The sequence below is a fragment of the Microbacterium aurantiacum genome (assembly GCF_031625015.1).
Lineage (GTDB): Bacteria > Actinomycetota > Actinomycetes > Actinomycetales > Microbacteriaceae > Microbacterium > Microbacterium aurantiacum.
Genome location: NZ_JAHWXH010000003.1, coordinates 1 through 54,628, shown reverse-complemented (window position 1 = coordinate 54,628; position 54,628 = coordinate 1). Strand labels below are relative to the sequence as shown.

The window sequence follows — 54,628 nt, the reverse complement described above, 5'->3', positions numbered from 1 at the left end:
GTCGACCGCGCCGACAGCGGGGTCGACGTTCCGGGGAAGACCCAGGTCGATCACGATCACGCGGTGGCCGGGGGTGAAGGCGTCCTCGTGCACGACGGCATCCGCGGTGCAGGTGATCACCACGTCCGCGCGTGCCGCGGCGGCGGCGAACGACGGCTCGGCCACCAGGCCGTGGCGCGCGGCGAAGGCGGCGGCACGGCCGGAAGGCGAGAAGACGCGGAGGTCGACGGCACCGCGGGCACGGAGCGCCGTCACAGTGGTGGCGGCGTAGCGACCGGTCCCCACGACGAGGACCTCGACATCCGACCAGTCCGGAATGCGGCTGGAGGCGAGCTCGAGGGCGAAGCGGACGAGCGAGCGGTGGCTGCCGCCGAGGGAGGTGCGACTGCGGATGCCGCGGCTGGTGTGCGCGGCCTTCTGGAAGAGGCGCTCGAGCTCGCGGCTCGTCGTCCCCTCCACGCGGGCGGTGTCGAGGGCGCGGCGGACCTGGCCCGAGATCTCGTCCTCACCCACGACGATCGATTCCAAGCCACTCGTGACGGCGAACAGGTGCGCCGCCGCATCCTCTCCGCGGTGGACCGCGACGCTCTCGCGGAGGCGCTCGACGGGGATGCCGCTGGCGTCGGCCATGGTCTCGACGACGGATTCGACGGCGACGGCCTCGCCGCCGGTGAGCGGCTCGTCGATGTCGAGGTAGGCCTCGAACCGGTTGCAGGTGGCGAGGACGACGGCTCCGGCGACGAACAGCTCGTCGTCCACGAGGGTGCGGGTGGCCGCGGGTGCGCCGACGGAGAGCTTCTCGAGGAGGTCGAGGTCGGCGTTTCGATGATTCGCGGTGAGGCACAGGAGCACGTATCTAATGTTAACCGTGTGAGCACCTCTGCAGCCCATCCGCCGTTCATCGACCGGAACGCGTCGTCAGCGCTCGTCCGCGCCTACCGCGGCGAGCGCGGCGAGACCACCCCCGTCTGGTTCATGCGGCAGGCGGGCCGATCGCTCCCGGAGTACCGCGAGCTGCGCATGGGCACCGACATGCTCGACGCGTGCCTGAACCCGGAAATGGCGAGCGAGATCACGCTGCAGCCGGTGCGCCGGCACGGGGTGGACGCGGCGATCTTCTTCAGCGACATCGTGATCCCGGTGCGGCTGGCGGGCGTCGACGTGCGCATCGTCCCGGGTCGCGGTCCGGTGCTGGAGAACCCGGTGCGCTCGGCGGCGGATGTCGCAGCCCTCCCCCCGCTCGACCCCGACGCCCTCGCCCCGATCCGCGAGGCGGTGGGACTCACCGTCGACGCGCTGGGCGCGACCCCCCTGATCGGCTTCGCGGGTGCGCCGTACACCCTCGCGTCCTACCTCGTGGAGGGCGGTCCCTCGAAGGAGCAGATGCTCACCCGCGCGATGATGCACTCCGACCCCGATGCGTGGGCGGCGCTGCTGTCGTGGTGCGCCGAGATCACCGGCGCCTTCCTCGCCGCCCAGATCGAGGCGGGCGCCTCGGCCGGGCAGCTGTTCGACTCGTGGGCGGGTTCGCTGAGCCTCGCCGACTACACCGCGCACGTCGCGCCGTTCTCGCAGCGCGCGATCGCCCCCGCCCGCGCGCTCGGGGTGCCGCTGGTGCACTTCGGCGTCGGCACGGGAGAACTCCTCGCCGCGATGCACGGCATCGGCGTCGACGTCATGGGCGTGGACTGGCGTCTGCCGCTGGATGAGGCCTCCCGGCGCCTCGGCGACACCGTGCCCCTCCAGGGCAACGTCGACCCGGCGCTCCTCGCCGCTCCGTGGCCGGTGCTGGAAGCGCACGTGCGCGACGTCCTCGCCCGGGGGAAGGCCGCGCCCGCGCACGTGCTGAACCTCGGACACGGCGTACCCCCGACGACCGACCCCGACGTCCTGACGCGCCTGGTGGAGTTCGTCCACACCCATGCCTGACGTCCACGTCGTCGGAGGCGGGGTCGCCGGCCTCGTCCTCGCGCGGCGCCTGGCGCGCGGCGGGGCCGACGTGGTCGTGCACGAGGCATCCGATCGCCTCGGCGGAACGGTCGCGGCGCACGAAATCGCCGGCATCGTGATGGATGCCGGGGCGGAGAGCTTCGCCACGCGCGGCGGGACCGTCTCCGCCCTGATCGACGAACTCGGGCTGGCCGGCGACCTCGTGCGGCCGGAGCCGGTGTCGGCGTGGCTGCAGCCGGCGCGCGGGGACGCCGCGCCCCTCCCGACCACCGCGCTCCTCGGTATCCCCGGCGACCCGCGCGCCGAGGACGTCGTGGCGATCGTCGGCCGTGCGGGCGCCGAGGCGGCGGTCGCGCGGGATGCGTCGCGGATGACCGCCGACGATCCGCTCCTCGCGCCCGGTGCGCGACTCGGCCCCCTCGTCCGCGCCCGGCACGGCGACGCCGTCCTCGACCTCCTCGTCGCGCCCGTCGTGCACGGCGTCCATTCGCTCCATCCCGACGACGTGCCGCTCGAGCGCGTGCACCCGCGGCTGCGCGCCGCCCTCGCCGAGACGGGGTCGCTGTCCGGGGCGATGAGCGCCCTCCGCGCCGCCGCTCCCCCGGGGTCGGTCGTGGCGGGCCTCCGCGGCGGCGTCCACCGCCTCGTGTCCGCCCTCGCCGACGATCTCGCCGCGCACGGGGGCGACATCCGTCTGCGCTCCTCGGTCGACGTCGCGGCGCTCGAGCGGCTCGCCGGCGCCGGCGGCGGCACCGTCGTGGTCGCCGCTCCGGACGTGCTCCCGGCCTCCGCCCCGCCGCGCCGGATCGACCTCGTGACGCTCGTCGTGGACCAGCCGGAGCTGGATGCCGCGCCGCGCGGCAGCGGCCTGCTCGTCGCCGCGGGAGCTCCGGTCGGCGCGCGAGCGCTCACCCACGCCACGGCGAAGTGGGCGTGGCTCGCCGACGCCGCCGGCGGGAGCCACGTCCTCCGTCTGTCCTACGACGACCTGCCGGAGGACCCGGTCGCGTCCGCCCGCGCGGACGCCGCGGCCCTCCTCGGGGTCGCGCTCCCCGTCCCCGAGGGCACCGCGCACGTCACGTGGTTCCGGCCCGCCGCCGCGATCGCCCCGGCGGGGATCACCGTCGTCGGCGAGACCGCGGCGGGATCGGGCCTCGCCGGCATCATCGCGCACGCGGAGGCGGCGGCATCCGCTCTCGCCGCGAAGTGAACCCCACCCCCGCCCGGAGTGAAAGGATGGAATCCATGAGCGATTCCTCGGTCCCCACCCCCGACCAGGTCCCGACCCCCGACGAGGACGAGATTCTCGGCTACACCCTGTGGGCGGTGCTGCGCCGTGACCCGGCCCGTCCCGCCCCCGCCGGAACCGACGCCCTCGCCGCCGCCGTGGCGGAGATCGAGGATGCCGGGGTGACCCTCCGCGGCATCTACGACGTCTCGGGCCTCCGCGCCGACGCCGACCTGATGCTGTGGCTGCACGGCGAAGACCCCGAGGCGCTTCAGGCGGCCCTGCGCACCCTCCGCCGCGCCGAGCCGCTGCGCTCGCTCCTGCCGGAGTGGAACGCGATGGGCGTGCACCGCGACGCGGAGTTCACCCGCAGCCACATGCCCGCCTTCATGCGCGGCAAGGCACCCGAGACCTGGCTGACGGTCTACCCGTTCGTCCGCTCGTACGAGTGGTACATCCTCCCCGACGAGGAGCGCCGCCAGATGCTCGCCGAGCACGGCCGGAAGGGCTCGGAGTACCGCCAGGTGCTGAGCAACACCGTCGCGTCCTTCGCGCTCGGCGACTACGAGTGGATCCTCGCCCTCGAAGCCCCCGAGCTCGTCGACCTCGTCGACCTCATGCGGTACCTGCGTCAGACCGAGGCCCGTCGCCACGTGCGCGAAGAGGTCCCGTTCTACACCGGGCGCCGCATCGGTCTCGACGAGATCGACGAGGTGCTGGCGTGACCGCCCACGTCCGCATCGGCACGCGCGGAAGCGCTCTCGCCCTCACCCAGACCGGGACGGTGGAGTCCGACCTCGTCGACGCGACCGGCGTCACGACCGAGATCGTGACGATCACGACCGACGGCGACCGTTCACGCGAGCCGCTCTCGCGCGCGGGCGGCACGGGGCTGTTCACCGGCGCCCTCCGCGACGCGCTGCAGGAGGACCGCTGCGACGTCGTCGTGCACTCGCTGAAGGACCTCCCCACCGCGCCGCACGACGACCTCGTCGTCGCCGCCATCCCCGTCCGCGAAGACCCCCGCGACGCGCTGTGCGCGCGCGACGGCCTCACCCTCGCCGAGCTCCCGCAGGGGGCGCGCGTGGGCACCGGCTCGCCCCGCCGCATGGCGCAGTTGCGTCGGAAGCGTCCCGACCTCGACGTCGTCGACATCCGCGGCAACGTCGACACCCGCCTCGGGCGCGTCCGCGAGGGCGACCTGGATGCCGTCGTCCTCGCCGCTGCGGGCCTGAACCGCCTCGGGCGTGCGAACGTTATCACCGAGCACCTCGAGCTCGGCCCGTGGCCCACCGCCCCCGGGCAGGGGGCGCTCGCGATCGAGGTGCGCCGCGGCGACGAAGACCTCGTCGCGCGCCTGGACCACCCCGAGACCCGCGCCGCCGTCGAGGCCGAGCGCTACGTCCTGGCGCTCCTCGAAGCCGGCTGCTCCGCTCCCGTGGGCGCCCACGCCGTCGTCGACGCGGGGCTCCTCCTCCTCTCGGCCCGTGTCTACAGCCTCGACGGACAGACCGTCCTCTCCTCCGCCCACGCCATCGACTGGCCGGACGAGGATGCCGTGCTCCGCGTCGCCGAGGGCGTCGCCCGCGAGCTCCTCGATGCCGGGGCCGCCGACCTGACGGGAGCGCGCCCGTGAGCGGCTTCCCGACCGTCCGGCCGCGGCGTCTGCGTTCGACGCCGGCGCTCCGCCGCCTCGTCGCGGAGACCCGCCTGCATCCCGCCGAGCTCGTCCTCCCCGTCTTCGTCCGCGAGGGAGCGGGCGCCCCGGTGCCGATCTCCTCGATGCCCGGGGTCGTGCAGCACACCACCGAGACGGTGAAGGGCGCCGTCGCCGACGCGGCGGCGGCCGGCATCGGCGGGATCATGCTCTTCGGCGTGCCCGAGCACAAGGACGCCGAAGGATCCGGCGCGACCGATCCCGACGGCATCCTGAACCTCGCCACGCGGGTCGCCGTCGCCGAGGCGGGCGATGCCCTCGTGGTGCAGACGGATCTGTGCCTGGATGAATTCACCGACCACGGCCACTGCGGCGTGCTCGATGCCGCCGGTGGCGTCGACAACGATGCGACCCTCGTTCGATACCGCGAGATGGCCCTCGCCCAGGCCGAGGCGGGCTCGCACCTGCTGGGCCTGTCCGGGATGATGGACGGCCAGGTCGCGGCGATCCGCGACGCGCTCGACACCGCCGGGCGATCGGATGTCGCTCTGCTGGCCTACTCGGGCAAGTACGCCTCGGCGTTCTACGGCCCGTTCCGCGAGGCCGTGCAGTCCTCGCTCCGGGGCGACCGCCGCACCTACCAGCTCGATGCCGCGAACCGGCGCGAGGGCGTCCGCGAGGCGATGCTGGATGTCGCCGAGGGCGCCGACGTCGTCATGGTCAAGCCCGCGATGAGCTACCTCGACGTCCTCGCCGACACCGCCGCGGCCAGCCCCGTGCCGGTGTGGGCGTACCAGGTGTCGGGCGAGTACGCGATGATCGAGGCCGCCGCCGCCCACGGCTGGATCGATCGACGCCGCGCGATCGAGGAGTCGGTGCTCGGCATCCGTCGCGCCGGCGCCGACGCGGTACTGACGTATTGGGCGACCGAGCTCGCAGGATGGATCCGATGACGATGACCCCCACGACCAACGCGCGCGAGTTCGAGCGCGCCCGCCACGCGATGCCCGGCGGCGTGAACTCCCCCGTCCGCGCCTTCGGGTCGGTGGGCACCACCCCCCGGTTCTATGTCTCGGCGAAGGGCCCGCGCGTCACCGACGTCGAGGGGCGCGAGTACGTCGACCTCGTCGGATCCTGGGGTCCGGCGATCCTCGGCCACGCCCACCCGGCCGTCGTCGAGGCGGTCCGGGAAGCCGCGACCCACGGGCTCGGGTTCGGTGCGTCCACGCCCGGCGAGACGGCGCTGGCCGAGCACGTCGAGGCACGCATCGAGCGCGACGGGGTGCGGCCGGTCGAGAAGCTCCGCCTCGTGTCCACCGGCACCGAAGCGACGATGACGGCCATCCGTCTCGCGCGCGGCGCGACCGGACGCGACCTGATCGTGAAGTTCGCCGGGCACTACCACGGACACTCCGACGGGCTGCTCGCCGAGGCGGGATCCGGCGTCGCGACGCTCGCGATGCCCGGATCGGCCGGCGTCCCCGCGCCGATCGCCGCGCAGACGCTCGTCATCGCCTACAACGACCTCGACGCCGTCCGCGAGGTCTTCGCGGTGCACGGCGCCGACATCGCCGCGGTGATCGTCGAGGCCGCACCCGCCAACATGGGGATCGTCCCGCCGCGGCACGGCTTCAACGCCGCCCTGGCCGAGATCGCCCACGCGCACGGCGCGCTCCTCATCGTCGACGAGGTGCTCACCGGGTTCCGGGTGGGTCCCGCCGGCTGGTACGGCGAGGATCCGGTGCCGTTCGCGGCCGACATCCTCACCTTCGGAAAGGTGATCGGCGGCGGGCTGCCACTGGCGGCCCTCGGCGGATCCACCGACATCATGAACCTCCTCGCCCCGCTCGGGCCGGTCTACCAGGCCGGCACGCTGAGCGGGAACCCCGTCGCGGTCGCCGCCGGGCGCGCGACGCTGGAGAACCTCGACGCCGCCGCGTACGCGCGCATCGAGCGGGCCTCGACGGCCATCGCGGATGCCGCGTCCGCCGCGCTGAGCGCCGAAGGCGTCACGCACGTCCTGCAGCGCGCGGGGTCGCTGTTCTCGTTCCAGTTCGCCGCCGAAGCGCCGCATGACTACGACACCGTGAAGGCGCAGGAGGCGTTCCGGTACCCGCCGTTCTTCCGCGCGATGCTCGAGCACGGGGTGTCGCTGCCGCCGTCGGTGTTCGAGGCGTGGTTCGTCTCGGCCTCGCACGACGACGGCGCGGTGTCGCAGATCCTGGAGGCTCTTCCGCACGCCGCGCGCGCGGCCGCCGCGGCGGTCGATCCCGCCGCCTGAGGTCTCGACACACGACACACGTTCGCCATGTGTGCGTGGTATACCTGGGGCATCGTCCATCCCAGTCATACCCGGAGTCTGCATGGCCGCTTCACGCCACCCGTCCCGCGCCGCCCACCACAAGCGCGTCCTCGCGCTGTACACAGGAGAGGGCGGGTGGGTGCCCGCCGCGCGCGGGGTGAAGCTGACTCCCGCCAGTGCCAGCGACCTCATGGAGCGCGGCTTCAGCATGGCGCGGGTGCGCGACGGGTGGCGCGGCTCGCGTCAGGTGTCGCTCTGCCAGTACCTCCAGGTCTTCGTGCCGACGGCATCCGACGATCCACCGCTCCGGCGCCGCTCGAATCCCTGACGGATCAGGTCTGAGGCGGCACGAGGGCGCACACGTCGACCTCCAGCGCGTGCGCGAGGGCGACGATCGTCTGCAGGCGCGGGTTGGCGGGCGTGCCCGGGTTGGATTCGCCCTTCTCGAGCTTCTGGTACGTGAAGGTCGCGATGCCGGCGCGGCGGGCCACGGCATCCTGCGTCAGGCCGGCGCGTTCGCGCGCCTCGACGAGCCGCTGCGCGAGATCCCGCGCGTAGGCGTCCCAGTCGACCCCTGACGTCGTCGTCATGACCCGATGGTACGCCCGCCACGCCCCTCCCGGGCCTCCCCCGTTCACTTGTCTCCTGATGCGGGTGTCGCGGCGCCGTACCCGCATGTGGCGACAAGCGAACCGAGTTGGGTGGCGCCTTCGTGCGGGTGCGGCATCTCGGGATTCGCGCGACGGCGCCACCCAGCAGCGCCCGCGGCAGCAGCAGGCCGCGGCAGCAGCAGGGTACGGTCGGGCCATGGTGTTCGTGAATGCAGGGACCCTCGGGGTCGAACCGGGCCGCCGCGACGAGCTGGTCGAGATCCTCGTCGCACGCAATGATGCGCTGACGGAGATCGGATGCCGGATCTACGAGGTCGGCGTCACAGATGACGAGCCGGGCACGGTGTACGTGGTCGAGGTGTGGGATGACGCCGCCGCGCACCGCGCCTCCCTGGAGCTCCCCGAGGTGCAGGCGGCGATCGCGGCGGCGCGCCCGATGCTTTCCGGCGAGTTCGGCGGGTTCCGGTTCACCTCCGCCGGCTCCCCTCTCCGCCCCTGAGTCCCTCCCCACCCGCGCCGCACCCGCGGCACCCGCGGCAACCGTTCAGTGGCGCCTTCCCGCGGGTGTCGCGCCTTGCAACCCGCGCGACGGCGCCACCGAGCGACCCCACCGACGGCGCCACCGAGCGACCCCACCCCTGTTCACTCGTCGCGTCTTGCGGGTCGGAGCGGCCCGCACCCGCAAGAGGCGACAAGTGAACCGAGGGAAACACACCCCGGGAACGGGAAAAGCCCGGCGCGAGCCGGGCTTTTCTGGTGGACCTGAGGGGATTCGAACCCCTGACCTCTTCATTGCGAACGAAGCGCGCTACCAACTGCGCCACAGGCCCAAGAACCTCCGAAAGACTATCACGCCCGCCGGAACCGACCGAACCGCGCGGGCCTCACTGACCCGACGCGCGCCGCTCGAGCAGACGCCGCACGTGCGCCTCGATCTCGGCGTCGTCGACGTGCCCCATGCGTGCGAACTCGCTCTCGCGGGCCGCGCGGGCGGCACCGATCGACGGCGGTGCGTCGGCCTCCACGCGCTCGCGCAGCGCCTCCTCCCGCGCGGCCCGGCGGAGCGCTTCGCGGGCGGCTTCGGCGTCCAGCATCGCCGCGGCGCGCGAACCGGCGGATGCCGTCAGCGGACGCGGCAGATCGCGCGGCTGCCAGCGCCGCTCTGCGGTGACGAGCTCGACGTCCTGCAGCTCGGCGGCACCCGCCTCGCGGACGACGGCGGCGCCCTCCGCCGCGATGAGCCGCTGCGCGCGGGCGGCGGCACGGGCACCGACCCGCGACATCCGCTGCAGCACGAGGAGTCCCACGAGGGCCACGCCGACGCCGGTCCACAGCAGCAGCTGCGCGCCGGTGAGCACGACGGTCACCCCGCCCCACACAGCGGCGCCGACGCCGGCGAGGGCGACGACGGTGGCGACGAGACGGGTGCGACGGCGAGCGCGGGCCTGCCGGGCCTCCGGTGAGCGGCGCGCGGCGGCGCGGGCGTCACGGGCCCTCTCGAGGTCGATGCGTGCCTGCTCCAGAGCGGCGGACTCGCGCTCGGCGAGCGCTCGGCGGGCAAGCTTCTGCTGCGCGAGGGCGGTGCGGGTGTTCAGTTCGACCCGCACCTCGTCGGGCGTCTCGCTCGTCTCGGCGAGCACCCGGAGGGCCTGGTTCAGGCGAACGGCGTTGCGCTCGGCGGCGTCGAACTGCCTGCGACTGTGCCACGACGGCAACAGGTACACCAGCCACAGAAGCACCGACACGAGGACGATCACCCCGCCGCCCCACACCTGTCCGCCCATGGTCACCAACTTTAGGGACCGGATGCCGCGAACCTCGGCATCCGGTGGCGTGTCGTGGCCGGATCGGGCGAACACTCAGCCCCGCCGAACCCTCAGCCCCGGCGACGCCTCACGCGTGCAGACGGTCGGCCGGCGGAATCGCCGCGGCGTCCCGCGGCGCGCGCCCCGAGACCCAGCGCGCGAGGACGCCCTCGGGAACCTCTTCCCGCACGAGCGCGAACGCGTAGTGGTCGCGCCAGTCGCCGTCGATGTGGATGTACCGGCGGCGCAGGCCCTCGTAGCGGAATCCGAGCTTCTGGACGACCCGCAGGCTCGCGTCGTTCTCCGGACGGATGCAGATCTCCATACGGTGCAGGCGCATCTCGGTGAAGCACGCATCGGTCGCCAGCGCCACCGCGGTGGGCGTGATCCCCCGTCCCGCGAACCGCCGGCTGACCCAGTAGCCGATGGTCGCCGAGGCGAGCGAGCCGCGCGCGATCCCCCACACGTTCAGCTGACCGGCGACCTCACCGGCGTACTCCATGACGTAGGGGACGCCGGCGCCGTCGCGATACTGCTGGAGGAGCCGACGGACGCCGAGGCGCATGTCGAACGACACCGGACCGTCGGGACTCGTGGCCTCCCACGGCTGGAGCCAGGCGCGGTTCTCGAGGAGCTCGTGCTGCAGGATGCGCGCGTCGCGCTGCTTGACCAGCCGGATAGACACCGGACCGTGACCGCGGGGAGCTCCCAGATCCACTCGGACCCCCTCCGTCGAGCGGCGTCAGAGTTTCGCCGCGAAGTCCTTGAACCAGGGACGCAGTTCGGGTCCGAGATCTTCACGATCCGCGGCGAGCTGCACGATGGCCTTGATGTAGTCCACCCTATCCCCGGTGTCGTAGCGCCGGCCTCCGAAGACGACACCCAACACGCCGGGGCCCTCGGTGTCGGCGGCCATCTCCTGCAGCGCGTCGGTGAGCTGGATCTCGCCGCCCTTGCCGGGCTCGGTGCGCTCGAGGATCTCGAACACGTCGGGGCTGAGGACGTAGCGGCCGATGATGGCGAGGTTGGAGGGGGCGTCCTCCTTCTTCGGCTTCTCGACGAGGCCGGTGACCTTCACCACGCCGTCGGTGTCGGTGGCTTCCACGGCCGCCGCGCCGTACATGTGGATGCTGTCGGGGTCGACCTCCATGAGCGCCACGATCGCGGCACCGGTGCGGCGGTGCTCCTCGAGCATCGTCGTCAGCAGCGGGTCGCGCTCGTCGATGAGGTCGTCGCCGAGGAGGACGGCGAAGGGGTGGTCGCCCACGTGCGCGCGGGCGCGCAGCACCGCGTGCCCGAGACCGCGGGGCTCACCCTGACGGACGAAATGGATGTCGGCGAGGTCGCTGGAGCGCTGCACCTTGGCGAGCTTGTCCTGGTCGCCCTTCTTCAGCAGGTTGCTCTCGAGCTCGGGGACGGAGTCGAAGTGGTTGGAGAGGTTGTTCTTGTTGCGCCCGATGATGATGAGCACGTCTTCGATGCCGGCCGCAGTGGCCTCTTCGACGACGTACTGGATCGCCGGCTTGTCGACGACGGGGAGCATCTCTTTGGGCATGGCCTTGGTCGCGGGGAGGAATCGCGTGCCGAGTCCGGCCGCGGGGATCACGGCCTTGAAGGGCTTCTGGGTCATGCGGCTACTCTACCCAGCCATATGAACGGCGTATGTCACGCCCGTCACCGTCGAGCGCGTCGAATCTCAAGGCGCCGCCTACAATCGGGAGCATGTCCGACGCCATCGCCGATGCGAAGCGCGCGCTGCGCGCGGAGCTGCGCGAGCGCCGCCACGCGATGTCCCCCGCCGCCCGCGCCGCGGCGGCCGAGGGTCTGCACGCGCAGCTGAACGGCCTCGTCGCCGCGCGGAGCGTCACGACCATGGCGTGCTTCCTCTCCACCACGACCGAGCCCGACACGCACGCCTTCGTGACGGATGCCGCGGCCCGAGGCATCCGGGTCCTCCTTCCCGTCACGCGTGCCGACGGTCTACTCGACTGGGCGGTGGCCACCCCCGACGGCGAGATCGCGGAGGGCCTGTTCGGCCTGCCGGAGCCGGTCGGCGAGCTCCTCGGCCCGATCGCGGTGAACGACGTCGACGTCCTGGTGATCCCCGCCGCGGCCGTGAGCCCCGACGGCACGCGCCTCGGCTGGGGCCGCGGCTACTACGACAAGACGATCGGCTCGATGGAAGGATGCCCGCCGGTGTACGCGGTGGTCTTCGATTCCGAGATCATCGACGACATCCCCCGCGACGTCCACGACCAGCCCGTGACGGGCATCGTCACCCCCACGCAGACCCTCACCCTCGCGCCCACCGGGCGCTGACCCGCCGGAGACACCATGCCCACCTACGCCTATGCCTGCAAGCAGTGCGCGCACCGCTTCGAACAGGTGCAGTCCTTCGCCGATCCCGCGCTGACCGAGTGCCCCGAGTGCGGCGGCACCCTCCGCAAGGAGTACGGATCGATCGGCGTCACCTTCAACGGCTCCGGCTTCTACCGCACCGACTCCCGCGCCGGTGCGAACAAGGGCTCCGGTTCCGGCTCGTCGGGCTCCGGTTCGTCGGGTTCGGGCGCGTCCGGTGGCGACAAGGGCGGAATTTCGGCATCATCGTCCTCCGAGACCAAGAGCTCTCCCGCACCCGCGGGATCCTGATCGGCGCGAGCCGACGAGACCAGAGGAAGTGACGCCGTGATCCAGGGCTTCAAAGAATTCATCATGCGCGGCAACGTCATCGACCTCGCCGTCGCGGTGGTCATCGGCGCCGCGTTCACCGCGGTGGTCAACGCCATCGTCGCCTCGATCATCACCCCGCTGATCGCGATCTTCTGGAAGCCCGACGCCGAGGGCGTCCCCGGTATCCAGGTTCCCGACCTCTACGGTGGCACCGTCACCTTCCCGATCGGCGAGCTCATCACGGCGATCGTCAGCTTCCTGGCCGTCGCGATCGTCGTGTACTTCATCTTCGTGATGCCGATGAACCGCTGGAAGGAGCGCCAGGCCGCCAAGCTCGGCGTCGTCGAGGACACCGCGGCCAAGCTCCCCACCGAGCAAGAGCTGCTGGTGCAGATCCGCGACCTGCTCGAGCAGCAGAAGCAGACGCCGAAGCTCTGAGCCCGGCCCCGCTCGTCGCGAACGGAGATCCCGCGCGTCAGTAGTGCGGGGGGACGTCGCGCCGCAGGCGCTCGTCGTTCGGACCGGATTCACCCACGGATGCCGCTTCCCCGAGGGAGGTGGCATCCGTCGTTTCGTCGCCCGGCACGGGCTCGGCCGTCGTGTCCGGCGCGGGGGTCAGACGCGCGCGGCGGGACCCGGGCCGGGAACCCGGGAGCCGCTCGACGCGCTGACGCTCAGCGTCCGCCATGGAACGGGTCGCGATCGAACGGCTCCGGCTCGAACGGCTCGGTGTCGTTGTCGACACGCGGGGTCTCCGGCGGCACCCCGAGGAGGGCGGCGATGCGCTGGGCGACCGCGGGGGCGTCGCTGTAGACGTCGAAGGAGTGCACGCGCACATAGTGCCAGCCGAGGCGCCGGAGGATCTGGGGCCGGAGGCGCAGCGACTCGCGCAGGGACTCCCCGATCGTCTCGGGGTCGCTCTCGACGACGACGGCCTTGCCGCCGTACTGGGCGACGAGCGGCAGGAGTCCGCGGTAGTGCACGTCGACCGAGAGGCCCAGGCGCCGCAGCTCCCGCGCGAGGCGGAGGGTCAGGGGGTCGGCGAGGTCTTCGAGCCGTGCCTGGCGGGCCCGGTCGGCGACGCTCCCGAGGATCGACATGATCGTCGCGGCACCGTGCTCGAGGCGTCCCTCGTCGAACGCCGACGGGCGGATCGACGACACGATGACCATGGAGCGGCGCGCGCGGGTCATCCCGACCGTGAGCAGCCGCTCGCCGTCCGGCGTCGACAGGTCGCCGAAGTCGCTGAGGACCCGCCCGTGGCGGGTGAGGCCGAACCCCAGCGAGAAGACGACGCGGTCGCGGCTCTCGGCGACGGATTCCTCGAGGGTGAGCACCGCGAAGGGCTCGGAGGTGTCGCGCGAGAGGAAGTCGGCGACGTCGGCGCGGCCCGCGAAGGCCGCCTCGACCGCGGCGCGCACGCGCTCGGCGTGCTTCGCGCTGGCCGTGACGACCATGAGCGACTCCGAGCCGCGGTTCACGGCGTGCTCGACGACGAGGGTCACGACGCGGCGCACCTCGGCATCCGGACTCTCCACCGCCCCCGAGATCGGGTCGGGCGCACCGGTGCCGCCCTCGACGTAGTCGACGCTGAGGCTGCCGCGACCGAGGTAGGACCCCGCCCACGGGAGGGACACGATCTCGCCGCCGTAGAAGGCGTCGTTGACGAGCTCGGCGAGGTCTTCGCCGCCCGCGCGGTAGCTGCGGGTGAGGGTCTCGATGGGGAGGAGTTCGGCGAGCCGCTCGAAGATGCTGACCCCGTCGAAGGGGACCGCGTCGATCTCGTCGTCGTCCTCGCGCTCCGGCGAGATGCGCGAGACGACCTCGAACGGCGTGGGCTTCTGCGTCACGGGGTCGCCGAACACGACCACCTGACGGCCGCGGCGAAGCGCCGGCGTCGCCTCGGCGAGGCACAGCGCACCCGCGTCGGCGATGATCACGACGTCGAACGCGGTGGACTCGGGGATCTCGGGGACGTCGTACGGGGTCGCCAGCCACACCGGCGCGAGCTGCGCCATGAGGTGCGGGGCGACGGCGTCGAGCTGCGCGGCGGTGGCGCCGCCGTCTTTGAGCGCACGGCGCAGCTGCTGCGCCTCTCCCGCGCGGTCGACGATGCCGATGCGCCACTGGGTGGCCAGGTGCGCGGCGAGCAGGGGTCCGGATGCCGCGGCGTGGGCTTCGTCGACGAGACGGAAGTCGCGCTCGAGGCGGTCGACGACGGCGGTGTTGGCGCCGAGCAGCCCGCGGTCGACCCGCAGGAGGTGCTCGAGCGCCGACTGCCACCACGCGTATTCGAGTTCGGCGGCGACCTCGCCCTCGGGCACGTGCCGCACCGACAGGTCGGCGAGGAGGGGCTCGAGACCGAACGAGGCGAGCTTCCCGCGGAGCTCCGCGCGTTCGCGCAGGTTGTCGAACACATCCGACTCCGCCGCGAGCTGCGCGAGGGTGCGCACGAGCGTCTTCACCGGGAGCGCCGCGAGGCGGTCGGCGCCGGAGCGCCCGAGCACGGCATCCAGCTCGGACAGCTCCGCGTCGACCCGCTGCCACGCGACGTGCACGTCGCCGAGTCCGAGCGGCACCTGCGGGGCGACGCCGCTGTCGACGTGGCGCTGCCATTCGGTGCGCTGCTGCTGCACCCGGACGAGGGCCTCGTGCATGTCGGGGACGTGCACGCCCGGGCGGACGTACTCCTTCGACAGGCGCTTGAGGCGACGCCGGTTGGCGGAGCTCATGGTGGAGTCGCGGCGACCGCTGTGGGCCTCGATGAGCTCACCGAGGGGGCGCTCGAAGACGGTGAGGCTGAAGCGGTCGAGCGAATCGCGGATGCCGCGCATGAGCGTCAGGTACTCGCCGAGGTCGGCGATCGTCTGGAACGGCCGCATGCCGGTCTGTGAGATGAGGGAGTAGCCGCGCTCGAGGAGTGCGGGGACGTCCTGGCGGTGCAGCTTCCCCGCGAGGGCGTGGGCGGAGGCCGCCGCCTCGGGCGAGGCGAAGCTCACGCCGTACCACGGCGAGTCGGAGGGACCGAAGCGGAACTCGCCGAGGCGCGCCGCCGCCGCGAGGTCGCGCGCGGCTTCGTCGCGGCCGACGGCGAGGCGCTGGAGCGCGGCGACGCCGAGACGCGCGGTCGTCGAAGGGGCCGGGTCGAGCGATGCCAGGCGCGCGAGTTCGCGCAGCACCTCGAGCACCGAGACGCGGAGGTCGACGTGCGTGGTCGTGACGGCGCCGCGGTAGTCGCGGAGCACGCGGCGCAGCCGCACCAGAGCTTCGTCGACCTCGGCGACCTTGGGCTGCTCGGCCTTCTCGTTCCGCCCGATCGCGCGGATGAGGTCGCGCTGCAGGTGGCGGGGCGAGATCGCCAGGCCCGGGAGCGCGATGCCGGCGAGGCGGTGACGGATGCCGTCGAGCGTGGAGCGGCGGGCGCTGACGACGAGGACGCGCTTGCCGTCGCGGACGAGTCCGCCGAGGGCGTTGATGATCGTCTGGGTGCCGCCGGTGCCGGGGAGCGTGTGCACCACCATCGACTGGCCCGCCTGGATGCGGGCGAGGACCCGCTCCTGCTCGGAGTCGGCGTCGAGGAGGAGGGTGTCGGCCGCGGGTGAGCGCTCGTCGGGGTTCGTGGCCACGACCCCCTCACGGCGCGCGACGAGGCGGGCACGGTCGTCGGGGTGGCCGGCGAGGGCGTTGAGCACGGGGTGGTCGAGGTCGCCACCGTCGCGCGACATGGCGCTGCCGACGTCGGCGAAGGTCGACACGATCAGGCGCGGCGTCACCGCGAACGAGTCGAACCGGTGGGCGAGGGCACGCAGGTGGTCGATGACCGGCTGCGGCTTGAAGATGCCCTGGTCGTAGGCGAGCGCCGACAGGGCGCGGCCGTCGACTTCGATGCCGAAGTGGGTGCGCAGGGCCCGGAGGAGCTCGGGGTTCACCTGGAAGGCGCCGTGGAGCTTCAGCTCGAAGTCGCCGTGGTGGCGGCGGATCGCGAGGGGCCGGAGGAGCACCGGGGCCGTGCAGGCGAGGCCGCCGAGGCGCCAGGAGGCCAGGCCCACGGCGAGGTGCACGGCGTCGATGCCGCGCGCGGTCCGCAGTTCGACGTTCTTGGTGGTGATGCGCTGGGCGGCGAGACGGGCGTTCCGCACCGCGACCTCGTCGCGGAAGAGGTTCGACAGCAGGGTGGAGCGGCCGGTGATGAACTGCGGCAGGCTCCCGGGGTGGGCCTTGGTGATCTCGATCGCGGCATCCGTCGCATCGGAGTAGTGCAGCAGCGTCGAGCGACCGCCGAGTCGCGCGGACTGGCGGCGGATGCGCTCGCGTTCGGGCTCCGCCACGTGCACCACCGTCACACCGGGTTCGGCGAGCCCGAGATCACCGGGGGTCACCGAGGGTCCGGAAATGCTCTCCCTGTCGCCGACCACGGCGTTGCCTTCTGCTCGCCACACGTGTGACACCCTAAGCGGCGACGCGCCGGAGAGGTTGCATCCACGCCCGGTTTCGCGGTATTGACCGGCGCGCCCCTCCTCCCCAGACGGATGCCGCGCCCCGCCGCCGGGGGTTGTCCCCCGTTTCCGCCCGGGACCGCACCGTGGGCGTCGGACGCGGCAGGATCAGGCCATGACCTTGCACGAGCCTCCTCGCTTCCTCCTTCAGCCCTCCCCCGTCGGCGATGTGCTGATCGTCGCCGCGGCGACCGGGATCGTGGAGCTGCATCCGATCGAGGTCCCCCTCTCGATCGCCCTCGAGCGGGTGGCTCTGCGGACCGGGATGATCCCGACGCCGGTGAACGGATCCGCCCCGCACCCCGAGGGGTCGCCGTCGGCGATCGCCGAGCGGGCGGCGGACGCGGTGGAGGAGTACTTCGACGGCGCCGAGCACGACGGCGGCGCCGGCGCGCGGCATCCGCTCGACCTGCCGTGGGACTGGACGGGCGTGCACGGCTTCACCCGCGCCGCGCTCGAGGCGGTCTGCACGATCCCCTACGGCGAGACGGCGAGCTACGGCGAGGTGGCCGTGCTCGCCGGGAGCCCCGGGGCTGCGCGGGCGGTGGGAACGGCCTGCGCCCGCACGCCGTTCTCGATCCTCGTTCCGGTGCACCGGGTGGTGCGCGCCGACGGTTCCATCGGCGAGTACGGAGGAAGACCCGAGGTCAAGCGGGCGCTGCTCGACCTCGAGGTGTCGCGGACCCGACCGTGACACCGCGGCGGGCGCGGGGTGTGTAGGCCACCCCGCGCCCGCCTGGGCGTTCCGGCAACGCGATCCGTCACCGGAACTGCCGTCAGTGGTCGACGGCCTTCTCGGCACCGAAGCCGGTGAGCGAGCGCACCTCCATCTCGGCGGCCTTCTCGGGGTCCTCGCTCCGGCGGGACACGACCGACCCGAGCCAGCCGAGGAAGAACCCGACGGGGATCGACACGATGCCCGGGTTGTTCAGCGGCCACAGAGCCACCCCGACGTTGCGGAAGACGCTCGTCTCGGTCCCCCAGAACACCGGGGAGATGAGGATGAGCCCCACCGCGGCGATGAGTCCGCCGTACATGCTCCACACCGCGCCGCGGGTGGTGAAGCGCCGCCAGAACAGCGAATAGATGATCGTCGGAAGGTTCGCCGAGGCCGCCACAGCGAAGGCGAGGGCGACGAGGAACGCGATGTTCTGCCCCTGGACGCCGATGCCTCCGACGATGGCGAGGATGCCGATCACCACGACGGTGCGGCGGGCGACCTTGACCTCGCCGTCCGGCGGGACCTCGCCCTTCTTCACGACGTTGGCGTAGATGTCGTGGGCGAACGAGGCCGCCGCGGTGATCGTGAGTCCCGCCACGACCGCGAGGATCGTCGCGAACGCCACCGCCGAGATGAAGCCGAGGAGGAGCGGTCCGCCGAGCTCGAGGGCGAGGAGGGGGGCAGCGGAGTTCACACCGCCCGGGGCGTTGCGGATCGTCTCCGGTCCGACGAGGGCGCCGGCGCCGTAGCCGAGGACGAGGGTAAGGAGGTAGAAGAGGCCGATGAGCCAGATCGCCCACACCACCGAGCGACGCGCCTCCTTCGCCGTGGGCACGGTGTAGAAGCGCATCAGCACGTGCGGGAGTCCCGCGGTGCCGAGCACGAGCGCGACGGCGAGGGAGATGAAGTCCCACGGGTTCGCGCCGTACTGCAGACCTGGTCCGAGGATCGCATCGGCGGGGGTCGTGGTGGAGGCGGCGACGGCGGACTCCAGCAGCCGGTCGAGGCTGAACCCGTTGATCGCGAGCACCCAGATCGTCATGAGCACCGCACCGCCGATGAGGAGGAACGCCTTGACGATCTGCACCCACGTGGTGCCCTTCATCCCGCCGATGAGGACGTAGACGATCATCAGGACGCCGACCACGGCGACGACGATCGACTGGCCGATGCGCTCGTTGATGCCGAGGAGGAGCGAGACGAGGCCTCCCGCGCCCGCCATCTGCGCGAGCAGGTAGAACAGGCACACCGCGAGGGTCGAGATCGCCGCGGCCATCCGCACGGGCCGCTGACGCAGGCGGAAGGACAGCACGTCGGCCATCGTGAACTTGCCGGTGTTGCGCATGAGCTCGGCGACGAGCAGCAGCGCCACCAGCCACGCGACGAGGAAGCCGATGGAGTAGAGGAATCCGTCGTAGCCGTTGATCGCGATGGCCCCGACGATGCCGAGGAAGGATGCCGCCGAGAGGTAGTCGCCGGCGATCGCGAAACCGTTCTGCGGTCCGGTGAACGACCGGCCCGCGGCGTAGTAGTCCGCCGCGGTGCGGTTGTTGCGGCTCGCGCGGATGACGATGAACAGGGTCACGGCGACGAACGCGCCGAAGATCGAGATGTTCAGGACCGGGTTGTTCTCCACGGTCTGGGCCGAAGCCAGCAGCGAGATGGTCACGCGTCACCCCGCTCGATCTTCTCGAGGTCCTCGCGGATCTCGGCCGAGATGGGGTCGAGGCGACGGTTCGCGAACGCGACGTAGCCCATCGTGATCGCGAACGTGGTGACGAACTGCCCGAGTCCGAGGAGGAGCCCGACGGTGATCGCACCCCACACGCGCTGGGCCATGAATTCCGGTGCGAACGAGCTCAGCAGCACGTAGGCGAAGTACCAGGCGAGGAACGCCAGCGACAGCGGGAAGACGAAGCTCCGCTGCGTCTTCTTCAGTTCACGGAACCGCGGAGAATCCTCCACGGCGATGTAGTCGATGACGCGCGCCGATGCGGCATCCGGTCGTGGTTCGGTCATGAGGCCTCCTTGCCTGATCCGAGTACGGATGACGGTACGAAAACGGATCCGGCCTTCGTCACCCCCGAAAGTGGGGAGCCTGGCAGGGTGGGAGGATGCCGCCCTCCCCCGACCGCTCGTCCGATCCCCGCGCGTACGACCTCGACGCGCTGCGGGACCGTGTGCTCCCGCACGCCGAGGGCGAGGTCGACGACAGCATCCCGGAGCTCGCCGACGCCGACCCCGATCTGTGCGGCATCGCTCTCGCACTGCCGGACGGGGAGGTGCGCGGAAGCGCCGGGAGCGACGTTCCCTTCAGCATCCAGTCGGCGGTGAAGCCGTTCCTCTTCGCCCTCGCGCTCGTCGACACCGACGGCGAGGCCCTCGACCGGATCGGGATCGAGCCGACCGGCGAAGCGTTCGACGCGATCAAGCTCGAGTCCGGAACGGGACGACCGCCGAACCCGATGGTGAACGCCGGGGCGATCCTGACCGCCTCGCTCGTCGACGGCGAGGACGTCGCGGCGCGTGTCGCGCGCGCCCACCGCGGACTCTCCGCGTTCGCGGGGCGGGCCCTGGAGGTCGACGAGTCGGTCGCCCGCAACGAGCATCTGCTCGGTGACCGGAATCACGCGCTCGCCCACCTCATGCGCGCCGAGGGCACCCTCTCCGTCGGCGCGGATGACGCCGTCGAGGCGTACGTGCGCGCCTGTGCGGTCCTCGTCGATGCCCGGACGCTCGCGGTCATGGGCGCGACGCTCGCCCTCGGAGGCGTGAACCCCGTGACCGGCGAGCGCGTGGTGCCGGCATCCGTCGCCTGCGACGTCGTGTCGGTGATGGCGACGTGCGGCGTGTACGACGGGTCGGGGCGCTGGATGCGGGCGGTCGGCGTCCCGGCGAAGTCGAGCGTGTCGGGGGCGATCGTCCTCTCGGCGCCGGGGCAGCTCGGGGCGGCCGTCGTCAGCCCGCCCCTCGACGAGCAGGGCACGAGCGTGCGCGGCCATCTCGCGAGCGAGATTCTCAGCCGTGATCTGGGGCTCCACGTCTTCGCGGCGTAGTGTTACCGTCGTCGATACGATTCGACGGCGAGAGCGAGTGACTCGTGACCACGGTGAAGTGGACATCCCCTGACGGGCAGATGCCGCGGAGCACCCCGGGCGAACAGATGCCGAGGAGCGCTCCGGACGGGCAGCTGATGACACGCGCCCTGAAGGACCTCGCCGCACACACGCGCTTCCCCGTCGTCTTCGGCGGCTACGTGCACGACGGAAGCGTCCGGGTGAGCACCGTGCTCGGCAACCGCACGCGCAGTCTCGAGGGCCTCGTGGTCAAGCCCGAGCGCGGCCTCGGCGGGCGGGCGATCACCGAGCTGCGTCCGCGCATGACCCCGGACTACCGTTCGTCGCGCCAGATCACGCATGACTACGACGGGCATGTCCTCGGCGAGGGTCTCTCCACGCTGCTGGCCGTGCCGATCGTCGTCGGCGGTGCGGTGCGCGGAGTGCTGTACGGCGGCGCGTGGGCGGAGTCGAGCGTCGGCGATGTGGTGGCCGCACCGGCGTTCCGGGTGGCGCAGGAGGTCGCGACGGAACTCCGGATCCGCGACGAGGTCGAGCGCCGTGTCGCGGCCCTCCGACCCGTGACGGGACCGGTCGCCGTCACCGCGCCCTCCGAATCGACGCCGGATGCCGCGCAGCGGGAGGAACTCCGCGCCAGCTACGCGGAGCTGCGGAGCATCGTGGCGAGCGTCGATGATGCGGGCCTCCGCGCGCGCCTGTCGGCGATCGAGGAGCGGCTCGCGGGTCTCACCGGCGGCGGATCCGAACCGGCCGAGCCGCTGGACATCCACCTGTCGCCGCGCGAACTCGACGTGCTCGCGTGCGCCGCGCTCGGATCCACGAATGCCGAAATCGCGGCGACGCTCGGTGTGCGCGAAGGGACGGTGAAATCCTATTTGCAGACGGCTATGGGAAAACTCGACGCCTCGACGCGTCACGCCGCCGTCACAAAAGCGCGTCGCGCGGGAATTCTCCCCTGAAAGTCCTGCGCGAATGAAAAAGCGCGTATTGTCTCCTGCATGACCCGCAGAATTGTGCATCAGCTCGTCGATGACCTCGACGGTACCGTCCTCGAAGTCGGCTCCGGAGAGACCGTTCTCTTCTCCCTCGACGGCATCGCCTACGAAATCGATCTGACCGATGAGAATGCCGCGGCATTCCGCGCGGCGCTCGACCCGTATGTCTCCGTGGCACGGTCGATCTCCGCATCGCGTTCCTCCGCGACGGGGGCTTCCGCCTCGCGCAAGCGCCGCCGCGGCGGACAGCAGGATTACAGCGCCGTCCGGGAATGGGCCAAGCAGAACGGCCACCAGGTTTCCGAGCGCGGCCGGGTTCCGGCATCCGTTCTGGAGGCGTACGAAGCCGCCCACTGACCCTCGCCGAAAAGCGGATTCCCTCGTCCTCCTCGAGGGAATCCGCTTTTCTTTTGCGTCGGGATATTGGACGACCCGTCTATAACGACCCGCGAAGGCGCGTACGCACCGACAGGGCGGCGAAGACGATGACCGCGACGGCGCCGAGAATCGTCGCCCATCCGAGCGATTCACCGAGCAGCAGCGTCGCCCATACAAGGGTGAGAACGGGCTGGACGAGTTGGATCTGGCTGACCTGCGCCATGGGTCCGATCGCGAGCCCTCGGTACCAGGCGAAGAAGCCGAGGTACATGCTGACGACGGCGAGATAGGCGAAGGCGAGCCAGTGGACGGCGGATGCCGCGGGCGGCGCCATCGCGACCGAGACCGCGCTGACGGTCACCGTCACCGGCGCCGCGACCACGAGCGCCCACGAGACGGTCTGCCACGCACCGAGTTCACGGGAGAGGAGCCCGCCCTCCGCGTATCCGACGGCGGCGGCGACGACCGCGCCGAACAGGAGGAGGTCGGCCCAGGTCAGGTGCCCGAACCCTCCCGAGGAGAGCGCGGCGAAGACGACCGCCGCGACCGCACCGAGGGCGGCGAAGATCCAGAACGACACCGGCGGGCGCTCGCGCGTGCGGAGGACGACCGCGACCGCGGTCGCCGCGGGGAGGATGCCGATGACGACCGCGCCGTGGCTCGCGGGCACCGAGGTCATCGCGAACGAGGTGAGGAGCGGGAACCCGAGGACGACGCCGCCCGCGACGACGACGAGTCGCCCCCACTGGGCACCCTGTGGCAGACGCGCGCGGGTCGCGGCAAGGGCGATGACCGCGAGGATCGCGGCGACGACGGCGCGGCCGGCGCCGATGAAGACGGGATGCAGCGCCTCGACGGCGACGCGGGTGAACGGGACTGTGAACGAGAAGGCGACGACCCCGAGGAGGCCCCACCACACACCCGCGAGGGGCGATAACACTGTCGCCGCGGGGAGAGTAGCGCTATTGTTCCCTGACATGGCACACGATAGCACTGACCGGATCGTCGCCGCACTGCGCACCTGGATCGCGTCGGCGCCGGCGGGAACGCAGCTGCCGTCGAGCCGTCGGATCAGCGCCGAGCACGGAGCGAGTCCGGTGACGGTACAGAAAGCGCTGCACCGCCTCACCGCGCAGGGTCTCATCGATGCACGGCCCGGGGTCGGGACGTTCGTGCGGGGATCCCGGGTGCGCCCGCCCGCGGACTTCGGCTGGCAGACGGCGGCGCTCGGCGCACCGCAGGGGCGGCATCCGGATCTGTCCGTGACGCAGCGTCCCGGCGCGCCCGATGCGATCGCGCTGCACTCGGGTTATCCCGCGTCGGAGCTGCTGCCGGGCGCCCTGGTGCGGGCGGCGCTCGCGCGCGCGGCGCGGTCGGATGCCGCGGTCCGGCGTGCTCCTGCGGACGGCCTCGCGGAGCTGCGGGAGTGGTTCGCCGCGGAGCTCGCCGCCGTCACTGCGCCCGAGGTGTCGCCGGTGTCGGCGCGGGACGTGGTGATCGTGCCCGGGAGCCAGAGCGGGCTCGCCTCGGTCTTCCGCGCCGCGGTGGGCGAGGGACGGCCGGTCGTCGTGGAGTCGCCCACATATTGGGGGGCGATGGTCGCCGCGGCCCAGGCCGGCGTCACGCTCGTGCCGGTGGCGTCGGGGCCGGAGGGTCCGGATCCAGACGATGTGGAGCGGGCGCTGGCCTCCTCCGGGGCGCGGGCGTTCTACGCGCAGCCGACGTTCGCCAATCCGCACGGCGCGCAGTGGACCGACGAGCGGGCCCGGGCGGTACGGGAGGTCGTCCGCCGGCGCGGGGCGTTTCTCATCGAAGACGACTGGGCGCGCGATCTCGCGATCGACTCCGATCCCTTCCCGCTCGCCCGTCTCGATCAGGACGGGCACGTCATCTACATCCGGTCGCTGACCAAGAGCGTCTCCCCCGCCCTGCGGGTCGCCGCCGTGATAGCCCGCGGTCCGGCGCGCGAGCGGATCGCCGCCGATCGCACGGCCGATGCGATGTACGTGAGCGGCGTATTGCAGGCGGCGGCGCTGGACGTCGTGACGCAGCCGGCGTGGCGCCGTCACCTGCGCGCGCAGCGGTCGGCGCTCCGGGTGCGGCGCGATGCGCTGCTCGGCGGCATCCGTCAGCACCTGCCGCAGTGCACCGTCGCGCTCGTGCCCGCCGGGGGCCTCAACCTGTGGGTGCGCCTGCCGGACGGAACGGATGTCGCGACCCTCGTCCGCGCGGCCGCGGCGCGCGATGTGCTGATCGCCGATGGGCGGGAGTGGTTTCCGGCGGAGACGCCCGGCCCCTACGTGCGCCTGAACTACGCCGGCCCCTCGCCCGAACGTTACGACGAGGCGATGCGCCTGGTCGCCGAGGCTCTGGCGGAGCAGGGCTGATCCCGGAACACGGCGGCCCCCGCGGCGGTTGACGCCCCCATGACACTCGCGACACCGCCGACGCAGCTCCGCCTCATCATCGAGACCGACGACTTCGATCGGACGGTGGCGTTCTACCGCGACGTCCTCGGCCTGACCGAGCGGCCCGCGTTCGCGACCGAGGGCGACGATCGGGTCGCGATCCTCGAGGTCGGCGACGCGACGATCGAGATCGCCACGCCCACCCATGCCCGGAACATCGACGTCATCGAGAACGTCCCGGCATCCGAGGGTCCGAGTCTGCGGCTGGCGCTCGAGGTGGCCGACACTCCGGCTGCGGTGCGCGCGAGCCGAGAGGCGGGTATCGAGGTCATCGCCGATGCCACGGACACGCCGTTCCGTTCGGTGAATGCGCGCGTGCAGGGGCCGGCCGGGTGGCAGGTGACGTTCTTCCAGGAGAAGGAGTCGCTCGACGAGCGCCGCGCCCGCCCCGGTTTCGAGACGGACGACCGGCGCGCGCGATAGGGGCCACCCGACGACGAGAGAAGGCGGGCTCCAGGAGGACCAATTCCGGGGAGCCCGCCTTCCGGCTTGAGGGGGTGCGGGAGCGATCAGCCCGTCACGGTGACGAGGGTGCGCTGCCAGCCCGACGAGCCGTTCGGGGCGATCGGGGCGCGCTCCTGCTCCTGCACCTCGCCGTCGCGGTTGACGGCACGGACCGTGACGTAGTGGGTGCCGGGCTCGGCCTCCCACTCGAGGAACCACTGCACCCACGTGTCGACGTTCACGGCGGTCGACAGGGTCGCCTCTTGCCAGTCGCCGTCGTCGATCTGCACCTCGACGCGGTCGATGCCGACCGTCTGCGCCCACGCGACGCCGCCGATGGCGACCGTCCCCGCGGGAACGGGAGCCCCGGCCTTCGGGGTGTCCACGCGGGAGGAGAACTTGATCGGAGCCTCGGCGTCGTACCCGCGCGGGGTCCAGTAGGCCTCGTCCTGCGCGAAGGTGGTGACCTTCAGCTCGGTGAGCCACTTCGTCGCCGACACGTAGCCGTAGAGGCCCGGGACGACCATGCGGACGGGGAAGCCGTGCTCGAGGGGCAGGGGCTCGCCGTTCATGGCGACGGCGAGGATCGCGTCGGTGCCCTCGTCGGTCAGCGAGGCCAGCGGCGTGCTGGCGGTGTACCCGTCGACGCTGCGGGAGAGCACCATGTCGGCACCGGACTGGACGCCGGCGAGCGCGAGGATGTCGCGGACCGGCACGCCGAGCCAGCGAGCGCTGCCGACGAGGTTGCCGCCGACCTCGTTCGACACGCAGGTGAGGGTGATGGAGTACTCGTCGAGGCCGCGGCCGATGAGGTCGTCGAAGCTCAGCTCGATGCGCTGGTCGACCATGCCGTCGACGACGAGACGCCATGTCGCGGGGTCGATCGTCGGGACGGTGAGCGCGGTGTCGACGCGGTAGAACTGGTCGTTCGGCGTGTACAGCGATGAGATGCCGTCGACGTCGAGCTCGGCGCCTTCGGGGATCGTCACGCGCGACCGCGGTTCGGGAATGCGCAGGGCCCCGCGGATCGCGTCGACGGAGGAGGTCGCGGCGCTCACCGCGCGGGCGGCGACACCGGCGATGACGGCCGAGGCGCCGGCGATCGCGCTGGTGAGGAGGAAGCCACGACGGTTCACGCCTTTCGCTGCGCCCTCCCCGCTCGTCACGTCCTCGCGCCATCCCTGCAGACGGCGGATGAGCACGATCAGGATGACCGAGCCGGCGATCGTACCGGCGAGCGGGGGAACGAACGACAGCGCCTCCGCCGACGCGCGCGTGACGATCGCGGCACCGGAGAGGACCCCGGCGAGCACGAGGGCCGCGACGCCGAGGTGCGGACGCAGGTACTGCAGGATGCCGGCGATGGCCGACGCGATCGCCACGGCGAGGCCGAGGCTGCCGAGGAGCACGATCTTGTCGGCCGCCCCGAAGGCCGCGATCGCGAACTCCTTGACCGGCTGCGGAACGATGTCGATGACGTACGATCCGACCGCGAGGATCGGGCTCGCCGAGCGCGCGGCGATGAGCGCGACCAGCTCGGCGGCGGCGAGGAACACCGCGCCGGAGATGAGCCCGGCCAGCGCTGCCCAGAGCAGGAAGCGGGGTCGGGTTCTGCGTGCGCCCATGCGGGTCTCCTTCGGCTTGTGGCTTCGGGAGTTCTTCGGAGCGCGAGGGGCGCCGGATGGGTTTCGCTTCGTGTGCGGGCGCTACGCCGCCGGAGCGGCGATCGGGTCGTCTCCGACAGGAAGGACGATGCGCGCCGCGGCGGCGAAGTCGGCGAGCAGCAGTCGCAGCTGTGCGGGGTCGCTTCCGGCGTCCTCGGGGTGCCACTGCACGCCGACGACCCAGCCGGCATCCCTTCCGGTGTCCCGGCCCTCGATCGCCTCGATGACACCGTCGGGCGCGGTCGCGCTCACGACGAGGCCTTCGCCGAGCGCGTCGACGGCCTGATGGTGGCCGGAGCGCACGTCGCGCGTGCCGGTGCCGAGCACCGCGGCGAGGCGCGTGCCGGGGTGGACCGCGACCGGGTGGGTCACCATGTCCTGGTTCGGTTCGCGGTGGATGCCCGCCCCGAGGTCCTGCACGAGAGTGCCGCCGCGCACCACGTTCAACAGCTGAGTGCCGCGGCAGATCGTGAACACCGGCACGCCCCGCTCGAGCGCTTCGCGCAGGAGGGCCGCCTCGAACGCGTCGGCTGCGGCGTCGGCGGAGTCCATCCACGCGCCGTCGGGGGTCGCGCCGTAGAGGGAGGGGTCGACGTCGGCGCCGCCGAGCACGATCACGCCGTGCGCCGTCGCGAGGAGGTCGTGCGCGTCACTGTGAGGTGCGGCGGCGTTCACCCACCGCGCCTCGAGACCCGCCTCGGCGATCGCGGTCGCGGCCCCCGCGGCGAGGGCGCGGAGCTCGTCGGCGAAGGCGGCATCGTGCCGCGGGGTCTCGCTGGAGTACGAGACGATGACAGGGATCGGGCCGTTCACGAGCACAGCCTACGGCCGGCGGGAACGCTGCTCAGGCGACCCCGGACTCGAGCATCTCCTTCTGCGCGGCGAGGTAGCCGGCGTACCCGCCAGGGGTGCGTCCGACGAAGCGGCCGGAGGTCATGACCTCCGCGACGTCGGAGGCGGTCAGGACGAACCCCGCGGCACGCGCGGCGGCGACGAACGTGACGTCCTCGTGCTCGGGCACCTCGGCGAAGCCGCCGACGTGGCGGTAGACGCCGGCGCGGAAGCCGAGGTTCGCGCCGTGCACGTGTCCGTTGGGACGTCCGGGCGTGTGCGTGGCACGCCAGTGTTCGACGTGACGGAGGGTCAGATCGGCGAAGTCGGGCCGGACGGTGCCGATCATGACGTCGGATCCGCCGGCCGAGAGGGCCACCTGGTGGGTGATCCAGTTGCCGGGGACGATTGAGTCGGCGTCAGTGTGGGCGACCCACGCACGGGTCTCTTCGTCGGCGCGGTGGAGAGCGGCATCCGTTCCGATGCGACGCGCGCGCCCCACGCGGCCGGCGTCGATCTCGATGATCTCGACCGGGTACCTGCGGGCGATGAGGGCTGAGCGGTCGGTGCACGCGTCGAGGACGACGACGGTGTGGACGTCGATGCCGAGCGCGCACGCGCGGGCGCTCGCTCCCCGCACCGCGTCAAGGCACGACTGCAGGAGGTCTTCCTCGTTGTGGACGGGGATGACGACGTGGACGGAGGTCGCGATCACGGCAGCATTCCCATCTCTTGCGCGACCGACCGGGCGGGGTACGGACTGAAGACCTCGAGCACGAAGTCCCTCTCGATGTGCACCGCGACGCTCTGCCATCGGCTGTTCGCGCGCAGTCGGTCGTGGACCTCATCGCCCCCGGTGGGGTTCTCGGGCATCGGATGCCGCCAATGGCATGCGATCAGGTGACCAGTGGGCGCGAGGCTCTGCGTGATGCGGTCGATCGCGGTGTCGAGGTCGGCGACGTTCCAGAAGTAGCCGATTTCGGAGAGCAGGACGAGGTCGTACTCTCCGTCGGGCCATTCGTGCGGGAGCGCCGCGGTCTGCAGCGTGACGTTGTCGCGACCCACGAGTTCTCGCGCGGCGGCCGTGAGAGCCTCCTCGGCGAAGTCGACGGCGACGAGGTGCGCGCAGCGGTCGGCAAGGCGCGAGGTGAGGATGCCGGTTGCGCAGCCGAGCTCGAGCCCTGCGTCGTACGTCGCGCGCGGGAGGGTGGCGAGGAGGAGTTCGCGCTTGCGCTGCTCGTACCAGCTCGAGCGGAAGCCCCAGGGGTCGTCGTGGGTGGCGAAGAACCGCTCGAAGTGGGAGCGCGGCGTCGACGCGGCGGCTTCGCGTGAGACGGATTCGGGGCGAATGAGGATCTCCTGGTAGCGGGCGAAGTGCTCCTGCATCCCGTCGTGGACGATCGCTTCATCGCCGGAAGCGTCCGAAAGGGGCCGGAGCTGGCTGTCGTGCACGGCGAGGGCGCGGCGCTTGGCGTCGTGGACGGCGTCGTCGAGAGTGACGACTTCCGCGCGGTCCCACGGCACGTCGGCGGGGGTGCCCCAGTGCCAGAGCCAGATCGGGTACCCGCGGACGGTCGCGCCGGCCTCGGTCGCGACGCGTTCGGCGAGGGCACCGACGATGCGGTGGTCGCGGTGGCCGTCGCCGGTCCACGGGGATGCCACGAGGATGCGGTGAGGTGCGGCATCCGTCATCCCGGTGAGTGCGGCGATCTCGTCCTGTAGTGCGGCGGCGAGGACGTCTTCGTGGTCACCGAGGGTGCCGTCGGGGAGATGGAGCAGGCGGAGGGGGGCGGTGGGCGCGACGACGCCCAGGGCGTCGCGCACTTCGGTCTGCCGCCGCGCGGCGAGGTCGGCCGGGGTGTGGGTGGGCGAGTCGGGGTGGGAGTTCTCACCGTCGGTGGCGACGACGACGCGGATCGGGATGCCGCGCTGCGCGACGGTGTGCACGAGCCCGGCGACACCGAGGGTCTCGTCGTCGGGGTGGGCGGCGATGACGAGGAGCGCGTCGATGTCGAGGGACACCTCGGGCAGGGTGCGCGCGGCAAGCGCCGTGCGCCATTCGGATTCGGGGGTTCCGGGGTCGCGATGGTCGAAGGTCACCACCCGGACTCCCCCGCGGTGGTCTCGTCGCGCTCGGCTCGCCGCCGAACGAGGTCGCGCCCGAGGCGGGCGAGGTCGCGTTCAGCATGGTGCTGGCGGAGGTAGAGGTGCAGGTCGGCGACCCGGCGGGCGTGCGCGTCGTCGGCGACGAGCGGGGCCGGCCCGAGCGCGTGGTCGGCGATGTGCAAGACGGTTTCGGCGGCGTCGGCGACGATGGTGCGGACGCGCGCGGCAAGGATCGCGCGGTCGATCGCGTCGCCTTCCGATGACCGGGCGGTCGCGTCGGCGAGGGTGGTGCGGGCGGACCATTGGGCGGCATCCGCTCGTCCGAGGTGGACGCGGGCGAGCTGGTCGGCGCGGTCGGTGGAGGCGGCGTCGGCGAGAGCGTCGAGGATGCCGGCAGCGCCACCCCACCAGGTGGCGGCGACGCCCATGCCGCCGGTGGCGAATCCGGGGCGGGCGAGGTACCAGCCGGCGTCGCCGACGGGGACGGCCGGGGCGGCGGCGAGGTCGATGGGTGCGCTGACGATGTGCGGGAGACCGCGGGCGTGCCAGGGTCCGTCGTGCACGTGCACCTCGGGGCGGCGGAGCGCGATCGCGAAGAGGCCGCGGTTGTCGTCGTCGATCCAGGCGGTGACGAGGGCGTGGGTGAGGTGGGCGGCGAGGGAACACCAGGGTTTGGTGCCGGTGAGGGTCCACCCGGTCGTGCGGCTGGCGGTGAGGCGGACACCCGGCCCTTCGGCGGCGAATACGCCCCACGTCGAGGTGGTGTCGACGTCGAGGGGGCGGAGGTCGGGGGCGATGCCGTCGTCCCATGCCTCGGCGAGAATGCGCTGCGCGTCGACGTGCGGTTCGAGGACGCGGCCGGCCGCGACGTCGAGCGCGGCGGTGGAGGCGAGGAGTTGCCAGACGGTGTCGACGGATGCGGTGGCCGCACCGGTGTCGCGCGTCGCATCGCGCGCCCAGGCGAGGGTCGCCTCGACGTCGGTGCCGAATCCGGGGATCCGGCGGGCGGCGTCGATGGCGTCGACGACCGCCGGTTCGGTGTCTTCGCCCGGGAAGAGCGGGGCCGGGACGCGAGGGAGGGCCCGTGTGCGGGCGGCGGAGAGGGGCACGGTCGCATCATCACCCCGTTCGGACGAAACGCGCGCGGGGGTTGCTTTCGTCCGCTGAGGCCTGCTAGGTCGCCGGCGGAACGGATGGCGGCGGGTTGCGTCGCTCGCGGATCTCCTTGGCGAACTGGATACCGCCGGCCGCGATGACGAGGAGCCCGGTGACGAAGAGGAGGATGCGGACCCAGGGCGGGGCGTCCGGGAACATCAGGCCGGGCAGCGTGAAGATGAAGGTGGCGGCGATGAAGTACCAGACCGCGACTTGCTGTGGGGGTTCGGCGGGCGGCTGCGGCTGCGGCGGTCCCGGCTGGTGTGGTGGCGGCGGGGGTGCGGGGGTGTTGTCCATGTCGTTGCCTCCTTCGCCGGCCACGTTACGGATGCTGTGGTGCGCCGCACCTCCCCCGTGCGACGGAGATCGTCAGGTGAGGCGTTCGAACACCATGGTGGCTTGGATGCGGTCACCACCGCCGAAGCCGGTGCTGCCGGAGGCGGACGTGGAGATCGTGTGGAGGCGGTAGCCGAGGGCGGCTTGCCGGTTGATGACGCCTTCGAGTTCGGTGAGGTTGCCGGATCCGGAGCCGAAGAACTTCTCCTTGAGGACGACCTGCAGCACGACGTAGCTGGCTCCGGTGGCGGCGGGGCGGGGTTGTGCGCCGGAGACGGCGTCGGCTTGGGCGCGGGCGATCATGCCGCCGATTCCCGGTTCGGGCGGGGGCGGCGGCTGGATCTGGTCGGTCCATGCCTGACCGTCCCACCACCGCATCGTTCCGGTGCCGTCGTCGTACCAGCCTGCTTGCGCGTCGGTCATCGTCGCCCCCTGTTCGTGTGCTCATCGTGGCCAGCGGTTTCGTGAGAATGTAGCGCGCCGTGTTCCTGGACGCGTCGCTCCGCGCGGTGCGATCGTCGGACACGGGAGGATGAGGACATGAGCGCGTTCGGGACTCTCCATCATGTCGAGGTGCAGGTGACGGACCTCGAGCGCACGATCCCCGGGTGGGAGTGGCTGCTCGGCGAGCTCGGGTATGAGCCGTTTCAGCGCTCAGCCATCTGGCTTTCCACGCGGGGTCGGCGGCATCCTGGAGCAGCTCTGGCGGCTGGCTCCCTCGCACGGATGGGCGCATCTCCACACGGATCGGCACCCTTTCGCCGGCGGCGAGCGACACTATGCCGCGTTCCTCGAGGATGCGGAACGTTTCAAGGTCGAGCTCGTCGCGAGCGATCTCTCGTCCGTGCCGTGATGGCGGAGCACGTGGTGAAGCCCCCACTGCGGTTTGGCCGCACGCTCGAGCGCAACCTACAGACGCCTACCGTGCGAAGAAGGAGAGATTCGGAGCCGATTCCGGTTTAGAACGGTGCGGGGTCGGGCGGCGATGCGCCGCCACCCCCATCCGGGGGCGGTGCCCCACCTCCGGACGGCATGAACCTCACCAGTGGCGCCGGCGGATGGTCGATGTACACCCGTCCCGTCGGTGAGGTCCATTCCAGGACTCCGCCGCCGAGTTGCCGGACACCCCATGAGGTGAATTGCTTCATCGAATGGTGCCGTTGGCACAGGTGGCAGAGGTTCCGGACGTCGGTCGGCCCACCGAGCGCGTAGTCGAAGGTGTGATCCAGCTCGCAGCGTATGGCGGGGCGTCGGCATCCGGGGAACCGGCAATGCCGATCCCTAGCCCGCAACAGCCGCGCCATCGACGCCGTCCGCCGGTAAGAATCCGTGAACAGCACCTGCCCGGACACCGGATGCACCACGAGACGTTCCCACGAGCTGATCGCGCCGGCCAAGGCCCGGGCGGTTGCGGGGTCGATGGGGGCGGAGCCGACGAGGTCGGCGGTGGTGGTGTCGTTTGCCGGGTCGTCATCGCGACCGAGCAGCGTGAGAGCGGGGACGACGACCTGAACTTTCGCGCGGATCGTCCCGAGGGTGCCGTTTCCGTCCCCGTCGATGGTGGGGTCTACGAGGGGGGAGGCGGTGAGGAGCATGTCGCAGAACACGTCCGCGCGCACCTGGTCCCGCGTCCGGCAATCCGGCTCCCCGGCATCTTCCTCGGAGCCGGCATCCGTGCCAGCACCGCCCACTGGCGGTGCGTTGCGGGCGTCGATGATCGACGAGGCCTGCTCGGTCAACCGGTCACTGATCCCCTCCGCCAAGAGGGTCGGGATCGTCGCGACCAGTTCCGACATTCCGTCCCGCAACGGCGTGACACTCACCCGACGTTCCTCGCGAGCCTTCGCATGCCGCTCCGCGAGTGTCCGGGGGTGCAGTTCTTGCGCGAGGTGGTCGAGGCGGTCTTTCAGCCGTCCGACCGACCGACCCACACACAGCTCCGCCGCGGCCGCATCGAACTCGGCCCGTGCATCCCGCGGCAGCACAGTCCCACACCGCAACACCGCGGTGGCGTGGCCACGGGTGATGCGCCCCGCTTCCCACGCGGTCAACGTCGCCGGGTAGCACTCGACCCACTCCACTGCCTGGGTGATCTGCGCCTGCATCGATCGGTCGGTGGTGAACGTCACCCCGGCAAGTTCCGCGGCGACGGACCGGTAGACCATCTCCTGCGACCGCACCGACGCCGACTGGCGCCGCGACACGCGTTCGGCGATCGCGCCCGCGCGCGCTTGGTTGCGGACGTTCTCGACCTCCATCGCCCCCAATGCGGGGGTGATCCGCTCGGCGGCGTGCGCGACCTCGTCGAGTTCGGCGAGGTCTTCTTCGCTGAACTCGATCCACCGGCTCGTATTCATGTTCGAATACTACCGACAGGTTCTGACACTCACCTAGCACTTTTCAGCGAGACTGCATTCTCCGGTCGAGACTGCACTCCGGGCACCGCGACGCCCTCCAGGCACCGTGACGCCCTCGACCTCACACCCCCGGGCGGATCATCAGCTCCGGAATCTGCGCATCCCGCGGCACGTCGAGCACCGTCAGCATCGCGGTGACGACCGACTCCGGATCGATGAACGCTCCCGGGTCGTACGCGGCGCCCTCCTGCTCGTGCACGCGCTCCTGCATCGGCGTCGCCGTGCGGCCGGGGAACACCGACGACACCCGCACACCGTGCGCCGCCTCCTCCTGCCGAAGCGAGTCGGCGAGCGCCTTCAGACCGTGCTTGGATGCCGCATACGCCGACCATTCCGGAGACGCGCGCAGCCCCGCACCGGAATTCACGAACAGCACCTGCCCCTTCACCGCACGCAGCGCCGGCAGCAGCAGACGCGTCAGCTCGGCGGGCCCGGTGAGGTTGACGTTCAGCTGCCACTCCCACGACGACACCGGCAGCTCGCCGACGGGCCCCAGGTCGACCACCCCGGCAGCGTGGATCAACGCGTCGATGCGGTCCGGCATCCGCTCTTCCGCCGCGGCCTGAGACATCGCGGCGGCGAGCGCTCCCGGAACAGCGAGGTCGGCGACAACCGCGACGGATCCCGGATGCCGCTCCTCGAGCTCGCGCGCCCGCTCGGCGCTCCGCGCGATGAGGACGAGATCGTCGCCCCGATCGCGCAGCCGCGTCGCAAGCGCTGCGCCGATTCCCGAACCGGCACCGGTCAGTACATGAAGAGCCATGCCCTCATGCTCGCACGCGGCACCAGCGCGCGCCCATCAGCCGACCCGCCCACAACCGCCCGACTACAGGAACCCGTCGATCGCCTCTCGCGTGAGCTCCATCTCGATCGGGCCGCCGTGCCCTTCGCTCTCGACGATCTCGAGTCGACTGCCCGGCCACGTACGGTGCAGGCGCCATGGGGTGATGGCCGGCCCGCTCACGTCCCGACGTCCGTGGATCAGCACCCCCGGGATGCCGGCGAGCTTGCCGGCCCGCTCGAGGACGGCATCCGCACCGCGCAGGAAGCAGTCGTTCGCCCAGTAGTGGGTGACGAGAGTGGCGAAGTTCTCACGGGTGCGGGCATCCTCGTGCAGCGGGCCGGGCTGCCATGCGGGGTCGAGCGAGATGTGCGTGGACTCCCACCGATCCCAGCGATCCGCCGCTGCGGCGCGGGTCGCGGCATCCTGACTCCGCATGAGCTCCGAGTAATGCTTCACGACACGGATGCCGTCCGGCACCTCGCCCGCGAACTCCTCCCACGCCTCGGGGAAGATCGCTCCGACGCCCTCCGTGATCCAGTCGATCTCGGACCGGGCGCCGGTGGTCACGGCGGTCAGCACGATCTCGGTTACGCGTGTGGGGTGCGCGAGCGCGTAGGCCAGCGCGAGCGTCGACCCCCACGACACCCCGTGGAGCAGCCACGCGTCGATACCGAGATGTTCCCGCAGCGCTTCGAGGTCATCGAGCAGCGTCTGCGTCGTGTTCTCGTCGAGGCGGTCGAGATCATCGATCGCCCATGGCGTGCTCCGCCCACACCCCCGCTGATCGACGCCGACGATGAGATGCGCGGCGGGGTCGAAGCGCCGCCGGTATCCGCCCTGACCCAGCCCGCCGCCGGGCCCACCGTGCAGGTAGATCGCGGGCTTGCCCTGCGGGTTGCCCGAGGTCTCCCAGTACAGCTCGACGCCACCCGGGCGACGCAGCCGGCCGGTCGCGAACGGCTCGAGCGGAGGATGCACCGTCGCAGACTACTCCGGCGCCCTCACCGCGACCCCGCGACATTCCCCGCAGCGGATGCTGCACCCCATCCTCGCCGAACTCCGCACACGCAGCGGTGCCCGGCGCGAACCTCCCCGCGCCGGGCACCGCCACACCCAACGCCCCGGCTAGATCACCAGCCCCAGCGCCCACGGTCCGATGAGCACCGTGAAGAGGGTGATGAGGATCGCGCCGACGATGTTCAGCACCAGTCCGCCGCGGACCATCTCGATGATCTTCACCTGTCCAGACGCGAAGACGATCGCGTTCGGCGGAGTGCCGACGGCGAGCATGAACGCGCACGTGGCCGCGAGCGCCGCGGGGATCAGCAGCGTCATCGGGTCGACGCCGACCCCAATGGCCACCCCACCCAGGATCGGGATGAACGTCGCCGCCGTGGCGGTGTTGCTGGTGATCTCGGTGAGGAAGAGCACCAGCACCACGACCACGCCGATCAGCAGGACGATGGGCAGCGCGCCGAGCCCGCTGACCTGCTCGCCGAACCATGCGTCGAGGCCGGTGGCGGCGACCGCGCCGGCGAGCGAGAGACCGCCACCGAAGAGCAGCAGCACGCCCCACGGGAGGCCCTTCTCGGCATCCTTCCACTCCAGCGTCATGGTGCCCTTCTTGTCGCCCGGAAGGAGGAAGAGCAGGATGCCGGCGCCGATGGCGACGACGGTGTCGTCGAAGATGCCGAGCCACGGCATCCGCTCTCCGAGGTCTCCGATGCCCGAGAGCAGGCCCGGGACGATCCAGAAGAACGCGGCGAGGAGGAAGACGGCGAGCACGGTCTTCTCGCCCTGGCTGGTGGGGCCGAGCTTGGCGATCTCGTCGTTGATCAGCTGCTTGCCGCCGGGAACCTCGTCGAGCTGGAAGCGGAACAGCACCCGCACGATCAGCACCCACGCGAGGAAGGTGAAGACGATCACGATCGGGACGCCGAGCATCATCCACTCAAGGAAGCCGATCTTGCGGCCGAGTTCGTCGCTGATGTATCCGGCGACGATGGCGTTGGGTGGGCTGCCGAGGAGCGTGCCAAGGCCGCCGATGGTCGCCGACCAGGCGATGGCGAGCACGAGGCCGACGCCGAACTTCCGCACGTCGGGAACGCGGATGACCTCGCTGATGGGGGTGCCGTTGCGGATCTGCTCGGTCATCGATCCGGCGCTCTCGCGTCCGCCTATGCGGTCGCTGTTCTCCACGACCAGGGCGAGGACGCTGAGGCCGATGGGGAGCATCATGAGCGTCGTGGCGGTGTTCGACACCCACATCGACAGGAACGCGGTGGCGATCATCATGCCGAGCACGATGCGTCGCGGGTGCGTTCCGACGCGGCGGAGGGTGAGGAGGGCGATGCGGCGGTGGAGGTTCCATTTCTGCATCGCGATGGCGATGAGGAACCCGCCGACGAAGAGGAAAACGATCGGGTTCGCGTACGGGGTGGTCGCTTCGGGGACCGTCCGCGCCGTCAAGAGCGGCAGGATGACGATCGGAAGGAGCGAGGTGACCGGAAGCGGCACCGCCTCGGTCGTCCACCACACCGCCACGAGGATCGCCAGGCCGCCGACGATCCGCGCGTCGTCGCTGACGGTCGTGGTGCCGAGCAGGAGCCAGGTCAGGAGCCCGAGCGCCACCCCGAGGAGGCGGAAGAACCAGATCTTCGCCGGCGGTCGGGCCTTCTTGGTACCCACCTGCCCGGTGAGTGCTGCGGGCGGTTTGGTCTGCGTCGCGGGAGTCATCGTCGCCTCCAGGTGTGCTTCGTCGTCTACACCGGCGGTTGCCGTGTGCACGATCCTGGACGGATGCCGCAGCCACGTCGCGTTCTGGTCGTTGTGGACGCGCGGCGGCGCGCTAGCAGGTCGACACGGCGCCGGGCCGGCCGTTGACACGTGTCATGAACGCTGAGAGCGTCGACGAGACCACGACGCGGAGCGAGGAGACCACCGGATGCCGTCGCTGATCCAACAACGCATGTCGCTCGACCGTCAGCGCATCCAGGCCCGGTGGATGCTGTTGTGGGGATACGCGTTGGTGTACTTCGGCGTCTCTCTCTACTGGACTGCATCCAGCTGGTTCACCGTGCTGTACTTCCTGTTCGCGCTAGTAGTCGTAGCGTTCGGCATCATTCGCGTCCGCGCCGCACGGCGCGATCGGATCGCATTCGAGACCGAGCACGGCCCCGACGCCGGCAGGCAAGATCCCGTCCGCTGAGGCATTCGCCTCCGACCCGCCCATTCACGACCTCCCGCTGATGGTCGACGAAGGGCGCCGAAGTCAGCGCCATACTGCTGAGATGGAAACCGACGCGAAGCCCCTTGACGCGTCGCGTCGGTCTCGCCTCGCCATCCCCAGCCTCGTCATCGGCGGCATCCTGATCCTGGCCGGCATCGTCGGAGCTCTGGGGCCATTGATAACGCGAGACGCGTCAGCGTGCGTCAACAACGTCCAACCTCCGGCTGACTTCACCGCGAGGCACCAAGAGGGCATCACGGCGACCGGCGAGATGATCTCCCTGTTCCCCTTCGGCGCGCAGTGCTCGTACCTAGCCCCGTCGACCGGAGAAACAGCCCTTTCCGTCGTGCCGCTATGGCCGACGATCAGCGTGCTCGGCGGAGTCGCCGGCATCGCCCTGGGCGCAACAACCCTCGCGGTGTCCCGCCGGGCGAACTAACGTCAGCACGGCCTGCTTCTTCTTCACTCGACGTCAGAGCACACCCACCGAAACCCGACGCCCCTACCCCGCGACGCCCGCCCGCACCGCCTCGACGATCTGCTCCTGCGCCTCACGCCCGGCGCGCGTCGGCACCAGCGGATACACGTGCACCTGCCCGACCTCCTCGTGCAGATCGAACGCCACCCCCGCCGCGCGCGCCTTATCCGCCAGCACGCGCGCGTCGGGGTTCAGAACGTCCCGCGTCCCGGTGAACACGGTGATCGGACCGAGCCCCGCGAGGTCTCCGAATAGCGGACTCACCACCGGGTCGAGCAGGTCCAGATCGCCCCGCCAGTGCTCGGCGAGCACCCGGCCTCCCGGGGTGCCGAGCCACGGGTCGGTCGGCTGCACGATCGGGATGCGCGGGTTGCTCCACGACAGGTCCAGCGCGGGCGAGATGAGGATCGTCCGCGGCAGCACCACGTCCTCGTCGCGCAGAGCGAGCGCGGCCGACAGGGCGATCTGTCCGCCGGCGGAGTCCCCCGCGAGACACGTTGCGCCATACTTTTCGATACTGCGACGGACGAGAGCGACGACGCCGTCCCGCGCCTCCTGCGCTGTCCCGAACGGCACGAGCGGATAGATCGGAACCACGACCGCCACCGACGCCTCCGCGGCGATGCGCGCCGCCAGATGCCAGTGCTGGGTCGCGATCTCATTGACCCATCCCCCGCCGTGAACGTAGACGACGGCTCCGCGCACCTCCGGCGGCAGGATCGTGTACACCGGCCACCCGTCGACCTGTTCCACATCGACACGGATGCCGCTCCGCAACCGTCCCGGGGGCCCGTACGGTACTGGCCGCAGCTCCCGCTCCCGGATCCGTCGGCGCGCACCTTCGGCGGTGACGAACGCACGGTTCGCACGCATCAGTCGGAGGAGAACCGGGACGACGGCATCGGGGAAGATGAGGTTCACCGCCCCAGCATCACACGCCGCTCGAAGGGCTGCCGCTCCGAGACACCGGCAGTGCACGACTGAGACCAGTGAGCTCAGCCCGCTGCTCTACAGCGCATCCACCGTCGCGAGGATCTCCGCCGTCTCGGTGCGCTGGGTGTAGTCGACCTTGATGTCCGCGAACGCCACGGTCCGCGCGGCGTCGACGACGATCACCGACGGGAACGGGATCGCCGGCGTGTCGTCGGCGTTGCTGTCCTTCACCGCAAACCCGAGCTGCGTGTGCGCGTCCTGCGCGGCGCCGCTCGGGGCGGTGACGATCCCGAGCGCGCCGGCGAGCGCGTTGCCGGGGTCGGAGACGACGGTATAGCCCAGCTCGCCCTTCTCGACGGCGGATGCCGTCCCGTCCGGCGTCTGCGGGCTGATAGCGATCAGGCGCACACCGCGCTCGTCGAGCTCCGGAGCGAGGGTGCGCTGGTAGTGCGCGAGGGTGATGTTGCAGAACGGACACCACGCGCCCCGGTAGAACACCAGCACCGCGGGACCCTCACCGAGAAGCGACTCGAGGTCATGCGACTCGCCGCGGACGTCGACGACGGTCGCCGCCGCGGGCAGCGTGTCCCCCACCGAGACAGCCCCGTCCGGCACTCCGCCAGCACGCAGGTCGCTCTGCTCCTCGTCGAAGACGGCGGTCAGCGTCGGGCCGACGGCGTTCGAGAAGCCAGGAACGAAGTCGGCGACCTCAGCGGCGATGGTGTTCGACGTGGTCATGAGGGCTCCTGTCTCGGAAGCCCCGCCGGCGGTGAGATGCGGCGGAGTCGGGTGTTTCCGGTTATTCGGAGCGGATGCCGGGCCAGGGCGAAACCGCCCGAACTCCAGTCACGGACGGTAACAATCCGCCCCGCAAGGTCGGCGCCGCTCCCCCGCGGCATCCGGTCAGACGGCCGTGAGGAACGCTTTCACGCGCTCCAGCAGCACCGCGGACGCCTCGGGGTCGAAGGCGTCGAGGGACGAGTCGGCGAACAGGTGCTGCGCGCCCGGGTACAGGAACAACTCGACCGACGGCGACGAGTCGGCGAGCGCGCGGGCCGCAGGCAGGTCCTCTTGGAAGAACTCATCGCCCTCCTTGCCGTGGATCTGTGCAGGCAGCCCCCCCGGGGGCCACGCCTCACCGAACTCCGAGACCGGAATGCAGGAGTACATGAGGAGCGCCCCGCGCGCACCGGGACGCGTCTGCGCCAGCTGCTGCGCGATCATCACGCCGAACGAGAACCCGGCGTACACGAGGTCGGTGCGGTACTCATCGGCGAGCGCCACTCCTCTCTCGCGCAGCGCGTCGAACCCGGTCTCCTGAGCGAACGCGAAGCCGTCATCGATGGTGTCGAAGGTGCGCCCGTCGAAGAGGTCGGGGGTGTGCACGGTGTGCCCCGCGCGTCGGAGGTCATCGGCGAACGCGCGCACCCCGTCGGTGAGCCCCTGGATGTGGTGGAAGATCAGCACCTCGGCCATGCGAAGCATCCTCCCCCATTCACTGCTTCTCGGCAGCCCTCTTCCGCGGCAGGCTGTTCCCCCGATCCGAGTTCGATAATCGTGCGCACGGATGTCAGGCTGGCGAGCATGAATCGCACCCAGAAGATCACCCTCGCCGCCTCGGCGTTCGTCGTCGCTGGGCTCGTCGCCCTCGCACTTCCCGCTGTCACGTCGGTGACCGTCCCCGAGGAGCCGAATGTCGTCGACATGCTTCCCGTCACCGGGTCACAGCCGGAGGCCGCGGCCGATCCGGCCGATCCGGCCGATCTCCCCGAAACGGAACAGCCGCTGACCGAGCTGCCGGCATGGGCGCAGACCGGAACCTTGTGGCTTGTGTACCCGGACGACCTGCGCTGCCAGGGGACGGAGGGGTGTCCGAACGACTACCGCGCTGCGTTCGGTGAGCCCGGCGAGACGCTCCCCCCTGGAGTCGAGTACTACGACCCTGCCCGTCACGACTACAACCGCGAGACCAACACGGGAATGGTCTTCCCCGTCGTCGAGGAGCAGTAGGCAAGCAACCCACGTTGTTCGTCGAAGATGGCGGCGCGGTCTGTCGTCAGGATGACCAGCACGTGGCGGATCAGTGCTTCTCGGCAGCCCGCTTCCGCTGGCGCTCTGCTTCCATCTCGGCCGCAACCTCGGGGGTCGGCGCCGATCCGCCGAGGTGCGCCGGCTGCCACCACTGCCCCTCGCCCGAACGCGGGTAGGTCGCCTGCGCGTCCGCGAGCAGGGTCTCCAGCTCCGTACGCAACGCGGCCGTGGCCTCGACCGGGTCGTCGGACCCGCTCACGTGCATCGGCTTTCCGATCGAGACACGGATCGGAGCCCGGAGCGCCTCACGGAAGCTCGCGCGATGGTTCTTTGTGCGAAGGAGCTGTCCGCCCCAGACGACCACGGGGATGACGGGAACACCGGCGGCAGCCGCCATCCGCACGGCACCCGTCTTCAGCTCTCGCACCGTGAACGACGCACTGACTCCCGCCTCGGGGAAGACACCGAGCACCTCGCCGCGCTTCAGTGCCGCGACCGCGTTCGTGTACGCGTCGCGCCCGGCGGACATGTCGACGGGGATGTGCCGCATCTGGCCCAGGAGCCACCCGACCACCGGCTTATCGGCGGCGCGCTTGGTCACCATGTACCGGACCCGACGACGGGTCCGCAGCCACGCGACCCACTCGACGAGGGCGAAGTCCATGTATCCGAAGTGGGTGATCGCGAGCACCGCGGGCCCGGACTTGGGGATCGACTCGGCGCCGGTCATCTTCGGCCGGAGCTGCAACACTCCCCCGAAGAACACGCGGCCCGCGCCGACCGCCATCGAGTAGATCGGTTCGAATCGACGCTTCGGGTTCGGGTGCATCCGTCTATTGTTTCGCGCCCAGCTGTGAGATGGGCCGTGGGGCTCGCGCATGACCAGCCCCACGGATGCCGATCTCAGCGTCCCGCGAGCCACTCCCGTGCGGCGTCGATGTCGCTCTGTGCGAGTCCATGACCGCCGGGACGGGTGTGACGCGTGACCTTCGCACCGTGGGATGCCGCGATCTTCTCCAGCCGATCGACCGAGGCCGACGGAGCCATCGGGTCAGCGACGCCGTTCAGCAACACCACCTCGACGGCGGAGACGTCGCCGATCGGGTCGCGGTCGGCGAACGGGAACATCCCACTGAACGCCACGACCCGGTCGAGTACCTCGGGGTGCAGAAGCGCGGTCGCGAGACCGATGTTCGCTCCGTTGGAGAAGCCGACGGCGATGAGGCGCCGATCCGCGAGGTCGTAGTGCTCGCGCGCGGCGGTGACGAACTCAGCGAGCTCGCCGGCGCGCTGGATCACGTCGTCGACGTCGAACACACCCTCGCCGAGCCGACGGAACCAGCGGTTCATGCCGTTCTCACTTACGCGACCGCGCGGCGAGAGCACTCCGGCGCCGGGCCAGAGGTGGGAAACGATCCCGGTGATCTCCTGCTCGTTCCCGCCGGTGCCGTGCAGGGTCAGCAACACCGGGGCATCCGCATCCCCCGGGATGAAGACGTGCGGCCAGGACTCGATGGAGACCGCGCTCATGCTGCCGCTCCCGGGTTGTTTTCGGCCGGAAGCTGCACCGGCACGACGGCGGCCTCGATTGCCTCACGGGAGGGCTCGAGCCACGGCGGCAGCTTGAGGGCGCGGCCGAGTTCGAGGAGGGGCTCGTCGATGTCGAAGCCGGGGGTGTCGGTGGCGATCTCGAAGAGCACGCCGCCGGGCTCGCGGAAGTAGATGCTCGTGAAGTACTGGCGGTCGAGGATCTCGGTCACCTGGTGTCCACGCGAGACGAGCTCGTCACGCCACTGCTGCTGCGTCTCCTGGTCGGGCACGCGGAAGGCGATGTGGTGCACCGTTCCCCCGGCGGTCAGGCCGGTCGGGGTGAGTCCGGAGCTGACGACGTCGACGATGGCGCCCGGAAGACCGTCGCCCGCGGCGAGCCGGGTGCGGTTACCGGCCTGTTCGACGACGCGCATGCCGAGGTCGTTGACGAGAAGTCCGACGGTGCCCTCGGGGTCGCGCACCGTGAGGACGCTGGAGTGCTGCCCGCGCACGGCGTACTCCGCCGGCACGCTCGCCGAGTCCCACGGGTCGCGCGGGTCGTCGGTGTTCGTGGCGACGAGTTCGATGCGGAGCCCGTCGGGGTCGGCGACCATGAGGCGCTCCTCGCTGCTGGAGGGCGAGGTGATGCGCGGCTCGGCACCGAGGGAGGTGAAGTGCTCGTGCCACCAGCCGAGCGACCCGGCGGGCACGCTGAACGCTGTGGAGGTCGACTGCCCGGCACCGATGCGCCCGGGGGCGATGTTGCGCCACGGGAAGAAGGTCATGAGGCTACCGGGCCGTCCGGACTCATCGCCGTAGTAGAGGTGATACGTGCCGGGGTCGTCGAAGTTGACCGTCTTCTTCACCAGCCGCAGGCCGAGCCCGCGGACGTAGAAGTCGATGTTCTTCTGCGGGTCACCGGCGAGCGCGGTGACGTGGTGCAGTCCCGAGGGTGCGACATTCATGGGGTTCTCCCGTCGATGGTCAGAGTGGGTGCGAGGCGTCGTGGTGACGATTCTCCCACTGTTTCCATTCAAACGCATATAAACTCACAACATTCCCGGGCTGAAGCCAGCGCCAGAAGACGTCCCGCGACGATGCAAGACTTACCGAACGCCGCGAAGCGAGTCGCCCCTCTGCCGTAGTGGTGCCGCGTATTGATGATGCCGCTCAGAACGCTCCAGCTCCGGGTTCGAGGTGGCGGACGCCACGATGCGACGAAGCCAGATCAGCCACGGCCCCGCTGAGATCTGCCTGGAGCTTCACTAGGAGAACTGCGTACTGGTCCGGCTCCGCGTCCGATGCCTCGAGGAAGTAGTTGCATGCACGAGTCATTCGCGAGAGCGGCTGCTCGGTGGGCTCGATCTGACGCACTCGGTCTCGAGTCCGCCGAACCTCATCCCGTATCGACAACACGCTCGATGTCGCTCGTGCAAAATCTGGATTCTCACGCGCGCCCGGAATGACGACCGGTCGGCTGGCAAGTGCTCGGCGACGGTGCAGCTCGCCAATCAGTGAGTTCAAGGACTGCGCTTCGTCCCTTATGAGGTTCAGCTTGTACGTCGCATACGCGATCAGCACCGTCAGTCCGGCACCGATACACGCGACCAACACATCTGGCCAGAAGGTCACCCACATCGGAGAAGGATCGCACGCAAGAGACCTTTCTACGCGGCGACCCTCAGGGAGCTTTGTTGCTTGACCCCGCAAGCCGTTCTGCGGGACTGCCTCAGACGTCAGAACGGCGCAGAGACGAAGGGGTGCGGGTCTTGCACAACTACTCAAAACATGTTGCTGTAGGTATTTCGCCCCTGGCGCTTGCCTCGAAGGCTTCAACTTCTCGCAGATCGACGGCTGATCTACCGAGCTCTGTCCGGATGGCCAAACAGCTCCGCGAAGGCGAGATTGACGCACTCGTCGCACGCTACCGCGAGATTCGGAGCATGCGGAAACTCGCGACAGAGTTTCGGTTGTCTCGAACGACGATAGCCAAGCACCTGGCGGATCGGGGCGTCGACACCTCGCGCGGCATGACCTCCGCCGACATCGCTAGGGCCGCAGACCTATACGAAGGTGGCCTATCCAGCGTCAGCATTGGCAAGCGGCTCGGCTATGACAATAAGACCATCCTCAGCGCGCTTCGCGCGGAGGGCATCACGATTCGAGAGGCACTGGTCCGCTACCCGACGAACCCATAGATCAGGATAGCGACTTCGCAACATCGCGGATCGCGTCACGAAAGATCGTGTCCTGCTCCTGAACGTCAGGCGACAGGTCATCGAAGGGGACGATCGAATCGTTCTGCGGATCGAACTCTGTGGCCCATACAGACCACGCGTCGTGTACGTCTTCATTGCTAACTCGCACTCCCTTACTTAGAGCAAGCAGTGCGTAGCTCGAAAAGAGCTGGTCGAGTCCGTCCTCGGGCAGTTTGTCCGGATCGATCGCAGCACGAATACGCTCCGCGATCTGGGTGATGTAGTTGGCATCTGGACTGCTCATCAAGCAACAACTCCTAGCAATGTGCCGACAAGCAGGACGACGTAGATCATCGCGAACACGAGCGGAACAATGGACTCAACGTTGGTGAGCGTTGTGTATCGGTCCTTGAACTTGAGCCACCGGCCACGAAGGCTCTTCATCTCAAGGTCGTCCTCCGTGGTTCTCGTTAGCTCGGCCCATTCCCGGGTGAAGTACTGCTCCGGCAGTGCCTTCTCCATGCCATTGATGACGTTGAATTTGGCACGGTTCAAGCGTCGGTATGACCTCAGGGCGAAGTACCAGGTCAGCGCCAGGAGGAAGCCCATCATGGCGATGATGATGACCAATGACTTCTGGCCGCTGGAGATGCTGCTGTAGGTGAACCCGAGGATCGTTACGAGCGCAGTATGGACGCTGAGGAAGAAGCCATTCGCCAGCATGCGTCGCGAAGAAACACGGTCAGCCATTTCGACTGCCATGAGGTAGATCGCCAGCTTGTCGTCAGATTCCGGCATATCAGCGCCCGGCTAGGCGTTTTTCCCTTCACCCATCATCTGCTGGATGGCTGCAGCGATATTCGTCCAGTTCCACCCGATGACTCGATTCCTTGCGAGCCCACTTGGCAGCGTGCTCGCTGTCCCCGCGCCGTCGACATAGACGCCAAAGATGGGGACGTTCTTGTCCTTCGCCATTGCAATCTCGGCGGCGACTCCGTAGGCGGACCCCATCGACTTCCCTACGAGGACGATGAGCATGTGGCAGTTCGCGATCTTCTTCGAGATCAGTGCTTCCCACTCCGACTCAGGGAGGACGGATTTTGACGACCAATCCTCCACGATGAACGGTGTCGGCGAGTCGCTCTTTGCCTGGCCTGCGAAGAGATTCCTCGATGAAAGGTTGTTGTCGTAGTCAAAACTCAGAAATGCTCTCGGTTCAGCCATGATGTTGCTCCTTGTTCAGTTTTCTTAGTGTCTCGCATGGCTCCGACACTCGACGGGCGATGCTGCCGCTGATTATGAACTGCGGCGCTGCGGCGGTCAAGACACCCCGCCTGCGGCGAATGCGCACCGTCGGTGAGCTATCCCCTACCAATAGATTCCCACTACTTCGACGTCGAGCATTCGCTCGCGAGGCTTCGTGGCATTCCCCGCCAACGTCGGGGCAGGCTGTGTCGTGAGCGACAGCGGTGATGGAAGGAGTTCCAACCGTCCGGCCTCGCGAGCATTCCGGCGGAGCGCGATGTCCGCATCTGCGTCAGGTGCTACAGCGGAATCCATACTGAGCGCGGTCACTGCGGTCAGTACCTTGTCGAATGCCTGCCGCTGCGCAGTAGGAGTTGCCGGCCCGGCAGCCAAGGCGCCGATCAGAACGTCTATCTCGGCCTGGCTGTCGGCGTCGATTGTCAATTCACAACGCTCAGCGATCGCGACGGCGTAGGCCGTGAGGGCATCGCGATGCGCGACATGAATCGGAGCGACCGACGTGGAATCCTGACCAACCTTCGGCGCTTCGATGGCATTGATTTGATCCACGAAACCCGGCGCGACATCAGCGAAGAGATCGGCCAGCTTCACGGGAGTCCAGCTGTCGTGGAGGCTGTCCCGCGCGACGCGGCCAAAGACCGTAAAGCGAGCGTTAGAGAAGAGCACTCTCCTCAGGTCTTTCCAGTACCCGAGCTTCTCCGTGACTCCGACGACGTACAGCGGATACGACTCGAGTTCCAATCCCTCGACGGCGCGCTTATCAACGATGTATTCAGCGCCATCGATCATCACCGACTTGTAGTGAACCGCCTCCGCTTTGATGGGAACCAGGCCCGCGAGGAAGCGGTCCAGAACCTTCATGATCGGCTCAGAATCTCGGAGAAACCCCAGGAGTCCCGGCGCCCCGAACATGGCGGGGTAATCGTCCGCCATTGCTTTCCACTCAGTCATCATCGAGCCAAGTTTGAAGACGGGGTCGACGGCGAGCTCGACTTCGATCTCGACAAGTGTGCCGCGGGTCAGCTCATCGACCGAGAGCACTACGGCCGGATCACGCTCGCTGACAACAGCCTGACTATTGGTCAATGGCGCCGGCGCTCCGGCTAGGTGAGCGAGCCTGAACGTGAGCGGCAGGTCGCGCAGCTCCTTGAACAGTGACTGCACGACCGCCTTGCGGGAACTCTGCATGCTGTTGCTGTTGCTCGTTTGGTAGCGCGCACTGACCTCGCTCTTGACGCCCACCGCGTTTGCGCCAGCAACGCCAGCGACTTCAGCCTCTTCTGCACGCGCGCTTGCTTCGGACACCGTGTCCAGAAGCGTCGACTTTTGTGAGACAAGCAGGCTGTGAAGACTCACCTCGTCCAGGTAGACGAACTCACGAAGCGGAGCGGCCTTGACGATTTCTCGCGAGGCGGACTTCGCCTGTCGACGTTGCCGACGATCGGCCCACCACGATTTAAGCGACATGGTCAACCTCGTTCATCTCTCGCGAAGCACGAGACTGGACTCTCTCGAAGGCCTGCGCCACGTCTTCGTCTGCAATCGACTTCCGGCCGTCTCCCGCCGCTACTAGCCCCGCTTCTGTCCAGATCGAATTCAGGCGGGCAGCAGACCACCCGTCGGTCATCGATGCGACTTCCGCGAGAGGGAGGTCACCGGTCGTCTTCAGTTCCTTCGCGCGCACCTGCAAGATTTCAAGCCGATCCTGTGCAGTCGGCAGGCCGAAAGGTATTTCCCAGTCGAACCGTCCGGGTCTCAAGAGCGCTGGTTCAACTTGCTCGATCCGGTTCGTTGCGGCAATCACCACGACGTTGCTGTGTTTCTGGTCGAAACCGTCCATGAGAGTGAGTAGCTGCGCGACTAGTCGCTTGGAGGCCTCGTGCGAGTCGTCCGTCCTGCGCTCAGCGATCGAATCAATCTCGTCGAAGAAGACGATCGCCCGCTCCTCCGATGCAGCCGCCTCGAAGATCCGACGGAGAGTGTCTTCGCTGTCGCCCAACCATTTGCTCACGATGGAAGGCCCGCTCACAAGAAAAAACGTCGCCTTGGACTCGTGTGCGATAACGCGAGCCAAGTGCGTCTTCCCAGTTCCCGGCGGGCCGGTAAAAATGATTCCCTTCACTGGTCGCGCGCCCATCTCGTCGAGCGCATCCTTGCGGTTGAGCTGAGTCTCGATAAGTTCAACTGCGCGCGCTCGCACATCGTGATAGCCGCCGAATGAGTCGAAGGTAGGGCCGTTCTCCGGATCGTGCTTGACGAGATACTCCTTGAGCACATCCTGCTCGACTCCCGAGTCACGCGCACGAATCGGGGTGTCCGAAACCACGCGAGTCACGCCATGAAAGTCATCGAACTCGACCGTGTTGCCAGGTACGAGATTCAGCTTCTTTCGAGGTACCTTGCGAAGGAAACGAAGCCCAAGCGCCGTCTCAAGGAGAACCCCCTTCTTTTCGATCAGACGAACGATTCCGATCGATCGTTCGTCGAACCACACATCGTCGGGGACCACTTGCCATGAGCTCTCGCCGATTAGGACTGTATCGCCAGGGTCAACCGCGAGGTATTGAGTTGCTGAGACGCGTGCAGCACCCCCGCTCTGCATGCGCGCGTGAAAGGTATGACCGTCATCCTCGACTGCGACCACGCGACCGACTCGCCCAAGCGCTATCGCACTCGGATTCGGATTGACATCGTCGCTCACTGCACGCCTCCGCCGAGTCCAAAGAATCGCTCGAAGAACGCTCCAAGCTTCTCGATCACCCGCTGCTTCTTCTCGCCATGCCCACCGTCGCTCGCGAAGCGAGAGGCAGGTGGAAGCACCTTCGTGATCGCAGTTCCAGTTGTGCGAAGAGTGCCATCACGGAAGGCCGTCTCAACGAACGCACGGGTGGCATCGGCGCGGAGTCGCTCCTCCTCAATAATCGCCTGTAGTTCAGACTCACGCTTGGCAGCAACGAAAGCCTGCCATTCCTCGTCCACGGCTCCGTCCACAGAGACGGAGTCGACGAAGGCTTCAATGAGGTCCTTCTTGTTGCGCAGCGTCGGGCTCGCATCCACCGCGCGCGAAATCTCCGCGCGGATCTCCTTGTCGTCGCCGTCGCCGAACCGCTCGCGGTACTTCGCGACCAGCATGAGGATGTAGTCGACGTTGATCTCGACCTGTTTGATCAGCTCGATCTCAAAGACGACGTCGTCATTGATGAGTTCCTTGTCCGCGTTCTTGTCCTTGCGGAACTCGGCGTAGAGGTCGAGGTAGATGCTGCGGTAATCCTGGCTCTGGCGCTCGGTGAGGATCTCGTGGCCGGCGAAGTCGTCGAATGACGTCAGGATGTTCTCGAGCCGCAGGATCTGGCCCAGCAGCTGTATGAACTCCTTCTGGGCCGCTTCCCCGATGATTTGCTGCCCGAGCGGGAACGATGTCAGGAGCTCACCGACCTTGTCCGCATACTCGCCGTAGTAGTCGCCATACGGTTTGAGGAGCACAACCCCGCGAGCGTCCTTGTTACCGAAGAGTTCGAGGGCAGCGTTGGTCTCGTCCTCCAGGTCGCGGAACGCAACGATGTTGCCGTAGGTCTTCACAGAGTTGAGGATGCGGTTCGTGCGCGAGTAGGCCTGGATCAGGCCGTGTGCGCGCAGGTTCTTGTCAACAAACAGCGTGTTGAGCGTGGTCGCGTCAAAGCCGGTGAGAAACATGTTGACGACGATCGCCAGGTCGAGCTCACGGTTCTTCAGTCGCTGAGAGAGGTCCTTGTAGTAGTTCTGGAACTTGTCGGAGCTGGTGTCATAGCTGGTGCCGAAGACGTCGTTGTAGTCCTGGATTGCGTCTTCGAGGAACCTGCGGTCGTCCATGCTCATCGCATCCGTATCGAACGCTTCGTCGTCGAGAATTCCGTCATCACTGGCGTCGTTCGCGCCATACGAAAAGATAAGGCCGATCTTCAGCCGTCGATCCGGCGGGAACTGCTCCTGCTGGATCTGGAAGTGGTTGTAGTAGCGACGCGCGGCGTCGATGGACGCTGTCGCGAATATGGCGTTGAATCCGCGCACCCGTTTGCGTTCCCGCACTGCTTCAGCTTGGCGGCGAAGACGGGTGGACTCGGCGACGTTCGTGACGACCGAGTGCTCGTAGCTTGAGGATCGCTTGGTCTTCTGGTCGAAGTGCTCCAGCGTGTACTTCACGATCTCGCTGATTCGCTCCGGGGCAAGCAGCGCCTTCTCCGTGTCGATCGCGGAGACCTGCTTGTCGTCCGGGTTACCAACCTTGACCGTGTTGACGTAGTCGATGCGGAACGGAAGCACGTTCTTGTCAGTAATCGCGTCGACGATTGTGTATGTGTGGAGCTTCTCGCCGAACGCCTGCTCGGTGGTCTTCAGCTGAGGGTTCCCGCCAGCCCCCGCGTTGGCAGCGAAGATGGGTGTGCCGGTGAACCCGAATAGGTTGTACCGCTTGAAGGCCTTCGTGATATCGGTGTGCATGTCACCGAACTGCGAACGGTGACATTCATCGAAGATGATCACTATGTGGCCGTCGTAGACGTCGTGGCCCTTGTTCGCCTTGATAAAGGTCGACAGCTTCTGGATCGTCGTAATGATGATCCGAGCGTTCGGGTTCTCAAGCTGCTTCTTCAGCACTGACGTAGAGGTATTCGAGTTCGCGGCGCCCTTCTCGAAACGGTCGTACTCGCGCATCGTCTGGTAGTCGAGGTCTTTGCGGTCGACCACGAAGAGCACCTTGTCGACGCTCGAGAGCTTCGATGCGAGTTGCGCCGTCTTGAAGCTCGTGAGCGTCTTGCCGGAGCCGGTCGTGTGCCAGACGTAGCCGCCCGCAGCCAACGTGCCGAGCTGCTTGTAGTTCGTGGAGATGTCGATCCGCTGCAGAATCCGCTCGGTGGCGACGATCTGGTACGGACGCATGACGAGCAGCAGCCGGTCGGCGGTGAGTACGCAGTACCGGGTGAGGATGTTCAGCAGCGTGTGCTTGGCGAAGAAGGTCTTTGCGAACGAAGTCAGATCCTGGATCGGCCTGTTCTGCGCGTCCGCCCACCACGAAGTGAACTCGAAGCTATTCGAAGTCTTGCGCCCCTTGCCCGGCTTCTGCCCTTCCTTGAGGTGCTGGTTGCGGGTCGTGTTCGAGTAGTACTTCGTCAGCGTGCCGTTGCTGATCACGAAGAGCTGGACATACTCGAAGAGACCGGAGCCTGCCCAGAAGCTGTCTCGCTGATAGCGATCGATCTGATTGAACGCCTCGCGGATATCGACACCACGGCGCTTGAGTTCGATGTGCACCATAGGGAGACCGTTGACGAGCACCGTGACGTCGTAGCGATTGGCGTACGTCGCCCCGCCATCGCCCTTGCCGACCTCGTACTGATTGACAACCTGCAATCGGTTGTTGTGGATGTTCTGCTTGTCGATCAAGGTGATGTTCTTCGTCGAGCCGTCGTCGCGCTTCAGAATCTGGACATGGTCTTCCTGAACACGCACCGTCTTCTCGACGATGCCGTCGTTCTTGCCAGAAATTTTGTTCTCGAAGAACTCAGACCACTCCGCATCGGAAAAGCTGATCTGGTTCAGGGTCTCCAACTGCGCCCGGAGGTTCGCGATCAGATGGGCCTCGGAAGTGATCGGCAGATACTCGTACGCTTGAGACTGCAGGAGGCGGATCAGTTCGCTCTCGAGCACTGACTCGGACTGGTAAGCCGCTGCAGCGTGGGCGTCCGGGGCGTACTCGGCAACAACCGTGCTTTCCGCGGAGACCGCGATCGGCTCGTACTTTCGTGGAGAGGCATCGCTCATAGCGCAGCCTCCTCAAAGGTCAGTAGCTTGTCACGGTAGTACTCATACTGCTTCCGTCGCGCCGCGAGTTCCGCGGGTAGACCAACACCAATTCCGCTCGTCAGCGACTCAAAACGGTCGAGAATCTCAGCGATCCGCGCTTGCTCCGGACGATCAGGAATCGGCACCATGATCTTGGCGAGGCGCGCCTTCGAAACGTTGATGCGCGTTACTCCACTGGCGGTCTTCACGATCTGGGCACGCATGGCGCCGGATCGAAAAAGATGCTTGGCGAAGTCGGGGTCTAGACGCTCGACGTTGTGAGGTCTGAACCCGATACAGAAGCTATTCAGATACAACGGCTCCGACAATCGCACTGTGACGACTGAAGTCATGCCCACATCCGCCAACGACTCCGACGACCCGGTAAAGACGACGTCTCCGTAGTTGAGGGGACGCTGACGTTCCCCGACGCCGATGCGCACGAAATCGTCCGCAGTCGTATCGAGCGCGATGTTCTTGAACACATTCATGTATGTGGCAAACCGAGCGTTTCCGTCAGCGAAGTCAGACTTGGACTTGCCGGTGAGTCCGCCAAAGATTGTGCCAAGCTCGCCGAGGGGGATGAAGTCCGTTTCGTCACCGAATGTCAGAAGCGCGTCGCGGTAGAAGTCGTATTGGCGACGCCTAGCTTCCAGCTCCGCTTCCAGCTCCGCTTCCAGCTGACTGAACTGATCCAATATTCTCACGACTTCGGCCTGAACCTCGAGCGGCGGCACGGGAATTCGCAAGAGATTCAATACGGCCTGTGTGAGGCTCGGGACACCGCCCGCTTGATTAAGTTCTTCAAGTCGCTGAGTCAACAAGTAGTAATAGAAGAATTTCGGGATGAGGCGGTCACCGATCTCGGTATAGAAGATGGTGTCGACAGTCCAGAATGGCTTATCAACAAAATAGAGCTTGCTCAGAGAGCCCTTGCGAGGAATCAACACAGATGGGCCGGGGTGGGCCGACCGATCGACGTGAAGCATGACCCCACCCGTGCCATAGACAGGCACATCGCCGGTGCCCAGCGACTTGTAATCCTTGCCATTGCGTATTCGCACAACGCTGCCAAGCGGTTGGAACTCGACGCCATCTGGGGCGAGCTCCGCCAGCATGCTTTCGATCCGACTCACTCTGAACGCTCCAGCGAAGCGACGATCTCGTCGATAGAACCACGTAGCTCTTGTTGGCGCGCGACAATCCGCGCAATTTCCGCGTTCAGTTCGCTGATGTCAACAACCTCGCGCGTGTCCTCCCGTTCAACGTACGAGGAGACAGCGATGTTGTAGCCGTTGGCAGCGATGGCCTCATTCGGAATGAGCTTGATGAAGTGGTCCTCGTCCTCGCGATTCTCGAGCGCGAGGAGGATGTTCTGCTGGTTGTCTGGCGTGAGCTTGTTCTTGTTGCCGACGCGCTTGAACTCGTCTGTGGCATCCACGAAGAGGACAGCATTGTCGGTCTTCGACTTCTTAAGCACGATGATGCACGTGCCGATCGTCGTGCCGAAGAACAGGTCCGGCGGAAGCTGGACGACGGCATCGACGTAGTTGTTGTCGACGAGATACTTGCGGATCTTCTGTTCCGCTCCCCCGCGGTAGAGAACGCCAGGAAACTCGACGATCGCCGCAGTGCCGTTGACGGCCAGCCAACTGAGGATGTGCATCGTGAAGGCGAGGTCGGCTTTTGATTTCGGCGCGAGCACACCGGCCGGCGCGAAGCGTTCGTCGTTGATCAAGAGTGGGTTCGCGTCACCGTCCCACTTGATGGAGTACGGCGGGTTGGAGACGATCGCTTCAAACGGTTCGTCGTCCCAATGCTGCGGGTCGATCAGCGTGTCACCGTGCGCGATGTTGAACTTCTCGTAGTTCACGTCGTGCAGGAACATATTGATACGCGCGAGGTTGAACGTGGTCAGGTTGATCTCCTGACCATAGAAGCCGCCCACGTTCTCCTTGCCGAGGACCTTCGCGAACTTGAGAAGGAGCGATCCAGAACCCGCGGCCGGGTCGTAGACCTTGTTGACCCGCTTCTTGCCCATCACAGTGATACGAGCGAGAACTTCTGAGACTTCCTGCGGCGTGTAGTACTCCCCGCCGGACTTGCCTGCTTGTGAGGCGTACATCTGCATGAGGTACTCGTATGCGTCGCCAAACAGGTCGATCGAGTTATCTTCGAAGTTGCCGAGCGGCAGGTCACCGATTGCATCGAGCAGCTTGACAAGCTTCTCGTTGCGCTTCGCGACGGTGTTACCGAGCTTCGAGCTGTTGATGTCGAGGTCGTCGAAAAGGCCCTTGAGGTCGTCCTCGCTGTCGGTGCCGACAGCAGAGCCCTCGATGTTCTTGAAGACCCGCTCAAGCGTCTCGTTCAAGTTGGGGTCGTTCACAGCGCGCTTGCGGACGTTCTGAAATAGCTCAGACGGGAGAACATAGAAGCCCTTCTCGGCCACGGTCTCCTTGCGCCCGACCTCAGCCTGCGAATCAGGAAGCGCCGCGTAGTCGAAGCTGGTCCCGCCTGCCTCGTGCTCGCCCTTGTTGATGTAGGTCGTGAGGTTCTCTGAGATGAACCGGTAGAAGAGCATGCCGAGCACGTAACTCTTGAAGTCCCAGCCGTCGATCGACCCGCGCAGATCATTGGCGATGCGCCAGATTGTCTTGTGCAGTTCGGCGCGTTGGCCTTCTTTAGTCGTGGGGGGCATTTCGCTTCTCCTGCGCGTCAACGCGCGATTAAATTATGAGCAAGTCTGACTCTCACCGTAGCGGCGACCTCCGACAGATACAGAGTGCCGCGCTCGGCCGGGGCGCTGGTCGTTGATGCGGTTGGGAGCATGAAGGCTCTACCCAGATCCCGAATCTGTCTTGATTATCGCATGATCAGGTGTTTTGGTGAAGCCCTTCCATCCCTCAAGTGGAAGAGGCCGAGCCGGGGTGAATCGGCCTGACTTTCGTTCCTATCGGGAGCCTTGTCTGGCAGGGGCCGGCTGGGCTGATTCGAGGTCAGCGTAGTACGCCTGCTCAACCTCGAGCGGGGTGCGCATATCGAGCTCGCCGT

At 68.7% G+C, this 54,628-nt stretch carries 58 protein-coding genes and 1 tRNA gene (1 of these 59 cut by a window edge); 22 read left to right on the top strand and 37 right to left on the bottom strand.

Annotated features, from left to right (window positions below; translation table 11 throughout):
• On the bottom strand, nt 1-852 hold the 5' portion of the coding sequence (locus tag KZC50_RS13050) for a glutamyl-tRNA reductase (protein ID WP_310891970.1). 462 nt of this gene lie to the left of the window's left edge; the window shows 852 of its 1,314 coding nt (coding positions 1-852); the start codon lies at nt 850-852; its stop codon lies off the left edge, out of view.
• Nucleotides 853-870: 18 nt separating this feature from the next.
• Here KZC50_RS13050 and hemE point away from each other — a divergent pair, with 18 nt between their 5' ends.
• The 7 genes from hemE (at nt 871) to KZC50_RS13015 (ending at nt 7,465) form a co-directional block, all read left to right on the top strand.
• Nucleotides 871-1,929 carry a uroporphyrinogen decarboxylase gene (hemE, locus tag KZC50_RS13045; protein WP_310891969.1) on the top strand — a complete coding sequence of 353 codons (1,059 nt, stop codon included), beginning with the start codon at nt 871-873 and terminating at the stop codon, nt 1,927-1,929.
• Complete coding sequence (locus KZC50_RS13040) at nt 1,922-3,160, top strand: protoporphyrinogen/coproporphyrinogen oxidase (RefSeq protein WP_310891968.1); 1,239 nt, start codon at nt 1,922-1,924, stop codon at nt 3,158-3,160. The genes hemE and KZC50_RS13040 overlap by 8 nt, the downstream gene beginning before the upstream one ends.
• Nucleotides 3,161-3,195: 35 nt before the next feature.
• Nucleotides 3,196-3,903 carry a hydrogen peroxide-dependent heme synthase gene (gene hemQ, locus KZC50_RS13035; RefSeq protein ID WP_236968965.1) on the top strand — a complete coding sequence of 236 codons (708 nt, stop codon included), beginning with the start codon at nt 3,196-3,198 and terminating at the stop codon, nt 3,901-3,903.
• On the top strand, nt 3,900-4,814 hold the full coding sequence (gene hemC / locus KZC50_RS13030) for a hydroxymethylbilane synthase (protein WP_310891967.1): 915 nt from the start codon (nt 3,900-3,902) through the stop codon (nt 4,812-4,814). The genes hemQ and hemC overlap by 4 nt, the downstream gene beginning before the upstream one ends.
• Nucleotides 4,811-5,788 carry a porphobilinogen synthase gene (hemB, locus tag KZC50_RS13025; protein WP_310891966.1) on the top strand — a complete coding sequence of 326 codons (978 nt, stop codon included), beginning with the start codon at nt 4,811-4,813 and terminating at the stop codon, nt 5,786-5,788. Before hemC ends, hemB begins: the two co-directional genes overlap by 4 nt.
• Nucleotides 5,785-7,116: a glutamate-1-semialdehyde 2,1-aminomutase gene (gene hemL / locus KZC50_RS13020; RefSeq protein ID WP_375294606.1), complete on the top strand. Its 1,332-nt coding sequence runs from the start codon at nt 5,785-5,787 to the stop codon at nt 7,114-7,116. The genes hemB and hemL overlap by 4 nt, the downstream gene beginning before the upstream one ends.
• 82 nt (nt 7,117-7,198) lie before the next feature.
• The gene (locus KZC50_RS13015; protein ID WP_053547984.1) at nt 7,199-7,465 is read left to right on the top strand and encodes a hypothetical protein; all 267 of its coding nucleotides are present in this window, start codon (nt 7,199-7,201) and stop codon (nt 7,463-7,465) included.
• A 4-nt stretch (nt 7,466-7,469) separates the two neighbouring features.
• Here KZC50_RS13015 and KZC50_RS13010 read toward each other — a convergent pair whose 3' ends face one another.
• Nucleotides 7,470-7,727 carry a helix-turn-helix domain-containing protein gene (locus KZC50_RS13010; RefSeq protein ID WP_310891965.1) on the bottom strand — a complete coding sequence of 86 codons (258 nt, stop codon included), beginning with the start codon at nt 7,725-7,727 and terminating at the stop codon, nt 7,470-7,472.
• Nucleotides 7,728-7,944: 217 nt separating this feature from the next.
• Between KZC50_RS13010 and KZC50_RS13005 the strand changes: the two genes are divergently transcribed.
• Entirely contained in the window at nt 7,945-8,247 is a 303-nt protein-coding gene (locus KZC50_RS13005) for a putative quinol monooxygenase (protein ID WP_236968970.1), read from the top strand.
• A 255-nt stretch (nt 8,248-8,502) separates the two neighbouring features.
• On the opposite strand, the gene KZC50_RS13000 is transcribed toward KZC50_RS13005, so the two are convergent.
• The 4 genes from KZC50_RS13000 to galU form a co-directional block, all read right to left on the bottom strand.
• Nucleotides 8,503-8,578: transfer RNA gene (locus KZC50_RS13000), tRNA-Ala, on the bottom strand.
• Between the two features lie 54 nt (nt 8,579-8,632).
• Nucleotides 8,633-9,532 (bottom strand): large exoprotein, encoded by a 900-nt coding sequence (locus tag KZC50_RS12995; RefSeq protein ID WP_310891964.1) that lies wholly within the window; start codon nt 9,530-9,532, stop codon nt 8,633-8,635.
• Nucleotides 9,533-9,641: 109 nt separating this feature from the next.
• Nucleotides 9,642-10,271, bottom strand: coding sequence for a GNAT family N-acetyltransferase (locus KZC50_RS12990; RefSeq protein ID WP_236968972.1), 630 nt, complete (start codon nt 10,269-10,271; stop codon nt 9,642-9,644).
• A gap of 24 nt (nt 10,272-10,295) precedes the next feature.
• Entirely contained in the window at nt 10,296-11,183 is an 888-nt protein-coding gene (gene galU / locus KZC50_RS12985; RefSeq protein WP_053547980.1) for a UTP--glucose-1-phosphate uridylyltransferase GalU, read from the bottom strand.
• A 92-nt stretch (nt 11,184-11,275) separates the two neighbouring features.
• On the opposite strand from galU, the gene KZC50_RS12980 reads away from it, so the two are divergent.
• The 3 genes from KZC50_RS12980 to mscL are packed head-to-tail and all read left to right on the top strand — an operon-like array spanning nt 11,276 to nt 12,661.
• Nucleotides 11,276-11,872, top strand: a complete 597-nt coding sequence (locus tag KZC50_RS12980; RefSeq protein WP_310891963.1) for a 5-formyltetrahydrofolate cyclo-ligase — start codon at nt 11,276-11,278, stop codon at nt 11,870-11,872.
• Between the two features lie 15 nt (nt 11,873-11,887).
• On the top strand, nt 11,888-12,202 hold the full coding sequence (locus KZC50_RS12975; RefSeq protein WP_310891962.1) for an FmdB family zinc ribbon protein: 315 nt from the start codon (nt 11,888-11,890) through the stop codon (nt 12,200-12,202).
• A 36-nt stretch (nt 12,203-12,238) separates the two neighbouring features.
• Nucleotides 12,239-12,661, top strand: a complete 423-nt coding sequence (gene mscL, locus KZC50_RS12970) for a large conductance mechanosensitive channel protein MscL (RefSeq protein ID WP_310891961.1) — start codon at nt 12,239-12,241, stop codon at nt 12,659-12,661.
• 37 nt (nt 12,662-12,698) lie between these two features.
• Here mscL and KZC50_RS12965 read toward each other — a convergent pair whose 3' ends face one another.
• Together KZC50_RS12965 and KZC50_RS12960 are read right to left on the bottom strand one after the other, a co-directional pair.
• Entirely contained in the window at nt 12,699-12,911 is a 213-nt protein-coding gene (locus KZC50_RS12965) for a hypothetical protein (RefSeq protein WP_310891960.1), read from the bottom strand.
• Nucleotides 12,898-16,662 carry an ATP-binding protein gene (locus KZC50_RS12960; protein WP_053548025.1) on the bottom strand — a complete coding sequence of 1,255 codons (3,765 nt, stop codon included), beginning with the start codon at nt 16,660-16,662 and terminating at the stop codon, nt 12,898-12,900. The genes KZC50_RS12965 and KZC50_RS12960 overlap by 14 nt, the downstream gene beginning before the upstream one ends.
• 172 nt (nt 16,663-16,834) lie before the next feature.
• Here KZC50_RS12960 and KZC50_RS12955 point away from each other — a divergent pair, with 172 nt between their 5' ends.
• Entirely contained in the window at nt 16,835-17,413 is a 579-nt protein-coding gene (locus KZC50_RS12955; RefSeq protein WP_310891959.1) for a methylated-DNA--[protein]-cysteine S-methyltransferase, read from the top strand.
• An 82-nt stretch (nt 17,414-17,495) separates the two neighbouring features.
• Here the strand turns inward: KZC50_RS12955 and KZC50_RS12950 are convergent, their stop codons facing one another.
• Together KZC50_RS12950 and KZC50_RS12945 are read right to left on the bottom strand one after the other, a co-directional pair.
• The gene (locus KZC50_RS12950) at nt 17,496-19,109 is read right to left on the bottom strand and encodes a solute symporter family protein (RefSeq protein ID WP_310891958.1); all 1,614 of its coding nucleotides are present in this window, start codon (nt 19,107-19,109) and stop codon (nt 17,496-17,498) included.
• Nucleotides 19,106-19,459 (bottom strand): DUF485 domain-containing protein, encoded by a 354-nt coding sequence (locus tag KZC50_RS12945; protein ID WP_236968980.1) that lies wholly within the window; start codon nt 19,457-19,459, stop codon nt 19,106-19,108. The genes KZC50_RS12950 and KZC50_RS12945 overlap by 4 nt, the downstream gene beginning before the upstream one ends.
• 95 nt (nt 19,460-19,554) lie before the next feature.
• Here KZC50_RS12945 and glsA point away from each other — a divergent pair, with 95 nt between their 5' ends.
• The 3 genes from glsA to KZC50_RS12930 all read left to right on the top strand — a co-directional run bounded on the left by glsA (nt 19,555) and on the right by KZC50_RS12930 (nt 21,869).
• Entirely contained in the window at nt 19,555-20,496 is a 942-nt protein-coding gene (gene glsA, locus KZC50_RS12940; protein WP_310891957.1) for a glutaminase A, read from the top strand.
• 137 nt (nt 20,497-20,633) lie between these two features.
• Nucleotides 20,634-21,476 carry a LuxR C-terminal-related transcriptional regulator gene (locus tag KZC50_RS12935; protein ID WP_310891956.1) on the top strand — a complete coding sequence of 281 codons (843 nt, stop codon included), beginning with the start codon at nt 20,634-20,636 and terminating at the stop codon, nt 21,474-21,476.
• A gap of 39 nt (nt 21,477-21,515) precedes the next feature.
• Nucleotides 21,516-21,869, top strand: a complete 354-nt coding sequence (locus KZC50_RS12930) for a histone-like nucleoid-structuring protein Lsr2 (RefSeq protein WP_053547971.1) — start codon at nt 21,516-21,518, stop codon at nt 21,867-21,869.
• 79 nt (nt 21,870-21,948) lie between these two features.
• Here KZC50_RS12930 and KZC50_RS12925 read toward each other — a convergent pair whose 3' ends face one another.
• Nucleotides 21,949-22,869 (bottom strand): DMT family transporter, encoded by a 921-nt coding sequence (locus KZC50_RS12925; protein ID WP_301135169.1) that lies wholly within the window; start codon nt 22,867-22,869, stop codon nt 21,949-21,951.
• On the opposite strand from KZC50_RS12925, the gene KZC50_RS12920 reads away from it, so the two are divergent.
• A complete protein-coding gene (locus KZC50_RS12920; protein ID WP_310891955.1) occupies nt 22,868-24,277 on the top strand; it encodes an aminotransferase-like domain-containing protein in 1,410 nt (469 codons plus the stop codon). The two genes, KZC50_RS12925 and KZC50_RS12920, sit on opposite strands and share 2 nt — an antisense overlap.
• A 39-nt stretch (nt 24,278-24,316) precedes the next feature.
• Nucleotides 24,317-24,781 carry a VOC family protein gene (locus tag KZC50_RS12915; protein WP_310891954.1) on the top strand — a complete coding sequence of 155 codons (465 nt, stop codon included), beginning with the start codon at nt 24,317-24,319 and terminating at the stop codon, nt 24,779-24,781.
• Nucleotides 24,782-24,867: 86 nt separating this feature from the next.
• On the opposite strand, the gene KZC50_RS12910 is transcribed toward KZC50_RS12915, so the two are convergent.
• The 7 genes from KZC50_RS12910 to KZC50_RS12880 form a co-directional block, all read right to left on the bottom strand.
• Nucleotides 24,868-26,427, bottom strand: a complete 1,560-nt coding sequence (locus KZC50_RS12910; protein ID WP_310891953.1) for a molybdopterin-dependent oxidoreductase — start codon at nt 26,425-26,427, stop codon at nt 24,868-24,870.
• 81 nt (nt 26,428-26,508) lie between these two features.
• On the bottom strand, nt 26,509-27,279 hold the full coding sequence (locus KZC50_RS12905) for a gamma-glutamyl-gamma-aminobutyrate hydrolase family protein (protein WP_310891952.1): 771 nt from the start codon (nt 27,277-27,279) through the stop codon (nt 26,509-26,511).
• A 31-nt stretch (nt 27,280-27,310) separates the two neighbouring features.
• Nucleotides 27,311-28,012 (bottom strand): glycosyltransferase family 2 protein, encoded by a 702-nt coding sequence (locus KZC50_RS12900; RefSeq protein WP_310891951.1) that lies wholly within the window; start codon nt 28,010-28,012, stop codon nt 27,311-27,313.
• Nucleotides 28,009-29,400 (bottom strand): PIG-L family deacetylase, encoded by a 1,392-nt coding sequence (locus tag KZC50_RS12895; RefSeq protein WP_310891950.1) that lies wholly within the window; start codon nt 29,398-29,400, stop codon nt 28,009-28,011. Before KZC50_RS12895 ends, KZC50_RS12900 begins: the two co-directional genes overlap by 4 nt.
• Nucleotides 29,394-30,512: an acyl-CoA dehydrogenase gene (locus KZC50_RS12890; RefSeq protein ID WP_310891949.1), complete on the bottom strand. Its 1,119-nt coding sequence runs from the start codon at nt 30,510-30,512 to the stop codon at nt 29,394-29,396. Before KZC50_RS12890 ends, KZC50_RS12895 begins: the two co-directional genes overlap by 7 nt.
• 64 nt (nt 30,513-30,576) lie before the next feature.
• Nucleotides 30,577-30,879 (bottom strand): hypothetical protein, encoded by a 303-nt coding sequence (locus tag KZC50_RS12885; protein WP_301135188.1) that lies wholly within the window; start codon nt 30,877-30,879, stop codon nt 30,577-30,579.
• Between the two features lie 48 nt (nt 30,880-30,927).
• The gene (locus KZC50_RS12880; RefSeq protein WP_310891948.1) at nt 30,928-31,317 is read right to left on the bottom strand and encodes a DUF2510 domain-containing protein; all 390 of its coding nucleotides are present in this window, start codon (nt 31,315-31,317) and stop codon (nt 30,928-30,930) included.
• 214 nt (nt 31,318-31,531) lie between these two features.
• Here KZC50_RS12880 and KZC50_RS12875 point away from each other — a divergent pair, with 214 nt between their 5' ends.
• A complete protein-coding gene (locus tag KZC50_RS12875) occupies nt 31,532-31,747 on the top strand; it encodes a VOC family protein (RefSeq protein WP_310891947.1) in 216 nt (71 codons plus the stop codon).
• Nucleotides 31,748-31,853: 106 nt separating this feature from the next.
• On the opposite strand, the gene KZC50_RS12870 is transcribed toward KZC50_RS12875, so the two are convergent.
• The 4 genes from KZC50_RS12870 to KZC50_RS12855 form a co-directional block, all read right to left on the bottom strand.
• A complete protein-coding gene (locus KZC50_RS12870) occupies nt 31,854-33,251 on the bottom strand; it encodes an HNH endonuclease signature motif containing protein (protein WP_310891946.1) in 1,398 nt (465 codons plus the stop codon).
• 121 nt (nt 33,252-33,372) lie between these two features.
• On the bottom strand, nt 33,373-34,074 hold the full coding sequence (locus tag KZC50_RS12865; RefSeq protein ID WP_310891945.1) for an SDR family oxidoreductase: 702 nt from the start codon (nt 34,072-34,074) through the stop codon (nt 33,373-33,375).
• Nucleotides 34,075-34,137: 63 nt separating this feature from the next.
• The gene (gene pip, locus KZC50_RS12860; RefSeq protein WP_310891944.1) at nt 34,138-35,073 is read right to left on the bottom strand and encodes a prolyl aminopeptidase; all 936 of its coding nucleotides are present in this window, start codon (nt 35,071-35,073) and stop codon (nt 34,138-34,140) included.
• A 147-nt stretch (nt 35,074-35,220) separates the two neighbouring features.
• On the bottom strand, nt 35,221-36,882 hold the full coding sequence (locus KZC50_RS12855) for an SLC13 family permease (RefSeq protein ID WP_310891943.1): 1,662 nt from the start codon (nt 36,880-36,882) through the stop codon (nt 35,221-35,223).
• 157 nt (nt 36,883-37,039) lie between these two features.
• Here KZC50_RS12855 and KZC50_RS12850 point away from each other — a divergent pair, with 157 nt between their 5' ends.
• Both KZC50_RS12850 and KZC50_RS12845 read left to right on the top strand, forming a co-directional pair.
• Nucleotides 37,040-37,303 carry a hypothetical protein gene (locus KZC50_RS12850; RefSeq protein WP_310891942.1) on the top strand — a complete coding sequence of 88 codons (264 nt, stop codon included), beginning with the start codon at nt 37,040-37,042 and terminating at the stop codon, nt 37,301-37,303.
• An 82-nt stretch (nt 37,304-37,385) separates the two neighbouring features.
• On the top strand, nt 37,386-37,763 hold the full coding sequence (locus KZC50_RS12845; protein ID WP_310891941.1) for a hypothetical protein: 378 nt from the start codon (nt 37,386-37,388) through the stop codon (nt 37,761-37,763).
• 63 nt (nt 37,764-37,826) lie between these two features.
• Here the strand turns inward: KZC50_RS12845 and KZC50_RS12840 are convergent, their stop codons facing one another.
• The 3 genes from KZC50_RS12840 to KZC50_RS12830 all read right to left on the bottom strand — a co-directional run bounded on the left by KZC50_RS12840 (nt 37,827) and on the right by KZC50_RS12830 (nt 40,211).
• Nucleotides 37,827-38,723, bottom strand: coding sequence for an alpha/beta hydrolase fold domain-containing protein (locus KZC50_RS12840; protein ID WP_310891940.1), 897 nt, complete (start codon nt 38,721-38,723; stop codon nt 37,827-37,829).
• A gap of 87 nt (nt 38,724-38,810) precedes the next feature.
• The gene (locus KZC50_RS12835) at nt 38,811-39,473 is read right to left on the bottom strand and encodes a peroxiredoxin-like family protein (protein WP_310891939.1); all 663 of its coding nucleotides are present in this window, start codon (nt 39,471-39,473) and stop codon (nt 38,811-38,813) included.
• A gap of 165 nt (nt 39,474-39,638) precedes the next feature.
• Entirely contained in the window at nt 39,639-40,211 is a 573-nt protein-coding gene (locus tag KZC50_RS12830; protein WP_310891938.1) for a dienelactone hydrolase family protein, read from the bottom strand.
• A 108-nt stretch (nt 40,212-40,319) separates the two neighbouring features.
• On the opposite strand from KZC50_RS12830, the gene KZC50_RS12825 reads away from it, so the two are divergent.
• Nucleotides 40,320-40,745, top strand: a complete 426-nt coding sequence (locus KZC50_RS12825; RefSeq protein ID WP_310891937.1) for a hypothetical protein — start codon at nt 40,320-40,322, stop codon at nt 40,743-40,745.
• Nucleotides 40,746-40,815: 70 nt separating this feature from the next.
• Here KZC50_RS12825 and KZC50_RS12820 read toward each other — a convergent pair whose 3' ends face one another.
• The 4 genes from KZC50_RS12820 to KZC50_RS15735 all read right to left on the bottom strand — a co-directional run bounded on the left by KZC50_RS12820 (nt 40,816) and on the right by KZC50_RS15735 (nt 43,934).
• Nucleotides 40,816-41,595: a lysophospholipid acyltransferase family protein gene (locus KZC50_RS12820; RefSeq protein ID WP_310891936.1), complete on the bottom strand. Its 780-nt coding sequence runs from the start codon at nt 41,593-41,595 to the stop codon at nt 40,816-40,818.
• Between the two features lie 74 nt (nt 41,596-41,669).
• Nucleotides 41,670-42,296, bottom strand: a complete 627-nt coding sequence (locus KZC50_RS12815) for an alpha/beta hydrolase (RefSeq protein WP_310891935.1) — start codon at nt 42,294-42,296, stop codon at nt 41,670-41,672.
• Nucleotides 42,293-43,261, bottom strand: coding sequence for a ring-cleaving dioxygenase (locus KZC50_RS12810; protein ID WP_310891934.1), 969 nt, complete (start codon nt 43,259-43,261; stop codon nt 42,293-42,295). Before KZC50_RS12810 ends, KZC50_RS12815 begins: the two co-directional genes overlap by 4 nt.
• Nucleotides 43,262-43,466: 205 nt before the next feature.
• A complete protein-coding gene (locus KZC50_RS15735; protein ID WP_490390909.1) occupies nt 43,467-43,934 on the bottom strand; it encodes a DUF6650 family protein in 468 nt (155 codons plus the stop codon).
• Between the two features lie 239 nt (nt 43,935-44,173).
• Between KZC50_RS15735 and KZC50_RS12805 the strand changes: the two genes are divergently transcribed.
• Entirely contained in the window at nt 44,174-44,494 is a 321-nt protein-coding gene (locus tag KZC50_RS12805; RefSeq protein ID WP_310891933.1) for a hypothetical protein, read from the top strand.
• A gap of 1 nt (nt 44,495) precedes the next feature.
• On the opposite strand, the gene KZC50_RS12800 is transcribed toward KZC50_RS12805, so the two are convergent.
• The 8 genes from KZC50_RS12800 to KZC50_RS12765 form a co-directional block, all read right to left on the bottom strand.
• Nucleotides 44,496-44,798, bottom strand: coding sequence for a DUF7701 domain-containing protein (locus KZC50_RS12800; RefSeq protein WP_310891932.1), 303 nt, complete (start codon nt 44,796-44,798; stop codon nt 44,496-44,498).
• Entirely contained in the window at nt 44,798-45,292 is a 495-nt protein-coding gene (locus KZC50_RS12795) for a RipA family octameric membrane protein (RefSeq protein WP_310891931.1), read from the bottom strand. The genes KZC50_RS12800 and KZC50_RS12795 overlap by 1 nt, the downstream gene beginning before the upstream one ends.
• 12 nt (nt 45,293-45,304) lie before the next feature.
• Nucleotides 45,305-45,718, bottom strand: a complete 414-nt coding sequence (locus KZC50_RS12790; protein WP_310891930.1) for a TIR domain-containing protein — start codon at nt 45,716-45,718, stop codon at nt 45,305-45,307.
• Nucleotides 45,719-45,862: 144 nt separating this feature from the next.
• Nucleotides 45,863-47,227 carry a DUF6414 family protein gene (locus tag KZC50_RS12785; protein WP_310891929.1) on the bottom strand — a complete coding sequence of 455 codons (1,365 nt, stop codon included), beginning with the start codon at nt 47,225-47,227 and terminating at the stop codon, nt 45,863-45,865.
• Nucleotides 47,217-48,461: an ATP-binding protein gene (locus tag KZC50_RS12780; protein ID WP_310891928.1), complete on the bottom strand. Its 1,245-nt coding sequence runs from the start codon at nt 48,459-48,461 to the stop codon at nt 47,217-47,219. The genes KZC50_RS12785 and KZC50_RS12780 overlap by 11 nt, the downstream gene beginning before the upstream one ends.
• The gene (locus tag KZC50_RS12775; protein ID WP_310891927.1) at nt 48,458-51,556 is read right to left on the bottom strand and encodes a type I restriction endonuclease subunit R; all 3,099 of its coding nucleotides are present in this window, start codon (nt 51,554-51,556) and stop codon (nt 48,458-48,460) included. Before KZC50_RS12775 ends, KZC50_RS12780 begins: the two co-directional genes overlap by 4 nt.
• Nucleotides 51,553-52,695 (bottom strand): restriction endonuclease subunit S, encoded by a 1,143-nt coding sequence (locus tag KZC50_RS12770; protein ID WP_310891926.1) that lies wholly within the window; start codon nt 52,693-52,695, stop codon nt 51,553-51,555. Before KZC50_RS12770 ends, KZC50_RS12775 begins: the two co-directional genes overlap by 4 nt.
• A gap of 14 nt (nt 52,696-52,709) precedes the next feature.
• Complete coding sequence (locus tag KZC50_RS12765; RefSeq protein WP_310891925.1) at nt 52,710-54,275, bottom strand: type I restriction-modification system subunit M; 1,566 nt, start codon at nt 54,273-54,275, stop codon at nt 52,710-52,712.
• Nucleotides 54,276-54,628 lie beyond the last annotated feature (353 nt).

What these genes read in the sequence shown, in the direction of transcription:
- KZC50_RS12805 (WP_310891933.1), top strand. Translation starts at nt 44,174, where the DNA reads ATGGCCAAACAGCTCCGCGAAGGCGAGATTGACGCACTCGTCGCACGC.
- KZC50_RS12920 (WP_310891955.1), top strand. Translation starts at nt 22,868, where the DNA reads ATGGCACACGATAGCACTGACCGGATCGTCGCCGCACTGCGCACCTGG.
- KZC50_RS13010 (WP_310891965.1), bottom strand. Translation starts at nt 7,727, where the DNA reads ATGACGACGACGTCAGGGGTCGACTGGGACGCCTACGCGCGGGATCTC.
- KZC50_RS12790 (WP_310891930.1), bottom strand. Translation starts at nt 45,718, where the DNA reads ATGGCTGAACCGAGAGCATTTCTGAGTTTTGACTACGACAACAACCTT.
- KZC50_RS12935 (WP_310891956.1), top strand. Translation starts at nt 20,634, where the DNA reads ATGACACGCGCCCTGAAGGACCTCGCCGCACACACGCGCTTCCCCGTC.
- KZC50_RS12795 (WP_310891931.1), bottom strand. Translation starts at nt 45,292, where the DNA reads ATGCCGGAATCTGACGACAAGCTGGCGATCTACCTCATGGCAGTCGAA.
- hemQ (WP_236968965.1), top strand. Translation starts at nt 3,196, where the DNA reads ATGAGCGATTCCTCGGTCCCCACCCCCGACCAGGTCCCGACCCCCGAC.
- KZC50_RS12810 (WP_310891934.1), bottom strand. Translation starts at nt 43,261, where the DNA reads ATGAATGTCGCACCCTCGGGACTGCACCACGTCACCGCGCTCGCCGGT.
- KZC50_RS12785 (WP_310891929.1), bottom strand. Translation starts at nt 47,227, where the DNA reads ATGTCGCTTAAATCGTGGTGGGCCGATCGTCGGCAACGTCGACAGGCG.
- KZC50_RS12880 (WP_310891948.1), bottom strand. Translation starts at nt 31,317, where the DNA reads ATGACCGACGCGCAAGCAGGCTGGTACGACGACGGCACCGGAACGATG.
- KZC50_RS12955 (WP_310891959.1), top strand. Translation starts at nt 16,835, where the DNA reads ATGACCTTGCACGAGCCTCCTCGCTTCCTCCTTCAGCCCTCCCCCGTC.
- KZC50_RS12995 (WP_310891964.1), bottom strand. Translation starts at nt 9,532, where the DNA reads ATGGGCGGACAGGTGTGGGGCGGCGGGGTGATCGTCCTCGTGTCGGTG.
- KZC50_RS12915 (WP_310891954.1), top strand. Translation starts at nt 24,317, where the DNA reads ATGACACTCGCGACACCGCCGACGCAGCTCCGCCTCATCATCGAGACC.
- KZC50_RS12870 (WP_310891946.1), bottom strand. Translation starts at nt 33,251, where the DNA reads ATGAATACGAGCCGGTGGATCGAGTTCAGCGAAGAAGACCTCGCCGAA.
- KZC50_RS12865 (WP_310891945.1), bottom strand. Translation starts at nt 34,074, where the DNA reads ATGGCTCTTCATGTACTGACCGGTGCCGGTTCGGGAATCGGCGCAGCG.
- KZC50_RS12980 (WP_310891963.1), top strand. Translation starts at nt 11,276, where the DNA reads ATGTCCGACGCCATCGCCGATGCGAAGCGCGCGCTGCGCGCGGAGCTG.
- KZC50_RS12945 (WP_236968980.1), bottom strand. Translation starts at nt 19,459, where the DNA reads ATGACCGAACCACGACCGGATGCCGCATCGGCGCGCGTCATCGACTAC.
- KZC50_RS12850 (WP_310891942.1), top strand. Translation starts at nt 37,040, where the DNA reads ATGCCGTCGCTGATCCAACAACGCATGTCGCTCGACCGTCAGCGCATC.
- KZC50_RS12775 (WP_310891927.1), bottom strand. Translation starts at nt 51,556, where the DNA reads ATGAGCGATGCCTCTCCACGAAAGTACGAGCCGATCGCGGTCTCCGCG.
- KZC50_RS12975 (WP_310891962.1), top strand. Translation starts at nt 11,888, where the DNA reads ATGCCCACCTACGCCTATGCCTGCAAGCAGTGCGCGCACCGCTTCGAA.
- KZC50_RS15735 (WP_490390909.1), bottom strand. Translation starts at nt 43,934, where the DNA reads ATGTGGGTGACCTTCTGGCCAGATGTGTTGGTCGCGTGTATCGGTGCC.
- KZC50_RS12845 (WP_310891941.1), top strand. Translation starts at nt 37,386, where the DNA reads ATGGAAACCGACGCGAAGCCCCTTGACGCGTCGCGTCGGTCTCGCCTC.
- galU (WP_053547980.1), bottom strand. Translation starts at nt 11,183, where the DNA reads ATGACCCAGAAGCCCTTCAAGGCCGTGATCCCCGCGGCCGGACTCGGC.
- KZC50_RS12965 (WP_310891960.1), bottom strand. Translation starts at nt 12,911, where the DNA reads ATGGCGGACGCTGAGCGTCAGCGCGTCGAGCGGCTCCCGGGTTCCCGG.
- KZC50_RS12875 (WP_310891947.1), top strand. Translation starts at nt 31,532, where the DNA reads ATGAGCCGTTTCAGCGCTCAGCCATCTGGCTTTCCACGCGGGGTCGGC.
- KZC50_RS13015 (WP_053547984.1), top strand. Translation starts at nt 7,199, where the DNA reads ATGGCCGCTTCACGCCACCCGTCCCGCGCCGCCCACCACAAGCGCGTC.
- KZC50_RS13040 (WP_310891968.1), top strand. Translation starts at nt 1,922, where the DNA reads ATGCCTGACGTCCACGTCGTCGGAGGCGGGGTCGCCGGCCTCGTCCTC.
- KZC50_RS12835 (WP_310891939.1), bottom strand. Translation starts at nt 39,473, where the DNA reads ATGACCACGTCGAACACCATCGCCGCTGAGGTCGCCGACTTCGTTCCT.
- KZC50_RS12925 (WP_301135169.1), bottom strand. Translation starts at nt 22,869, where the DNA reads ATGTCAGGGAACAATAGCGCTACTCTCCCCGCGGCGACAGTGTTATCG.
- KZC50_RS13005 (WP_236968970.1), top strand. Translation starts at nt 7,945, where the DNA reads ATGGTGTTCGTGAATGCAGGGACCCTCGGGGTCGAACCGGGCCGCCGC.
- hemL (WP_375294606.1), top strand. Translation starts at nt 5,785, where the DNA reads ATGACGATGACCCCCACGACCAACGCGCGCGAGTTCGAGCGCGCCCGC.
- KZC50_RS12800 (WP_310891932.1), bottom strand. Translation starts at nt 44,798, where the DNA reads ATGAGCAGTCCAGATGCCAACTACATCACCCAGATCGCGGAGCGTATT.
- KZC50_RS12770 (WP_310891926.1), bottom strand. Translation starts at nt 52,695, where the DNA reads ATGCTGGCGGAGCTCGCCCCAGATGGCGTCGAGTTCCAACCGCTTGGC.
- KZC50_RS12815 (WP_310891935.1), bottom strand. Translation starts at nt 42,296, where the DNA reads ATGAGCGCGGTCTCCATCGAGTCCTGGCCGCACGTCTTCATCCCGGGG.
- KZC50_RS12820 (WP_310891936.1), bottom strand. Translation starts at nt 41,595, where the DNA reads ATGCACCCGAACCCGAAGCGTCGATTCGAACCGATCTACTCGATGGCG.
- KZC50_RS12830 (WP_310891938.1), bottom strand. Translation starts at nt 40,211, where the DNA reads ATGGCCGAGGTGCTGATCTTCCACCACATCCAGGGGCTCACCGACGGG.
- KZC50_RS12765 (WP_310891925.1), bottom strand. Translation starts at nt 54,275, where the DNA reads ATGCCCCCCACGACTAAAGAAGGCCAACGCGCCGAACTGCACAAGACA.
- KZC50_RS12910 (WP_310891953.1), bottom strand. Translation starts at nt 26,427, where the DNA reads ATGGGCGCACGCAGAACCCGACCCCGCTTCCTGCTCTGGGCAGCGCTG.
- KZC50_RS12930 (WP_053547971.1), top strand. Translation starts at nt 21,516, where the DNA reads ATGACCCGCAGAATTGTGCATCAGCTCGTCGATGACCTCGACGGTACC.
- KZC50_RS12825 (WP_310891937.1), top strand. Translation starts at nt 40,320, where the DNA reads ATGAATCGCACCCAGAAGATCACCCTCGCCGCCTCGGCGTTCGTCGTC.
- glsA (WP_310891957.1), top strand. Translation starts at nt 19,555, where the DNA reads ATGCCGCCCTCCCCCGACCGCTCGTCCGATCCCCGCGCGTACGACCTC.